Origin of the sequence: Collinsella sp. AM10-26, assembly GCF_003472525.1 — a bacterium.
Classification (GTDB): Bacteria; Actinomycetota; Coriobacteriia; order Coriobacteriales; family Coriobacteriaceae; genus Collinsella.
On sequence record NZ_QRMC01000005.1, the window covers coordinates 56,622 to 114,292 of the forward strand.

Consider the following 57,671-nt stretch of genomic DNA (forward strand, 5'->3'; position numbering starts at 1 on the left):
TCGGCTTCACAGGTCCTTCACGGGTTGGACTAAAGTAGGCCAATTTGGCTGAATTTTAAAAAAGTCAAAATTGGGGCTTGCGTCACGGCGGTACTTCCCGTATATTTCTTTCTTGCGCAAAGGCACAGCCGAGCGCAGCGATGCAGTCATTGGGATGTCGTCTAATGGCAGGACAGCGGATTCTGGTTCCGTCAATGGGGGTTCGACTCCCTCCATCCCAGCCATTGCATTTGCTACATATGGCCCGTTCGTCTAGCGGTTTAGGACGCCGCCCTCTCAAGGCGGAGATCACCAGTTCGAATCTGGTACGGGCTACCAAAATTGAACGCCCGGGCCTCGTAAGAGACCCGGGTTTTGTGTATTGACCGATATTTAAGGCGCGCGTTGAGTCTGCCGCCCGGACCGAGGAGTTGTCATGGACCTGCCTATCAGCTTGGAAGACATCACGTATGCCGAGAACTATCTGGCGCAGGGCGACCTGGCTACGGCGACGCCGCTGCTGGAGCGTCTGGTTGAGCTCGCCGAGGAGTATATCGACGCTGAGTGCAAGACGGAGGAGAAGCGCCAGTACTTTAGCTTCGATAGTAAGTTTGAGCGTCTGGCCTATCGCCGCGTGGAGAAGGATCCGCGCGAGCTGGTGCAGGTCGAGGTTCCCTTTGACCGCCTGTACTCCGACATGGCGTTTGCCTACATCCGCCAGCAGGATTATGTGAGTGCTCGGAATGCCCTGATGCAGGCCGTGCGTTGGGATCCCATGAACTGCAACTATCGCTTGGACTTGGCCGAGCTGTTCCGTGCGCTCGAGGACAAGCAGGAGTGGGCATCGCTCTCGTTCTCGGTGCTGGAGCGCTCGAGCGACGGTAAGTGCGCCGCACGCGCCTACACCAACTTGGGTCAGTACTTCTTGGAGCCCGAGACCGAGAACATTTCGGCTGCCGTGGGCTGCGCGCGTCTGGCGCTGCGCCTGGCGCCCAATGATGCGCATACGACGCGCCTGCTCAATAAGATCCATACCACCTATCCTGATGCCGCCGATGAGAGCGACGACCACGTGATGGGTGAGCTCGCCCTGCAGGGCGTGCCGACCTCACCTTCGGCCGAGATCGCCATCTGCCTGATCATGTGTGCGACCGACGCTGCGAGCGACGGCGACAAGCAGGAGGCTACGCGCCTGACGGTCCGTGCCCGCGACCTGGTGGGCGAGGAGGCATGCGCGGCGATCATTAAGCTGGTGCGCGAGAGCGATGCCGAGCTTAACGCCGAGCGCAAGGCAAAGCGCGAGGCTGCGGGCTCAAACGCCGACGACGTCAAGGAGGCCGGCGATGCCCAGTAAGCGCGAGCGCAAGCTCATTTCCAAGAATCGCTCGGCGCATCACGAGTACTTTATCGATGAGACGTTTGAGTGCGGCATTGAACTGAGCGGCACCGAGGTCAAGTCGATTCGCGAGCGCGCCTGCCAGATCACCGATACCTTCGCGCTGATCCGCGGCGGGGAGTGCTGGCTCGTCGGCCTGCATATCCACCCTTATAGCCATGGTGGCGTGTGGAATCGCGATCCCGACCGTCGGCGTCGTCTGCTGCTGCACCGCAAGGAGATCGACTTTCTTGACGGCAAACTTCGCAACCGTGGTTATGCGCTGGTTCCGTTGGAACTCTACTTTAATACCGACGGTCGCGTAAAACTGCTGCTGGGTCTGGGCCGCGGCAAGAAGCTCTACGACAAGCGCGAGGATATGGCCAAGCGTGACGTTCAGCGTGAAATCGATCGCGCGCTTAAGGAGTGTAATCGCTAGGAACGAATTTGCGGGGAGCTGCCCTTCTGTGCCCGTCCCGTCTTCCTAACTTTTTTGACACATTTGCCTCAAAGGCGGCGTCCGTTATGGGCGGCGCCTTTTTTGTGGGTACATACAACCGTGAGGTTCGATCCCGGGTTAGGGGAGTGATTGTTATGGACAAAACTGCGTTCTTTACCATGCCGAGCGGACTGTACGTGGTGAGCGCCGCGGCAGACGGGCTGCGCGCCGGCTGCGTCATCAACACAGCAGTGCAGGTGACGTCCGCGCCGCCACGCATCTCGGTTGCCGTGAACAAGGATAACGTTACGTCTGGCGTTATCGCGTCTGCCAAGGCCTTTGCACTGACGGTGATCGACCAGACGGCTGATATGCTCTACGTTGGCAACTTTGGCTTCCGTACCAGCAGCGACTATGACAAATTTGCCAAGTACGAGACGCGCGAGACCGCACTGGGCATGCCTTATGTTCCCGAGCATGCGGCGGCGCTGTTTAGCTGCCGTTTGATTGACACCGTGGATGTGGGCACGCACCTGCTCTTTATTGGCGAGGTTGAGGATGCCGAGCGCTTGAGCGACGAGACTCCGTTGACCTATGACTACTACCACAAGGTTCTGAAAGGTAAGACGCCGCCCAAGGCTTCTTCGTATCAAGGCTAGAAATGTTTCGAAAGTACTTGCATTATATTATTGAGAACATATACTGATAAATGAAGTACACCAGCAGTCACGTTCGAGAGGAGAACATCATGGCTGAGGAGAAGAAGACGTATAAGTTCGTATGCACCGTTTGCGGTTATGAGGTAGAGGTCGACACGCCCGAACTGCCCGAGGACTACGTGTGCCCGGTCTGTGGCGTCGGTCCCGATCAGTTCGAGCTTGTCGAGGAGTAGCTCGTAGACACACGGCTTGCAGTAACACATAGCTCTGTCCAAGGGCCCCGGTCGAATTCTCGGCCGGGGCCCTTTTGATTAATCCATCCCCAAGGGATCACGGCTGCTGTTAGCCGATCCTGTCTGACGTGAGTCCGGCCGACCGTTTGTCTCAATCTGTAACATGTGGCGGCTCAAAACGGGCCTATCTGTTACAGATTGAGACAAACCAAAACCGTCCGGCAGAAGATCTCAACCTGTAACATCTAACAGTGAAAACGGGGTCTACGTGTTACAGATTGAGACAAACGGAGCTGTCCCTCGGAAAGATCTCAATCTGTAACACCTAGACACCAAAAGCGGGTCTAGACGTTACAGATCGAGACGTTTGCCTGGGTAGGTGCCCCGCTCCATTACATCCCTGTCAACAACACGACATCGAGAATCGTCACGATGGCACCGATCCCTACGAGCAGCGCGTTGAGCGGGCGCGAGTTGGCGTATTTGCCCATGACGCGGCGTGAGCTGGTGAGCCGTATGAGCACAAAGACCGTAATCGGCAGCTGAAGCGACAACAATGCCTGACTCCAGATGAGACCTTCAAAAGGATTTGGGACGACCAGACACGCCGCCACTGCGCCGGCGAAACAGGTCGCCACCCCGATCGAGGAATGTCGGTCGTGGATGTCGTATTCCTCGTCGAACATGCCCGCGGTGATGGTTCCCGCCGCCATGCCTGCCGTCACACTACTCGAGAGGCCTGCAAACAGCAGTGCCACCGCAAAGATGGTCGAGCTTGCCGGGCCCAGAATGGGGGAGAGCGTGGCCGCTGCGACGGCGATGTCGTCTACGACAATGCCGTGCGCAAAGAAGGTCGTTGCGGCCAGGATGACCATGGCCGAGTTGATTGCCCAGCCCACGCCCATCGAAAAGAGCGTGTCGAAGAGCTCGTAGCGCAGACGCTCTTCGATAACCTGCTCGCCTTGGCCTTCGAAGTGCATGGATTGGATGACCTCGGAGTGCAGGAAGAGATTGTGTGGCATAACGACCGCGCCTAGGACACTTACGATAATCGCTACCGAGCCAGTGGGCATACTGGGCGTGATCCAGCTTGCGGCGGCTTGCGGCCAGTCGACCTTGACCAGCGCAAGCTCGGCCAAAAACGAGAGTCCTACCACGCCTACGAAGGCGATGATCCAGCGTTCGGCACGCTTGTAGGAGTTCGTCATCAGCATCGCCATCGATACTGCCGCCACGATGACGCAGCCCGCACGCACGGGCAGCCCAAAGAGCATTTGAAGGGCGATTGCGCCGCCTAGGACCTCGGCCATGGCGGTGGCGATGGTCGCGAGATAGGCGCTGCCGAGCACCGCGCGTCCCACGATGCGGGGGAGGTAACGTGTCGTGGCCTCGGCAAGGCAGGCGCCCGTGGCGATACCCAGGTGCGCAGCGTTGTGCTGCAGCACAATGAGCATAATCGTGGACAGCGTGACGATCCACAGCAGCGCGTAGCCAAACTGCGAGCCCGCGGCCATATTGGAGGCCCAGTTGCCCGGGTCGATAAAGCCGACGGTCACGAGCAGCCCGGGGCCGATATGCCGCGCAATGTCTAGGCCTCCGTGACCACCGGTGCGTCGGGAGCCAAAGTGATGTTTGAGATGGTTGATCATGGCGCGCTCCTGCGTGCCGTTTGTTTGACGCCACAAAGGATACCCGTTTTAGGCTCGAAAGTTAACCAAGACTAATAAAATTGCCGTATTTGAATAGGATGGTGAAAGGGGGCTGCCGAAATGTCTTGATCTGTAACAACTGGGGATGGAAATTGGGCCTAGGTGTTACAGATCGAGACAGGAAGAAATGGTCCTATGGAAAATCTCGTTCTGTAACAGCTGACCGCCAAAGCCGGCCCTTCGTGTTACAGATTGAGACATTCGGAATTGTCTCTCGAAAACATCTCAATCTGTAACAGTAAGCCGTCGAAATTGGGTCTTCCTGTTACAGATTGAGATGTTTGAAGCGGTGAGCTTACAGGCCGAACCTGGGGCCCTTGTTGTTGCCCTTGAGGCCGGCGGTGTCCACTCGTAGGGTGTGCGTTACACAATTGTTTCGAAACGGGCGGGAAACACAATGGGCCGGTGATGCTTCTAGTATGCCTATTCAACTGACTGTCTAAATATCTAGGGGAGGATCGCGATGCAGGCAGATTCCGCTCAGCAGCAGGGCCTTTATCGCCCCGAATTCGACCACGATGCATGTGGCATCGGCGCGCTTGCCGATATCAACGGTGAGCGCCACCACCAGATTCTGGACGATGCACTGTCCATTCTGGTCAACCTGGAGCACCGCGGTGGCACGGGACTCGAGAAGAATACCGGCGACGGCGCCGGCATCCTGTTCCAGGTTCCGCATCACTTTTTCCGCAAAGAGGCTCAAAAGTGCGGCCAGATTCTGCCGGCAGAGGGCGACTATGGCGTGGCCATGCTGTTCTTCCCGCAGGACGACAAGGGCGTAGAGGATGCCCGCCGCGTGTTTGAGGAAGGCTGTGCCGAGGCCGGCGTGCCGCTGCTCTTTTGGCGCGAGGTGCCGGTCGACCCTCACGACCTGGGCGAGACGGCCCGCGCCTGCATGCCCACCATCCTGCAGGCCTTCCTGGGCCGTCCGGACGACACGCCCGCCGGCGATGCCTTTGAGCGTCGCCTGTACGTGTGCCGCCGTACCATCGAAAAGAAGGCCGACGCCGAGTTTGCCCTGTGCGGCAAGATCTTCTATGTGTGCTCCATGAGCTCGCGCACCATCGTGTACAAGGGCATGCTGGTCGCCACGCAGATGCGCCGCTTCTTTATCGATCTCAACGACGCCGCCGTCAAGACGGCCGTGGCGCTCGTCCACTCGCGCTACTCCACCAACACCACGCCTAGCTGGGAGCGCGCACATCCCAACCGCTTTATTATCCACAACGGCGAGATCAACACCCTCAAGGGCAACGTCAACTGGATTCGCGCCCGCGAACCTAACCTGTACAGCCCCGTGCTGCAGCATGATCTTGAGCGTGTGATGCCCATCATCAACCGCGAGGGCTCCGATTCCGCAATTCTGGATAATGTGCTCGAGTTTTTGGTTATGAACGGTCGCCCGCTCACGCGTGCCGCGTCCATGTTGCTGCCCGAGCCGTGGGACCACAACGACAACCTAAGCGAGGAGCGTCGCGCCTACGATGCCTACCAGTCCATGCTCATGGAGCCCTGGGACGGCCCGGCGGCCATCGCCTTTACCGACGGCCGTACGCTGGGTGCCGCCCTCGACCGCAACGGCCTGCGCCCGGCTCGCTACTACGTGACGCGCGACGGCCGCTTTATGCTGGCAAGCGAGGTGGGCACCATCGAGGTGCGCTCCGAGAATATCCTGACAAGCGGTTGTTTGGGACCGGGCCAGATGCTCGAGGTCGATTTTGCCCGCGGCCGTGTGATCTACAATGACGAGCTGCGCGCCCGCTATGCCAAGGAAAAGCCCTACCGCGACTGGATTGCCGAGGAGACGCTGACCGTTGACGCGCTCGATGAACCCGTTGCGGCAACACCCGCCGAGGATGCCGAGGTGCCCGCCGCCGTGCGTATGGCCAAGCTCGGCTACCACTGGGATGATGTTGACGAGGTCGTGCGCCCCATGGCCCAGCAGGGCAAGGCCCCGCTCGCCTCGATGGGTATCGATGCGCCGCTGGCCTGCCTGTCCAAGAAGACACGCTCGTTCTTTGACTACTTCTATCAACTGTTCGCCCAGGTCACGAACCCGCCGATCGACGCCCTGCGCGAGCATATGGTCACCTCGACCACGCTCTACCTGGGCAACCACGGCAACCTGCTCGAGGACTCTCGTACGGCCTGCCAACTGGTGCGCTTGGAGCGCCCGTTGCTCAACGAGGAGGAGTTCGAGCGCATCTGTGCCATCGACCGTGTTGGCTTTAAGACCCGTCGTTTCCGTGCCGTCTACCGCCGCGATGCCGGCGAGGGCGCGCTGCAGGCTGCGCTCAAGCAGCTTGCAGAGGACGTTGAGGCTGCGGTCCGCGACGGCGTGAACATCGTGGTGCTGAGCGATCGCGCCGGAGCGGGCGAGGTGCCCGTGCCATCGCTGCTTGCCGTGGGCTGCGTGCACAATCACCTGATCCGCGCCGGCGTGCGCACCTTTGCCGATATCGTGGTGGAGTGCGGCGACGCGGTGTCCCCGCACGACTTTGCGGCACTGGTGGGCTACTCCGCGAGCGGCATCTATCCGTATAACGCGCATGCGTGCATCCGCGATCTGGCTGCGCGCGGCGATCTGGACGTGACGGCCGAGCAGGGCATCGCCAATTACAACAAGGCTGCGACCGCCGGCATCGTCTCCATCATGTCCAAGATGGGCATCTCCACGGTGCAGAGCTATCATTCCGCGCAAATCTTCGAGGCCGTGGGCTTTACGCCGGAGTTCGTCAACGCGTACTTTGCCGGCACGGTGAGCCGTGTGGGCGGTATGGGTGTCGAGGACGTCGAGCGCGAGCAAAACGAGCGATACGACGCCGCGCTCGCTATCCTTAAGAGCCCGGCTCCCGATCAGCTGCCCACACTGGGCCTGACCAAGTGGCGCCCGCTCGGCGGCGAGGATCACCTGATCGACCCCCAGACTGTCTACCTGCTGCAGACTGCCTGTCGCGAGGACAGCTACGACACCTTTAAGGAGTACAGCGCCCGCCTGCACCGTACCGGTCGTGCCGTGCGCCTGCGCGACCTGCTGGACTTTAATGCCAGCGGCCGCACTCCGGTGGCACTCGACGAGGTCGAGCCCGCGCTCAACATCGTCCGCCGCTTTAACACCGGCGCCATGTCGTACGGCTCCATCAGCAAAGAGGCGCACGAGTGCATGGCCATCGCCATGAATCGCCTGCATGGACGTTCCAACTCGGGCGAGGGCGGCGAGGACCCGCGTCGCGAGACCCCGCTGGCCAACGGCGACTCCAAGAACTCCGCCATCAAGCAGGTGGCAAGCGCGCGCTTTGGCGTGACGAGCCGTTACCTGTGCAGCGCCTTCGAGATTCAGATCAAGATGGCCCAGGGCGCCAAGCCCGGCGAGGGTGGCCACCTGCCCGGTAAGAAGGTCTACCCCTGGATCGCCGAGGTCCGTCAGTCCACGCCCGGCATCGGCCTGATCTCGCCTCCGCCGCACCACGATATTTACTCCATCGAGGACCTGGCAGAGCTGATCTTTGACCTTAAGAACGCCAACCCCGGCGCGCGCGTGTCGGTCAAGCTGGTCAGCGAGGCCGGCGTCGGTACCATCGCCACCGGTGTGGCCAAGGGTGCTGCCGACAAGATCTTGATCAGCGGCCACAATGGCGGCTCGGGTGCCGCTGCGCGCGACTCTATCTGGCATGCGGGTCTGCCGCTGGAGCTCGGCCTTGCCGAGGCCCAGCAGACGCTGCTGCAAAACGGCCTGCGCTCGCGCGTGGTGCTCGAGGCCGACGGCAAACTCATGGACGGCACCGATGTCGCCGTCGCCTGCTTGCTGGGTGCCGAGGAGTTTGGTTTTGCGACCATGCCGCTCATCTCGATGGGCTGCCTCATGCAGCGCGACTGCCAGCAGGATACCTGCCCGGCCGGCATCGCCACGCAAAACTGCCGCCTGCGTCGTGGCTTCCGCGGCAAGCCCGAGCACGTCGAGCACTTTATGCTCTTTGTTGCCGAGCAGCTGCGCGAGGTCATGGCGAGCCTGGGCTTCCGCACCGTCGACGAGATGGTCGGCCATCCCGAGTGCTTGCGCCAGATCGAGGTCCCGGGCAACCACAAGGCCAACCTGCTCGATCTGTCGCCCGTGCTGGCGAGCGCGACCTGCGAGTTCGGTGCCCACATTCCGGGTGCCGACGGTCGTCACTTCCTGCCGCAGATGGCTGCCGACAGTGAGCTCGACAAGACGCTCGACTCCACGCTGTTTGTGCCCTACACGGCCGATGCTCGTGCGCACCTGCGTCCGATTCGCTTCCGCGCCGATATCGCAAACGTCAACCGCTGCGTTGGCACCATTCTGGGCAACGCGGTGACCAAGGCGCATCCCGAGGGCCTGCCCGCCGGCTCCATCACCATCGATTGCGATGGATCTGCTGGTCAGAGCTTTGGCGCGTTCCTGCCGCGCGGCATTACGCTCAACGTGTGCGGTGACGCCAATGACTACTTTGGCAAGGGCCTTTCGGGCGGCGAGGTGTCGGTGCGCCCCAACCCGCATGCGACCTACAAGTTCGACGAGAACATCATCGTGGGCAACGTTGCGTTCTTTGGCGCCACGAGCGGCCGCGGCTTCATTAACGGTCTGGCCGGCCAGCGCTTTGGCGTGCGCAACTCCGGCGCCACGGTGGTGGTCGAGGGCTGCGGCAACCATGGCTGCGAGTACATGACGGGCGGTCTGGCGCTCATCCTGGGCGAGGTCGGGCAGAACTTCGCCGCCGGCATGACAGGTGGCGTGGCCTATGTCTTTGACCAGTACGGCACGCTCGATGCCCGTGTGAACCACGAGAGCGTTGAGCTCAAGGCCCCGACGGCCGGCGAGCTGGCGCAGATTCGTGCGCTCATCCAGGAGCACGTGGACGCGACGCAGAGCCCGCGCGGTATTAAGCTGCTCTACAGCTTTGAGACGATGAGCAAGCACTTTGTGAAGGTCATTCCGACCGAGTACGAGCGCGTGTTGGCGATTGTCGCCGCCGCCGAGGCCATCGGTAAGACGCATGCGCAGGCCGAGGAGCTGGCGTTTGACATCGTGACCGGTCGCGCGAGTGCCGCGGATGTTGCTCGCTTCGATGCTGCGGGCGATGCTGCGGACGCTGCGTCCGTGGCTGCCAGCTCTGTTGCTTCGACCAAGAAGGAGGCGTAAGTGCCATGGGTAAGCCCGGTGCTTTTCTTGATATCGATCGCGTGACCCACGAGCTTCGCCCCGTGGAGGAGCGCAGCCATGATTTCGATCCGCTGTACGTGGAGCTCGACGACGATGCGCGTCGCGCCCAAGCGAGCCGCTGCATGATGTGCGGTGTGGCGTTTTGCCAGATGGGCGCGAGCTTTGGCAAGGCACGCCCGAGCGGCTGCCCGCTGCATAACCTGGTTCCCGAGTGGAACGAGCTGGTGTACCGCGGCCGCTGGGACGAGGCGGCCGAGCGCCTGTCGCTCACCTCGCCCATGCCCGAGTTTACGAGCCGTGTGTGTCCGGCGCTGTGCGAGGCCGCGTGCAACCTGGGTTCGGTCGACTGCCAGCCCACGACGATTCACGATAACGAGCGCGCGATTAGCGACCATGAGTGGGCCAACGGCGGTCCGCGCCGCTTTGAGCCGGCGGGGGAGGATGCGCCCACGGTCGCCGTGGTTGGTTCTGGACCGGCTGGTCTGGTGGCTGCATGGGAGCTTGCGCGTCGCGGCGCCCGTGTGACGGTGTTTGAGCGCGATGACCGCCCGGGCGGTCTGCTCATGTATGGCATTCCCAACATGAAGCTCGAGAAGTCCGTGGTCGAGCGTCGCGTGGCGCTCATGCGTGAGTCGGGCATTGTGTTTGAGCTGAGCGCCGATGTGACGGACCCTGCGGTGGCAGCCAAGCTCGATGGCTTTGACGCTGTCGTGGTGGCTGCTGGTGCCCGTGCCCCGCGCGGGCTTTCGGCTGCGAACATCGAAGCGCCCGGCGTGGTGTATGCCGTGGACTACCTGACGGCTTCGACCGTCTCGCTGCTCGATGGTGGCGAGCTCGCGGTGGACGCTCGCGGCCTGGACGTCGTGGTCATTGGCGGCGGCGATACCGGCAACGACTGCGTGGGTACCGCCGTGCGCCAGGGTGCGCGCAGTGTGCGCCAGTTTGAGTTTTTGCCGGCCGCGCCCGATAAGCGCGCGGCGAGCAACCCCTGGCCGCAGTGGCCCAACGTTAAGAAGACCGACTACGGCCAGCAGGAGGCTATCGCTGCGATGGGTGGCGAGATGCGTGCCTGGGGCGTGGATACGCTCGAGGTGCTGCTGGACAAGAAGGGTGCGGCTGCGGGCCTGCGCGTGGTCGATCTGGATTGGTCGGCGGGAAAGCCCGAGCACATCGCGGGCTCCGAGCACGAGGTGCCGGCGCAGCTGGTGCTCATCGCCTGCGGCTTTACGGGTCCGGAGCACAGCGTGTTCGAAGCTGTCGGCGTTCCTGTTGCCACGGCCGGGCGACCTCTGCCCATAATGGCTGCCGAGGGTTCGCATCGTGCAGCTCGCGTGGATGGCGTTGCTGCGGATGCCGCGCCGGTGTTTGTTGCCGGCGACGCCCGCAACGGCAGCTCGCTCGTGGTGAACGCCATGGCCGACGCCCTGGCTTGTGCTACCGAAGTCGCAGACGCGCTGGAGCTGTAAGGTAGTCGCCCACAATCGAATCAACAAGGGCTGCCCCCAACTGCCGGCACAAAAGGAACGTCCCTAAGTGCCGGCAGTTGGGGACGTTCCTTTTCTGTCGGCATTCGGGGACACTCCTTGCGGATTTGCGAGCGATTTGCTCGTTTGTCGACGTACGGGTGTTCATTTGTCGACTTTTTGGGCTGTGGTCACCTGTTGTTTCTGTGGTGGCTGCGGGCATCTGGCTCAAAAGGGCGGGTTGGCTGTCTATGTCTACCTGCGGTTTCTTTGCGGTGCGCTCATTCGGTCAAGCTTTTCGTCAAGTGTTTGGTCAGCATCTGGTTTGCAGCCGGAGGCCTATTTTGCCCGCGCTTGCCTCGGTTGCTCGCCCTCCTCGTAAGCTCAAATTGAGGTCCATCAGTTTGAGGAGGATGCCATGACTGACCAAGTTTTTGACCGAGCAGAGCTGGCCGAAGCCGTCGGCAACGATATTGCCGACATGGCTCACTTTTGGATGCTGCGGAAGTTCCAGTTTTTGGAGTCGGCGCGCGAACAGTTCGAGATCATTGTCGATCCGTGGCTCAGCTATTGCGAGGAGCCTTCTCAAAACGAAATCATGGCCTACAACATGGCGTTTACCGATTGGCTGCTGTTTGAGCGCCCCTATCGCCATGGCAAGACGCTGCTCGAGCTATATGTGGATGAGCCGCCAGCATCGATTTTGCCAGCCTCGCTCAAGCGGCTCGAGCAGGTGCGCGACACGCAGTACTTCTCTCGCTTTGGCATTTTGGACAAGGATCCTGCGTCCGGCATGGTCGCGCTGAAGGACACACGCACCGATCATCGCTTTGATGTCTACGATCCCCATATCGTGCAAAAGGAGCATTGGAATGACGGCGCGATCGCGGTGCGCATCGCGTGCGTTGACGATGTCTGGCTTGCGGTGGGACAGCTCTACCTATATGACATCGCGCGCCTGAACGACACGGCGGTCGACGGGCCGGGTGCGGTGCATCCCGAGGATCTGCAGGACGGCTTTGACACCTCGTGCATCAGCTTCTTCTTGCGTCTGGTCCGCGACATCATGGGCGCCCAGGGGCGGTACGTAAAGCCCCTCAACATCTACGAGCAAGAGTGGGAGTAGGGGATGGGCAGCTGTCGCCTGCCTTGCCCTCTGTCTTTATGTCTCGATCAGTAACGTTTAGGGACAAAAAACCGGTCTACCTGTTACAGATCGAGACGAATGCTTGGGCGCCGCTGGTTTGTCTAAATCTGTAACGTTTAGGGGCCTGGAGAACGTCTAACTGTTACAGATCGAGACGTTTGGCACCTGGCTGGGGGAATGTCTCAATCTGTAACATCTACAGGCTGAAAGTCGACCTTACTGTTACAGATTGAGACAAAGGTTGGACGCACGACTGAAAATCTCGATCTGTAACAACTAGAGGCTCAAAGACTGTCTTCCTGTTACAGATCAAGACATTTGCCAGCGGAGGCAACGGTGACGATGGTCCATTTGTCTGACGTGGTGGTGATGAAAGTGTCTAATACCGTTCTCAAACACAAACATGCGACTCGCAACACGTTGGCGCGGAATAGGATGCTCGCGCGGCTCACGGAGACGGCCAAGCAAGGTGCGCTGCTCGCAACGCATGACAATACCGAGCTCATGTGGCTGCGACGCCATGTTGGAACCGACGATATCGCGGAGCCCGAGCCGTACCTGTTCTGTTTTCAGCATGATTGGGATGCATTGACGCCTGCAGAGCGAGCGCTGAGGACTATCAAAGGGCTTGCGGAATTTCATCCCGATTGGGCGTTTTGGGGTTATGACGCGGCACTTTTGTGGGGTCTGGAGGTGCCGAATGATCTGCTCGGGCCGCGTTTTCTTGTTAAGACGGGTTGTTCGGTGACGTTGAGCAGCGGGTGCAGGTTGTTGCGTCCTCAGATGGCGGGAGCGCTTGAGCGCGTCGACGGCGTGCGGGTGACGTCGTTTTGGCGCACGGTGGAGGATTGTCTGCTGCGTGCGCCGTTTTCGTATGGTCTGGCGATCGCCGATTCTGCATTGCGGGCGAAGGGCGTATCACGTGGGGATTTGTGCGAGCGCCTCCGCGCCGATTGCGAGGGCAGGCGAGGGTATCGCAGGGCACAGGCGATTGCGTCGTATGCGGACGGGCTGTCCGAAAACGGCGGCGAGTCTCGGTTCCGAGCGTTCTTTATTGCGTACGGCTTTCCGGTTCCGGAGCTGCAGGTGGAGTTTCGCGACCCGCTCGATCCGAGCCAGGTGTTTCGGGTTGATTGTTTCTGGAAGCTCGAGGACGGGACATGTGTCATCGGCGAGCTCGACGGGAAGGGAAAGTATACCCTGCAGGATGGTGGGGATCGGGAGTCGGTCGACCCATTCGTGGCAGAACGTCAGCGAGAGTCTCATCTGACGATGCTCGGGCACAAGGTGCTTCGGTTTACGTTTGATGAACTCAAGAACCCGGGGAAACTGGCTGAAAAGATGAGACTGGCGGGAATTCAACAGCGGGCCGATCTGGCTGAGGAATGGAGACGCCAGTGGTATGGGTGCTAAGGGGTGCAACTGACGCGAATGTGGTTGTTCCTGCCGAGTTTGTCTCGATCTGTAACATCTAGTGGCCCAAAATCCGGGTTTACTGTTGCAGATCGAGACGTCCGGCACGCACGGCTGGGACATCGCCGCGCTGGCCTCTCTATCCTCGCATCCTCCCTTTTCTCCGTTAACCGATACATCGGCTGCATCTCCGTCGCCTTGGGCGATAATGGACAAATGTTCAAGTTAATCGTGAGGGAGGAGCTCGATATGGCGTCTGCCGATCGTTCCACGTTGTTTATCAATGCGACCGTCCTGGATGGTTCGGAGCATATGGAGCCGCAACCCGATATGGCCGTGACTGTTGAGCGCGGTGTCATCACGTGGATGGGGCCGAGTGCTGTGGCGCAGGCACCTGCAGGTGCCGAGGTCATCGACCTGGCAGGTGCGTATCTCATGCCCGGTCTCATCAATATGCATGTGCATCTGTGCGGTTCGGGCAAGCCGGTTTCGGCGGGCGATGCGGGCGCGCTGATGAAGAAGCTCGATAATCCCGTGGGGCGCGCCATCGTGCGCCATATTCTTAAGGGCAGCGCCCAACAACAACTGGCAAGCGGCGTGACCACGGTGCGCGGCGCGGGAGACCCACTGTTTGCCGACATCGCCGTTCGTAATGCCATCGACGCCGGCAAGTATCAAGGTCCTCGCCTGGTGGCGCCGGGAACGGGCGTCACGGTGCCGGGCGGCCATGGTGCGGGCTTGTTCGCCCAGGTGGCAAACAGTCCCGCCGAGGCAGCCGAACAGATGCGCGACCTGTATGCGCGCGGTGCCGACGTCATTAAGCTGTTCGTAACGGGCGGTGTGTTCGATGCGACCGAGGTGGGCGAGCCGGGCGTGCTGCGTATGCCGGTGGAGGTTGCCGCGGCGGCGTGCAAGGCGGCGCACGATATGGGCCTTCCGGTCATGGCCCATGTCGAGAGTACCGAGGGTGTGAAGGTTGCGCTTGAGGCCGGCGTTGACACGATTGAGCACGGCGCTCCGTTGACGTCCGAGATTCTGGAGCTGTACCGTGGCACCGCGGGCACGCAGCTCGAGGGGCGTGCGCCCAGCGTTACCTGCACTATCAGCCCGGCGCTGCCGTTTGTATTGCTCGACCCGGAAAAGACCCATTCGACCGATACACAAAAGAAGAACGGCGACATCGTGTGCTCGGGCATCATCGAGAGCGCCCGTGCCGCACTGGAAGCTGGCGTTAAGGTGGGCCTTGGCACGGACTCGAGCTGCCCGTTCGTGACGCAGTACGACATGTGGCGTGAGGTGGCCTATTTTGCCAAGTACGTGGGTGTGAGTAACGCCTTCGCGCTGCATACGGCCACGCAGGTCAATGCCGAGCTGCTGGGGCTGGGCGGCGAGACCGGCACAATCGAGTGCGGCAAGGCCGCCGATATCCTGGTGACGCGCAAGAACCCGCTCGATGACCTGTGCGAACTGCGTGAGCCGGCGTACGTGATGTGCCGTGGTGATCTGGTGCGCAAACTCAAGGTGAAGCGTATTCCCGAGGTGGACGCCGAGCTCGACACGATTATGGCCATGCCGTCCGAGGCACTGGCCGAGGAGCTCGCCCGCGACGGCGTGGCATAGGTGTGACAAAGGGGCAATCCCTTTGTCATAATCAAAAAAGCCGAGGTCTCAGTGCGAGGCCTCGGCTTTTATTTGTCCCATGGTATGGCGGCTAGGAGCGCGTCTCCATCTTGGCGTGGCACTTGGGGCAGGTGACGCGGATCTTGCCCTTGCCCTTGGGGACGGAGAGCATCTGGCCGCAGTTGGGGCACTTGAGGTATGCCGTGGTCTTGCGACCCTTCCACATCTTCTTGGCCGTGCGCTTGGCACGCTCAAAGTCTTCCTTGCTAGTACCGGCTGCGCGCGAGGCGTTGGCCGCTGCAGCTCCGCCGCCCAAGCTAGCTACAAACTTGCCCAAGCCGGGTACGTTTGCAGTCGCGGCGACAAAGGCCTCGTTCTCCTTACGACGTGCGTCGATATTTTTGGATAGGCCGCGCAGCACGCCAATCACGATTACGGCGATGGCAATCCAGCTGAGCCACTGGATGCGGGCTATCGATCCGATCATCGCGATGACGATGCCGGCAAAACCCATCACGATGGTGAGCTCATCGGCACCATTGCGACCCTTCATAAAGTCATTCATGCAAATTGCCTTTCGTTCGATATGCTGCACGCCTTTATACCCGATTTAGAGCAAGGGGGACAGGTTAATCTGCACCAATGTGGTGCAAACATACCTGTCCCCGGAATACCAAGACGGTGCAAAGAAGTTTGTTCCCAATGCCCCAATTACTTGGAGAGCTTGTCGACGACACGTTCGATCTCGGCGAGCTTGGCGGCTTTGAGGTCTTCGTCGCCCGATTCGATTGCCGAAGTCACGCAGCCCTCGATATGCGCCTTGAGCACGTCGGCGTTGATGCGCGCAATGAGCGCCTGCGTTGCCATGAGCTGCGTGGAAATATCGACGCAGTAGCGGTCCTCCTCGACCATCCGCAGGATGCCGTCGATCTGCCCGCGTGCCGTTTTGAGCATGCGGGTCACCGATTTATGGTCTGCCATCATGGCGGGTCCTCGTTTCTGGTCAATCCTTCAAATACCTCGCCCTCAGTTGCGGTGAAATGGTTCTTGATTGAGGGCTTGGAGCGCTAAAACAGGAACTATTTCACCGCAACTTCTGAAGGGCTGGTTGAGCGGTGGTTGCTGGGCGGCTATGTCGGCCGACAGCGGTGCCTGCTGGTGCGGTAGCAGCTAGGCTGCGGTCACCGAAAGGGCGTGGAACTTCTCGCCCGCGGCCTCGACAGCGGCGGCGAGCTGCTCGGCGGTCACGGTGTCGGCGCACTCCACCTGTACGGTCTGGGTCTCGTGGTCGGCATCGGCATCGGTCACGCCGGTCACGTTGAGCAGTGCCGTTTCGACGGTGGCGTCGCAATGGCCGCACATGAGGCCGGAAGTCTTGATTGTGTATCGCATGGGTATTCCTCTCTGTTGAGTCGGCTTTCCCAGGCACCCGACCTTGACCTTCAAGCCATCGCTCGCGTACCAAAGTACGCGTCGCTCCTCTTTCAGGTCAATCTCGGGCACCTGGAAAACCCATTCTAAATGGACGTAATAGTGAGCCTATTTTGCCACTTTAGGCTTAAAGGTTCGCAGGCGCAGAGCGTTGGAAACAACACACACGCTCGACAGGCTCATCGCCGCGGCGCCAAACATCGGCGAGAGTTGCCATCCCGTGAGCGGGAAGAACACGCCCGCGGCGAGCGGAATGCCGATGCCGTTGTAGAACAGCGCCCAGAACAGGTCTTGCTTGATGTTGCGAATCGTGGCGCGCGAAAGCTCGATGGCGCGGGCGACGTCCATGAGGTCGCTGCGCATGAGCACCACATCTGCCCCTTCTTTGGCGATGTCGGCACCGGTGCCGATGGCAAGGCCCACGTCGGCGCGCGCCAGGGCGGGGGAGTCGTTGATGCCGTCGCCCACCATGGCGACCTTGCTGCCCGCGTCCTGTAGCTCGCGCACATGGCGCTCCTTGTCGGCGGGGAGGACGTCGGCGATGACCTGCGCACGGTTGAGGCCCACGCGGCGGGCGATTGCTTCGGCCGTCACACGGTTGTCGCCGGTGAGCATGCGCACGTCGACGCCGAGCTTGCGGAGCGCGGCGATGGCCTCGGCGCTCGTCTCCTTGACCTCGTCAGCCACGGCGATGGTACCGACGAGCTCGCCGTTCTTGGCAAAGAACAGCGGTGTTTTGCCCTCGGCGGCGAGCTGTTCGGCAAGGCCGGCGGGCACCTTCGCGCCCAGCTCGTCCATCAGGCGTACGTTGCCGGCTGCAATGGCGTTTTGTCCCTCGCGCGCCGTCACGCCACGACCGGGCACGGCGGCAAAGTCCTCGACCATGCGCGCTACGATTCCGCGCGCCTCGCACTCGGCCATAATCGCCTCGGCCAGCGGGTGCTCGCTCGAGCGCTCCAGCGCGGCAGCCAGCTTGAGCAGCGCCTTTTCGCTCATGACGGGCGAGCCGTCAGTGCGCGTGGCTACCACGATATCGGTCACGGCAGGCTTGCCACGGGTGACCGTGCCCGTCTTATCGAGCACCACGGTGCCCACGCTGCGCAGGTTCTCCAGCGCCTCGGCGCTCTTAAACAGAATGCCCATCTCGGCGCCTTTGCCGGTGCCCACCATAATGGCGACGGGCGTGGCCAGGCCCAGAGCGCACGGGCAGCTGATCACCAGCACGGCCACGGCGGAGGTGAGTGCCTCGTTTATGCTGCCGGTCAGTGCCATCCACACCACAAAGGTCACGGCCGAGATCGCGAACACCACGGGCACGAACACGCCGGCGACCTTGTCGGCCATGCGGGCGATGGGCGCCTTGGTGGCGTTGGCGTCCTCGACGAGCTGGATAATCTTGGCGAGCGATGTTTCGGCGCCCACACGCGTGGCGCGGAAGGTAAACGAACCGGCGCGGTTGACCGTGGCGGCGTTGACGGTGTCACCGGCGGCCTTTTCCACGGGGATGGACTCGCCGGTGAGCGCACTCTCGTCCACGGCCGAGCTGCCCTCGAGTACCACGCCATCGACGGGGATGGACTCGCCGGGGCGCACGCGCAGGACCTGGCCGGGAAGGACGCTGTCGACGTCGACGGTGGTCTCGCTGCCGTCCTCTGCCACGACGGTCGCAGTTTTGGGCGCCAGGTCGATGAGCGCCTCGATGGCGCCGCCGGTTTTGGACTTGCTGCGTGTCTCGAGGTATTTGCCCACGGTGACGAGCGACAGGATCGTGCCCGCGCTCTCAAAATACAGATTGTCCATGCCTGTCATCATGGCCTCGTGGACCTGACCCGCGGCTAATTGGTCGGCCATGATGAACATGGCGTAGAGCGACCAGGCGATGGAAGCGGTGGCGCCCACGGCGATGAGGGCGTCCATGGTGGGCGCGCCGTGCGCGAGCGATTTAAACCCGTTGATAAAGTACGCGTCGTTGACATAGACGATGGGGATGAGCAGGACGAGCTCGGTGAGGGCGAGCGTCATGCTGTGGGTGTGGTCGGTGAAGACGCCGGGCAGTGGCCAACCGAGCATGTGCCCCATGCCTATGTAGAACAGCGGGATGAGGAAGATGATCGAGATGATGAGGCGGGTGCGCATGGCAGAGGCGGCGGCCTCCAATTTTTTGGTCGGCGACTCCATATGGGCAGCGCCGGACCTGGCTTGCGCGCTGCCACTTGAGCCGGCGGCATCGGTGCCCGTGCTGACGGGCGAGGCCGAATAGCCCGCGCGATCGACGGCGGTGCAGATGTCATCGGGGCTGACCTGCGCGGGGTCGTAGTCCACCAGCATGGAACCGGCGAGTAGATTGACCGCGACGCTTTGGACGCCGTCGAGTTTGCTCACGGCGCGGTCAACATGCGCCTGGCAGGCGGCGCACGTCATGCCGCCCACGTCGAACTTATCTTGAGCCATGGCTTCTCCTTTCTGTAGTTCGGTGTTGGAATTGTTAACCTACCGATACTATACACCCATACCCCCTGGGGGTGTCCAGTGCAGAGAGAAATGTATGACATCTCGCTACAGATGAGGGTAGTTGGTTGACCGATGGGCCGTCCCAATCAATCATCTCAACCTGTAACATCTGGACCGGTTTTGAACCATAGCTGTTATAGATCAAGACAAACGGTTGGCAGCAAACTTAATGTCTCAATCTGTAACATCTAGCAGTGAAAATGACCTCTAACTGTTACAGATCAAGACATAGAAATCGGCCGAAAGCTAACGTCTCGATCTGTAACAACCAGGCCCCGTTTTACCGAGTATTTGTTACAGATCAAGACAAACCATTCGAGGGTAACCTGAATGTCTCGATCTGTAACAGTAAGACCGATGTTTGGGTCCTAGTTGTTACAGATCGAGACAAACTCGGAGCAGATGCCCCGGGCATACAACGTAAAACGCCGGGGCACCCGCGTGATGGGCGCCCCGGCGCATGCTGGGCAGGGTTTGCGAAGCGGTGGGAGGGAGGAGAAGCTGTCCTCCCGAAATCCTTACTCCTGACGACGCTTCTTGTCAGTCAGGAAGACGCCGGCGGCTACGAGCACGACACCTCCGATGACAAACGTCTCACCGGCGAGCGCAGCATTGTCGCCTGTGGTGGGAAGTGCCGAGTTGGCGGCCGTCTTGGCGTTGCCGGCAGACGGCTTTCCAGTAACCGGCTTAGCGGCAGCCTGCGTGATCTTGGCCTGCTCGGCCTTCGCCGCCTCTTGCTCCTGGCGAGCGATCTCGTCCTTCAGGGCCTGTTCGGCGGCAACGCGCTTTGCCTTTGCCTCTTTGTAGGCGTTGAGAGCCTCGGTGTAGGCGGGCGTCGCGGCATCAAGGTCTGCCTGAGCGGCATCGAGTGCGGCCTTTGCATTATGTTCTGCCTGCTTGGCGGCGACGCACTTGGCAAAGAGGGCATTGAGCGTATCGTTCGCGTTTGCGTCAGGGCCAGTAGCAATGCCGTTTTCGACGTTGATGGACTTGAGCTTTCCGAGAGTAGCGGCAGCGGCGTCCGATGCGGCCTGAGAATTCTCGACCGCCTGTTCGGCGTTTGCGATGGCGTCGTTTGCCGCACCAAGGGCGACTCCGGCCTCAGTCACTGCTGTGTCGGCGTCCTTCTTGGCCGCCTCGGCGGTGGCAAGATTATCGGCTGCATTGCTCAGGGCGTCGGCACGGGCCTTCTTTGAAGCAAAGTCGTTTTCCGCCGTGGCCAGATTGCTTGTGGCGTGCTCCGCGGTCGCCGCCTTGGCCTCGGCGTTGTCCTTCGCGGTGTCGAGGGCCTGCTTCTTGGCAGCCTCGTCGAGCTTCGCCTTTTCGAGAGCGCTCTGGGCAGACGTCTGGGCTGCCGTGGCTTCTTCAAGCGCCTGATGGGCCTCATCGGCTTTCTCCTGAGCCGCAGCAACATCGGCTGAATACTTGGCAAGTTCCTTCTTTGCATCTTGCAGAGTCTGCTGCTTTACGAGGGTCTCTGCCTTGGCGTCATCAACCTTCTTCTGACTCTGAGCGGCTTGCTCTTTCGATGCCTTAAGCTCGGCGCGCTTCTGGTTGACGACCTGCTCTGCGGTCGCCACGTTGCTTTGGGCGGCTTTGACCTGGTCTTCGGCTTCGGCAACTTTTCCGTTTGCCTTGGCGAGATTCTGCTTTGCTAGGGCAACAGCGGCGGCGGCACTTGCTACGCTGTCGTTCTTGGCGGCAAGGTCGCTATTCGCGGCAACAATGCCTTCCTGCTTTTGAGCGACGAGGGTTTCAGCTGCCTTTACGGCATCGGCTTTCGATGCCGCTGTGCTGCGCTTTTGCTCAAGGTCTGTCTTTGCGGCGGCGAGCTTTTCGCTGGCTTTGGAGAGGCTCAGCTGATACTGATCAAAGAGATTCTCGAGTTCATCGATCGAGTATTCTTTCTCGTACGAACCGTAATTGTTGTCGATCTCCAAGACGAACACATACGGCCAAAGGGTTCCGCGCGAGTTGATGCCGTATCCCATGGTTTTGGCGTTAGGTTGTACGATATTCAAATAATGGCCGATGGTGCCAAAGTCTGCCCCGTGCTTTTCGAATTCGGTTTTGTGGCTCCAGAAAGTATCCCAAGCATCTTTGGGGGCAACGTTGCCAAGGCCGGCTTTCGCTGCAGCCTCGTCAAATATCCCCTTTTCATCATCGACCCATTGGTGCGCGATGTTTTCTTTAGTACTGAAGTTCCAAGCGGCATTTTCACAAATGGCGTAATCTGAGTGACCTAGCGTTTTGTCAGAGTAATTGGAGTCGGATTGAGCGATTGCCATTTGCTCGGCCGTCACCCTAAGCTCACTCAATCCAACGCTTGCACGGTATTCGTTAATCTCGCGCAGCTTGTTAAACGATAGCTTGGCGTTGTCGAGTGACGTGCCGTCTTTTTTATCGCCAATGGTCGTCGGGTTTTTATCGCTCTGCCTATAGATGATGTTTGCAGCGTCGTTGGCACCGATGAACTGGTAGAAGCCGATGACGCTCTGCGCCTCCGCTGTCGTTGCCTTATCGGTTGCTGCCTTGCACGTATCGTATGCTTTCTGTGCATCGACAACGGCTTGATCGGCGGCCGCCTGGTTTGCCTTGGCAGTTTCGAGCGCCTTGTCTGCCTGCTCCTTCTCGGCTTTTGCCTGGTCGACTTGTTTCTGAGCGGCCTTTGCCTTCTCCAGTTCGGCAGCATGTGCCTGCTTTGCCGAGGTCAACTCCGATTGCGCCGCATCGGCTTTCGTCTGGGCTGCCGTTACATCTTTTTCGGCTGCTGCGACTGTCTGCTTCTTGGCTTCGAGCTCGCTTTCGGCGCCGGTGAGGGCGTCCTGCTTGGATTCAACGTCGCTATTTGCCTGAGAAAGGCCTGCTTCGGCAGTCGCCTGCTGCTGTTTCGCCTGGTTGAGTGCGCTTTGGGCAGCATCGACCTTTGCCTGGGCGGCGTCATACTCCGGGCCCTCGGCGCCTGCCTTTGCGGCCGCCAAATCGGCTTGTGCGCTGTCATACGCTGTCTGTGCCGCGACTACCTTACCATCCGCGGCGTTCTTTTCCTGCTGAGCGGAAGCCAGCGTGCCTGCCGCTTCGTCGTAAGCGCTCTGCGCGGCGCTCTGGGCCTGCTGGGCATCGGCGAGCGCGGAATCGGCAGTGGCCTTCGCAGCCTTTGCTTGGTTCAGAGCGGCCTGCGCATCTGCGGCAGCCTGCTCGGCGACCTTGATTTCCTCCGGCGTTGCGTTGGCGGCTGCCTTCTGGGCTGCCTCGAGCTTGGCCTGCGCATCAGCTGCCGCCTGCTTTGCGGCATCAAGGACCTTCGACTTGTCCTCGGCGTCGGTCTTGGCTGTATCGAGCTTTCCCTGGGCATCCTTCAGCGTGGCACTGGCGCTGTCGGCCGCCTTGACGCTTTCATCGAGCTGGCGAGCATATTCGGCACGCGCGGCGGCCTCTGCCTGCGAATTATCGGAGACGGAGGCGTCATAGGTGCTTTGTGCGTTGTCGCGGGCCGCCTGCTTTTCGGTATAGGGAGCAGCCACCGTGTCGTAGTCGGATTTGGCGTCTGCCTCGGCAGCCTTTGCGGCGTCGATAGCAGCCTGCAAGTCGGCAATCTTCTGGGCGTCTGCCTTTACTGCGGAGCCTGCCGCCTCGCCGGCGTGGACAGCAAGCGGGGACATGATCGCGTCCTGTGCCGTGGTATCACTCACATCGTTGGCAAATGCCGAGAACGGCGCGAGCAGCGACGAGCCGGTCATAGCGATGGTGGTTGCCGCGGTGACGGCGAGTCGTGTTGCCTTGTGGCCCGAGAATGTGGGGCGAGGCTCGTCGCCGCTTGAGACTTCCAAGTGTTTAGGTGCGTACTTTGCCATTTCTTCTCCCAATCGTTGAAGGGGTACCTATGACAATTCGTACGTTACGACCGCCGAAAGGGTTTCTGTTGCGCAACATTGGCAAGGAAATATCGACACACTTGAGTCATATATTATGAGGCGAAGTTCTCGGCAAGCTAATGTCTCGATCCGTAACATCTAGCACCAAATATGACCTCTAACTGTTACAGATTGAGACAGATCGCCCGCGGCCAACTCAAATGTCTTGATCTGTAACATCAAGAGAGGTTTTTGACCCCTTACTGTTACAGATTGAGATGTTGTCTCGCGGGGCTGGGGTTTGTCTCGTTCTGTAACATCTAGACCTGTATCTGCCGAGCTAATGTTACAGATCGAGACAATTGCCGGGGAGGGGTCCCGTCACGGCAAGACGCCCGCTCCCTAGATACAGAATCCGGGAATCACGCAGGTTCGCTTGTTTGGCTTTTCCGCAGGCGTTGCGTACGTAAAGACGTCGCCGTCGTGCCCCACGCGGTTCATATAGAGCGTGCCTTCGCTCTCCGATGTGTCGGGGCTCACCGTGCGCTCCCACCAACAGGTGTCCTTGCCCTTCCACTGGCGGACCATCGTCTCGTTCGTGGAATACGGGCTTACCTTGAGCTCGCGGAAGAGCTGATACTCCTTGCCCTCGCCGTTGTAGATATCTGCCAGGTAGTGAAAGTCCTCGGCAAATGACTCGGGCGGTTGCGTACCGCACAGCTCGACCATGGCGGGCAGCCAAAGGGTCGCGGGCAACTCGCTCAGACACGATGCACTGTTGGCGGCGCCGACGTTGTTCGAGATCTTCTTAACCTCTTTAATAAGTGCGCGCAGCTCGCTTGGCAGCAGCTTGAGGCCGTCGCTGTCGAGCCATTCTCGCAGTTCGCAATCTGCCCAGCCGGCGTTCAATGCCTGCGTTGCGGCATCGCGCTCGGCAATACCTGCGTCGAACATAAACGTTAACCCGGCCTTGCCCGTCCCGTCCAGAAGCTCATCGTGGCGGATGCCCACAAGCTGCGCGCCAACCTGCAGTCCGTTGGTGAGCGTGACACGCTTGGTACACGGATAGGGGATATGCCCGTCGTCGTCGAGCAGATGATAGCGCTTGGCAATCTCGCGTGCCTCGCTACGGGACTCCGCTGCCTTAATCTTGAGCGAAATCTCCTGCAGCTGATCCCAGGTGTAGTCGTCAAGTGAGCTGCGGATGCCGTCGAGGTAGTCGGGAATGCCAAAGCCATGAGTGGCGGCGCCGATGACGCCGAGTCCCGCGACGGCAGCGGCAACGCCGCCGATGATAAAGCGCCGGCGGGTCATGGTGTCGCGTTGAGCCTGCTCCAGGATTTCTTGTGCGCGTTCAGCGGCGACGTCGACTGTAAGATGGGTGCCGGCATCGATATCGACCGCGGTCTCGTTGCCCATGCCTTCGCTGTCTTTGGATTCGGCGGTGGGGAGGTAGGACGAGAGCACCTCGAGCATCTGCTGCTCGGTGGGACGATCGCACTGCTCGACTGAGATGCCTTTCATGATGATCTGGACGAGCGCTTCGTCGTCATTGCATCGCGGCTCGAGCGGCGCTGGCTTGGTCTTGGTCTTTATGAGGTAGAACGAGCCGGTTGCCGCGGCACCCGTCGACTCGACATCGAACGGCTTGCGACCGCTGTAGAGCTGGTACAGAATGCTCGATAGCGCATAGACGTCGATGGCGGGCGAGCGGCGAAGGGCCGCGATGCCTTCGATATCCTGCGTGAGCATCTCGGGCGCGGCGTATGCGGGCGTGGCAAAGCGCCAGATGTCGGCGCGCCGGGTGATCGTGTCGTCGCCGAGGGCCATGGTCGCGGAGCCCATGTCGATGAGACAGGGGTCAAAGGAGCAATCGGCGATCTGTTGCTCGAGCGTTCGACTGGTGGTGCGGAACATGATATTGGCGGGCGACAGGTCGCGATGGACGACCGGGTTAACGAGCCCTTGGGTCATCAGGAGTGCGCGAAGCACGGCGTTTCCAACGGCAGCCACCATCTGGGTGGTTAGCCCGCCCGAGGCATCGTGCGGAAGCAAAGGCAGCGCCTGCTTGAGCGAGGCACCCTCGACCCACTCCATGAGGATGAGCGGGTCGTCCTCGCACGATCCATAGCCATAGACGCGCGGAAATCCGCGCAGGTGCGAGACGGTGCACAGATGACGGTACTCCTCGAACAGCGCGGCGGTGTTGGCCAGGTGCGCAGCTGCTTGCTCGGCGGAGCGATTGGGCGTCTGGTCGGAAAGGATGGCGTTGTCCTTGAGCAGCTTGACGGCAAAGACCTCGCCGCTCGTGTTGGTCGCGCGCAGTACCTGTCCGATATTGCCGTTGCTGCGATAGGGCGTTTGGAGGATAAGCGTCATGAAACGGCGCTTGGCATCGTCTTCCGCGCTCGGATTGACCGCCACGGCGGTGTCGAATGTGTCGAGACGGATGAGTTTGCTGCCACGAACGGGATCCATAGTGTTCACAACGTTCCTTTGTTTATAGGGGTTGGCCGTATGCTCATACTAAAAGTACGGACATCGATAGAACCTATGATAGACGGCTCTGATGAAAAGTGAATGTTCATTGTCGCAATTATTGCGTGCAGCACGACGCAAACGGCGGAAAGGCGGAGGACGATTGGCCGCCGTCCGCCTTTCCGCGCTAGTCCACAATGACAAGGAATGTCGTGTAGAGGCCCAGATGGAGCCTGTCGCTGTGTTCGATTTCCACCGGGGGATAGATTTTGCCGGGCTCTCGTTGGTCGCGGGGCGGCTCAATCACAATATCGCCGTCGCCCGCGCCCGATTCGAGCACTGTGCCGTTGGTCGACCCAAGGCCCTGGGCGTACCAGTGCCCGCCCTCGAGCCAAATGCGGAGATGCTCGCGCGATGCATCAGCGCCTACATCGGTGATGCTGGGCGAGGTTTTGGGCAAGGACCCAATTACCGTGCCGCGCGGATCGCGTGTGAGGGGATGGATTTGCATGTCGGCGCAGTTGTCGGCATGGGTTCTGAGCAGACCGAGGTTGGGGGCGACAGTGCGCGGCTGCTCCAGGCTGCTCATAAAGCCACGTCCGACGGTAGTTTCGGTGGTGCCAAAGTGCCCGCCTGTCTTGCTGTCGCAAAAGCGCTCGACGGTGGCCACGCCTTGGATGGGGTCAGCGAGCGCCCCCGTTGCCACAAAGAGCATAAGGTAAAGCGTGCTCTTCTCGCGCACGGTATTGCCGTCAAAGTTATCGATGTGATTGAGGGCATTTGCATATAGGCGGCTGTCCAGCTTGTAGCTGGCGAGAGCTGACATCATTTCGTTGGCTGCCGGACCACGATAGTGCTCGGCGATTGCCTGATAGGCGGACTCGCCGCCGCCGAGCTTGCTGCAGATTGCCGCGGAAATGTTGAGCGTGGTGACGGTAAAGTCGCTGTAGATGGCGGGTGCGTACTGGTCGGGCTCGCGATGGACGATGTAACGGGTGAGATACGAGCGGTTGGAAGAGCATTTCTCGAGCAAGGTGCTGCCGAGATAGGAGTTTCCATTGATAAGCATTCGGGCGATTTCGAGATGCTTAAGACCGCCGAACGAGCGAATATCGTTATAGAGGACCGAGCAAGGCGTCTCTGCTGCCACGGATACCTCCTTTGATTGCTTCCTAGCCAATATGGCGATAGGAATTAATGCCCCCCCGGTGGGCCACGTATTAAATGGCTGCGCAATATATGGCGTAACCAAAGCAACATTATAGGCCACATGTTCGAAATTGCAGGAAGACTGAGAGATTTGGTTTGGACTGGACGGAAATTCCCCTCTGTCTTGATCTGTAACAATTGGGACCGATTTTGCAGCGTAACTGTTACAGATTGAGACGTTTCTGAACCGTGTCGGCCGTTTGTCTCGATCTGTAACACGTAGAGGAAGATTTGCCCTGTAGATGTTACTGATTGAGACAATCGGCCCAGACTCGCCCAGACTCGCCCGTCCGCCTCGTCATCTGTGGTTTACGTGGGGGCATGCGAAGCACGGGTATACTAACCGCGGCGAATCTGCTCCATCGCTTAGAGCTGCTGCGTCTGGACGGCGCGTGATAGGGCTGCCAAAGCGATCGCCAGCGTGCTGAGCAACGTCCTCTCTGTGCGCACCCGTTTTTGTATGTATTAGCGCACTACCAAGCACGCCCGCGCGGCCGCATGCCGTGCCCATTGCGCGTGCAGATAAGGAACAACAACATATGCGTAATTCTGTATCCGACGTCACGGACGCCGAGATTCTGGACGAGACCCGCGAGGCCATGACCCAGGCTGCCTTCGATGCCGCCGATGAGGCCAGCGCCGCCCAGGCCGTCGAGTCCGCTACCGAGAGTCTGCCCGCCTTTGACGAGCTGGGACTTTCCGACGAGATGCTCCGTGCTATTGAGAACCTGGGCTATACGGCGCCCACGCCTGTTCAGGCCGGTTCGATTCCCGTGGTGCTCGAGGGTTGCGATTTGCTTGCCGCCGCTCAGACCGGCACCGGCAAGACGGCCGCCTTCTTGCTGCCGACCATGAACAATCTGGAGCACATCGCTCCTCCCAAACCCGTGCGCGAGCGCGGCGGCCGCAACCGTCGCCGCGGTGCTAAAAAGCCCGAGGGCAACGGCCGTGGCCCCGTGATGCTCGTCATCACCCCCACGCGCGAGCTTGCCCAGCAGATCGACGAGGTCGCGAGCAAAATCGCCGACGTCACGGGCCACGTTGCCGTGACCGTCGTGGGCGGCGTGAGCTACAAGCCGCAGACCGCGGCACTCAAGTACGGCTGCGATATCCTAGTCGCCACGCCGGGCCGTCTGGTCGATCTGATCGAGCAGGGCGCCTGCCACCTGGACGAGGTTAAGGTCCTGGTGCTCGACGAGGCCGACCGCATGCTCGACATGGGCTTTTTGCCCGCCGTCCGCCGCATTGTGCGCGAGACGCCGGCCGAGCGCCAGACGCTGCTGTTCTCGGCGACCCTCGACGAGGAGGCCGTGGGCGAGATCACCGACCTGGTGAGCGATCCGGCCCGCGTGGAGATCGCGCCCGCCACATCGACCGCCGACACCGTTGACCAGTTTGTCTTCCCGGTGTCCATTGAGGCCAAGAACAACCTGCTGCCCGAGTTCCTCAAGAAGGAGGGCCCGGAGCGCACCATCGTCTTTATGCGCACCAAGCACCGCGCCGACAGCTGCTGCCGTCGTCTGGAGCGCAAGGGCATCAAGGCTGCCGCGATTCACGGCAACCGTAGCCAGGCCCAGCGCGAGCGCGCGCTTTCGGCCTTCCGCGACGGTACCGTCGACGTGCTGGTGGCAACCGACGTGCTTGCCCGCGGCATCGACATCAGCGACGTGCGCTACGTCGTGAACTTTGACGTGCCGGCCGAGCCGACCGACTACATCCACCGCATCGGCCGCACGGGCCGCGCCGGCGAGCTAGGCTGGGCCATCACGTTTGTGACCGAGCAGGACGTCGATGAGTTCTACGAGATCGAGAAGCTCATGGACAAGACGGCCGACATCTACGAGGCCGGCGACCTGCATGTGGGCCCCAACCCGCCCGCCGTCGATCCCGAGCGCGACCCTGCGGCCTTTAAGGTGAAGAAGAAGACCAAGCGCGGCAAGTCCAAGAGCAAGAAGAAGCTTGAGCAGGCGCGTCGCGACGGCAAGCGCAACGGCGATGACTACGGCGATGTGGCCGGTCGTTCCAACCGCGGTCGCGACGAGCGTCGCGGCGACGGCGAGCGTCCGAGCCGTCCCAAGCGCGGCGGCAAGATCCGCGTGCGCGAGGGCGTTCGGGCTCGCGTGGACGAGGCTGTTGAGAGCGTGGCCCGCGAGGTGGCTGCCGAGGAGCGCGGGGGTGCTGCTGCCGTCGAGCAGACCCCGCGCGGCAACCGTGCCGAGCGCCGTGCCAAGCAGTTCCAGGGCGAAGCGCACCGCCGTCGTCGTGAGGACGAGGACCGTGGCGGTCGTCGCCGTGTTGAGCGTGAGGACGAGGGCCGTGGTTCGCGCGGCGGCAAGCGCGGTGCGGGCGACCGCCGTCGTTCCGGTCGTGATGACGAGCGCGGTGGCCGTGACGAGCGTCGCGGCGGCGAGGGTCGCGGTGAGCATGGCACCCGCAGCGGTGAGTCCCGTGGCGGCAAGCGCTTTGAAGAGCGCGGTGGCCGCGGCGGCGAGCGTCGCGAGGGCGCTCGCGGCAATGGTGGGCGCAGCGGCGCTGGGCGTTCCGGTGAGTCGCGCGATCGTCGCGATCCGCGTGCCAGCCGTGATCGTCGCGATGACTGGCGCAACTACGACGATACCCGCGAGGAGCGTCGCGGCGGCTACCGTGGTGGTCGTGGCGGCAACCAGGCCGGCTCCCGCGGCGGTCGTGCCGGCGGTCGCGATAATCGTGGCAGCTATGGCAACAGCCGCGGCGGCAAGCGCGGCGGCAGCTCCCGTCGTCCCGGCGACGGCGGCGGCAAGCGCAAGTAACATACGCATCGCCCGCTAGGGCGAGGTGAACCAAGGGCCCCGAGCAACTACGCTCGGGGCCCTTTTTGGTGCAAAGGGGTCAGAGCAAGGAGTGTCCCTGAGTGCCGGCAGAAAAGGAACGTCCCTAAGTGCCGCATAGCTACCGTTTATCGGAGAATAAATACCGTTCACCGGTCATAATGATTATTCTGGCTTTGGGCTTGTCTACAATAGCTCTCGTAAAAAGAAATGCGGAAGGTTACCGAGTCCCTCGGACGTGGGCCTAACCAAAGTCTTTGAACGGGTGTGTCTCTACGGATGCATTCGCTTGATTTTGGTTGGGCTATATTTATGAAGGGGCATGCCGCCATGGGTTTCTTTTCTCGCCTGATGGGCGGTTCGGATGAGCAGAAGACTGCAGCTTCCGAGCTCGAAATCCTCGCTCCCGTTTCCGGCGAGCTTGTTCATCTAGAAAATACCAATGACCCTGCTTTTAGCAGCCGCGCGGTGGGCGATGGCGTTGCCGTGGTTCCCCAAGAGGGAACGGTGTGCGCTCCTGTTTCCGGCACCGTCGCGGCGTTGTTTCCGACTGAGCACGCGCTGGGCATCATGTCCGACGACAGCTCTGCTCAGGTGATGCTACATATCGGAATCGACACTGTTAAACTTGAGGGCAAGGGCTTCCATGCGCTCGTTGCTCAGGGTGACCATGTCGACGTGGGCCAGCCCCTCGTCGAGGTCGATTTCGACGCGGTTCGCGCCGCTGGCTTCGACCCCACGGTCTTCGTTATCGTGTGCGAGCGCTCGGAGAACTCGACTCTTCGTGAGCATGCTTCCGGCCCTGTTGCTGTTAAAGAGCCTGTCGTCTGGCTTTCCGAGTAAATTCTTGTGGTGGGTACCGTGGTTATCAAGCGAGTTTTCAACAATAACGTCGCAATGGTCACTTCGGACGATGGATCCGAACTCATCGTCATCGGCCGAGGCCTCTGCTTTGGCCGCCATGCCGGTGATATCATCGACGAGGCGTCGGTCGAAAAGACCTATGCGCTGCAGGAGGGTACCTCCCAGGATTCTCGTACGATTGACCGCTTGGCACATCTTTTGGAGTCCATCCCCACCGTTAACCTCGTGATTTCCGAGGACATTGTTCAGATGCTTCGTCGAGAGCTCAATGTTGATATCAATGACAAGATTCTCATTGCTCTCGCAGATCATATTAGCCTCGCCCTTGATCGCGAGCGCAAGGGCATTCCGTGTGAGAACCCGTTGCTGCTCGAGATCCAGCAGTTCTATCGCAAGGAGTATGCGCTTGCGGGCCGTGCCCTTCAGATTATCAAGGATTACCTGGGCATCGAGATGAGCGAGGAGGAGCAGGGCTTCATCACCTTGCATATCGTCAACGCTACCATGCCGCAGCGCTCTGACCGTCTGATTGTTTCGGTCCAGCTTGTTCGCGACGTGCTCGCGATTGTTTCCGGGCACTATGCCACGACCCTTGACGTCGCCTCGTTGCCGTACGAGCGTTTCGTTCGCCATCTGCAGTTTTTTGCGCAGCGAGCGCTCGATCCCGCGGCGGGGCAGGTCAATGGCGACGCGCTGTTCCGTATCGATGAAACGGTGTATCCGAGGGCGTTCTCGTGCGCGGAGTCAATTGCCGACCGCTTAGCGTCTACCTATAACGTTGTCGTTACCAATGCCGAGAAGAGTTATCTCGCATATCACATTGTTAACCTGCTTGGAGAATCTGGTCTCTAGGCATAACGTGCCCGCACATCGATTGATATAAGACAAGGCTCATGGTCTTGTCCAGGGCATACCTGTCTTAATTTGCGGAAAAGAAAGGGGAGTATCGCTATGACCGCAAAAAAGAAAGTAAACCTCAAGGCGCCGTTGGAGGTGTTCGCGAAGTCGATTGTCCAGCCGATGATGTATCTCTCGGTTGCCGGCATCCTGCTCATCGTGGGCATCATTCTGACCAACAAGACCATCTGTGCCGTGGTCCCCGTGCTGGGCTCCGGCCCGTTCCAGCTTGCGGGCGCGGTTGTCTATCAGTCGCTGATGTTTATCATCAACAACCTCTCGATTCTGTTCTGCGTGGGCATCGCCGGCGCCATGGCAAAGAAGAACAAGGGCCATGCTTCGCTGATCGCCCTGATGTCGTTCTTCCTGTTCCTTCAGGCCAATAACATCGTGCTCAACGCCACCGGTTCTCTTGCCGAAGCGAGCGGCATGCTCGGCCTTACCGGAACCGGCCAGAGCACCGTTATGGGCATTCAGGTCCTCGATACCGGCGTGTTTGGCGGCATCATTCTTGGTTGCATCACCGGTGCCGTGTTCAACAAGTACTCGAACAAGCAGTTCCCCGTTGCCCTTTCGATGTTCTCGGGCGTTCGCTTTCCGTTCCTGATCATGATCATCATTTCCTGGATCATGGGCGCTGGCTTCTGCATCGTTTGGCCTCCGGTTCAGGGTGCCATCTCCTCCGTTGCCGGCATCATTAAGGAGTCGGGCAACATCGGTCTGTTTATCTACGGCATGCTCAACAAGTTGCTCGTTCCCACCGGTCTGCACCACCTCATCTACACCCCGTTCCAGTTCTCCGATGTGGGTGGCACCCTTACGCTGGGCGATCAGGTTATCGCCGGCGCCTATCCCATCCGTGTCGCCGAGATGGCAATGACGGGCCAGCCCTTCTCCGATAGCACGTATTTCAACAGCTACGCCTTCAACAACCTGTGGCCCTACATCGGCATCGGTCTAGCCTTTATCTTCACCGCCTACAAGCAGAACAAGGACAAGACCAAGGCTGTCATCATCCCGCTGATCATCACCGCCGTGCTTTCCTGCGTGACCGAGCCCATGGACTTCCTCTTTGTCTTTGCTGCCCCTGTGCTCTTTGTCGTCCACTCGATTCTTTCCGGCGTCTTCCTGGTTCTTCTTAAGGTTCTCTCCGTGCCCGCTTCGACTGCAGGCGGCATCATCAACATCGTTGTTTCCAACCTGGTCCTTGGTGTTGATAAGACCAACTGGCCGGTCATGCTGGTGCTTGGAGTTCTCAACGCCGCTCTGTACTTCTTCCTCTTCACCTTCCTTATTAAGAAGCTCAACCTCCACACGCCTGGTCGCGAGGAGGAGTCCGAGCTCGCCGAGTCCGTCGCCGAGGGCGAGGCCGCCGCGTCTGTCGCGGTGAAGCAGGGCGCTGTTGCCGCGGCTCCCGCAGAGGGCGTCGATGCGGGCATTGCCGATCTGGTCGCAGGTCTTGGCGGCAAGGACAACATCGAGGAGCTCGAGAACTGCTTTACGCGTCTCCGCGTGAACGTTAAGAACCCGGACCTCATCGATGAGAACCTCATCAACCACGTGCCCAACAGCGGCATCAACCGCAACGGCAATAATATCCAGATCATCTTTGGCATGAAGGTCGCCGAGATGCGCGACAAGGTCGAAAACGCAATTGAGAAGGAGCAGTAAACAATGATCATTACTCTGTGTGGTGGCGGATCCACCTTTACCCCCGGCATCGTCAAGTCCATCGCTCTGCGCAAGGACGAGCTCGACGTTGACGAGATTCGTCTGTACGACATCAACGAGGAGCGCCAGCGCAAGATTGGCGTGCTCGTGGACTGGATTTTGCACGAGGACCTTGGCCTGGACATCAAGCTCACGGTGACCACCGACAAGGAGACTGCCTTTACCGACGCGAGCTTCGTGTTTGCCCAGATGCGCGTGGGCGGCTATGCCATGCGCGAGCAGGACGAGAAGATTCCGCTGCGTCACGGCTGCGTGGGTCAGGAGACCTGCGGCTGCGGCGGCCTTGCCTACGGCATGCGTACCATCTTCCCCATGGTCGAGCTGATTGACGACGTTGAGAAGTACGCCAAGAAGGACTACTGGATTCTCAACTACTCCAACCCTGCCGCCATCGTCTCCGAGGGCTGCCGCGTCCTGCGCCCCAACGCTCGCATCATCAACATCTGCGACATGCCGATTGCGATCATCGACGTGGTTTGCGCCGCGCTCGATATCGACAAGAAGGACGTCGAGTACGACTACTTTGGCCTCAACCACTTTGGCTGGTTCACCTCGATCCGCCACAAGGGCGAGGAGGTGCTCCCGCAGCTGCGCGAGTACATCAAGGAGCACGAGATTCTGCTGCCCGATTCTTACCTCAAGGGCATGAGCTCGCTGATGTCCAAGAAGCCCGAGGAGGCCACCGACGAGCATCCCGAGCAGAACCGCCACACCAAGGGCAGCTGGTACTACGTCTGGAAGGGCGAGTACGAGATCATGGAGTGCTTCCCGGAGTACCTGCCCAACACGTATCTGAACTACTACCTGCAGCAGAAGGAGTTCGTCGAGCATTCCAACCCCGAGCGCACCCGTGCAAACGAGGTCGAGGAGACGCGCGAGAAGAACCTCTTTGATGGCATCGACCATTACGAGAAGACGGGCGAGATCGACGAGAGCACGTTCTATGCGGGCAGCCACGGCGACTGGATTGCCGATCTGGCCATCGCTCTGAAGAACGATACCAAGCAGCGCTTCCTGGTCATTTGCGAGAACAAGGGCGCTATCCCCAACATGCCCTACGACGCCATGGTCGAGCTGCCTGCCTACATTGGCAAGAACGGCCCCGAGGTCATCAGCCGCGACAACATCCCGCTGTTCCAGCAGGGTCTTATGATGCAGCAGCTGAACTCCGAGAAGCTCATCGTCGAGGCTACGATCGAGGGTTCGTACGAGAAGGCGCTCAAGGCCTTTACGCTCAACAAGACCGTGCCTTCGATGAAGGTCGCCAAGGAGGTTCTCGACGACATGATCGAGGCCAACAAGGGTTACTGGCCCGAGCTTCGCTAAAGACAGAAGGTCTCTGGCACAAAAGAGCCGCTGACCGTAAAACTTGATCAATGCCCTGTTCGCGTGTTTGCGCGGACGGGGCATTGCCGTTTTGCGCAAAGGGTTGATATGGGGGTGGGCAGCGCCGTTGCATCGAGATTGCCCGAGCCCTGCTGTGCCCAGGCGACGCGGTGATTCTGGACGAGCCCTTTACCGGTCTAGATACCGCTGTGCGCGACGCATGCGCCGAGGTCGTGCTCGACTTGCTCGACGGTCGCATCCTGTTGCTTGCCACGCACGATGCCGTCGACGCTCAGGCCCTCAATATCTCGGATATCATCACGCTCTAAATACTTACTCAGCAACAAAAGGATCCGTTTTCCTCCGTCCCCATGGGGTCGGGTATGGTATTCTATCTGCGGGGTAATACTTTGGAATACCAAGTAATACCAACGCCGCAGAAACAAACTCCGGATGCGGGCCAATCGGGTTGCCTTCACAGCCCGTCGCCCAGCCGCGTGGCCCGCATCTATCCGCACTACCGTCGTTTCAAAAAGGAAGCGCCATGGCAGAACACATGACCCCGGTTGTCGCGAAGGTCTTGCCCGAGGAAAAGGCGGCCTTCGCGGCGGCAACCCAGCTCGTGGGCACCACGCCGTCCAACGCCATTCGCATGTTTATCGCTGCGTTCAATCGCTGCGGCACCTTCCCGTTCGACATCTCGCCCAACGGGGCTTTTGGCACTGCGCCCGATTCTCATCAACAATGACTGTCCCAAACTGCCGGCACTTGGGGACGTTCCTTTTCTGCCGGCAGTTAAGGAACGTCCCTAAGTGCCGGGTTTTGAGGAGGTTGGCATGCTCAATGCGATGATTTGGGCGCTTGCCTGTTTTGGCGTTGTCGCGGCAGATATCGCCCTGAGCGTGGTTTTGTTTTCCGCCCTGGGCGTCGCATCGGTGTTCATGGGCTTTTCGATTGACGACCTCGATATTCAATTGCTTCAGGCTGCCGCGCAGACGGCGTCGTTTTTGATGGCGCTGCTGTGGTGGCGTTATCTGTGGCCGCGCTCGTTTATGGCGCGCTGGCAGGGCGAGCGCCCGCTTGGCGGGGGAGCAGGCAAAGCATGGAGGCGCATCGCCTGCGTTATCGTGATCGGCCTTGCCCTGCAGGTGGTCGTTGGCTACGTGACCGACGCCGTGCTGTTGCTGTTGCCCGAGGCCGCGGCCGACTACAGCGAGCTTGTCGAGGAAACAGGCATGGGCGACACCAGCTATCTCGCCGTCCTGACTACGGTGCTCGGCGCCCCATTTTGTGAAGAGCTGCTGGTGCGCGGCATCATTTTTGAGTTTTCGCTCCGAGCGTTTAACCCGCAGTGCCGCCCACTTTGGAAGCGCCGGCGTCGTGCGGGTGCGCAGGACGGCGCTATGGTGTCCTGGGCGGCCCCAAGTACGTGGGGTATTGCCGCGGCGATTGTGCTGCAGGCGGCAATCTTCGGTTTTATGCACATGAATTGGGTGCAGGGTTGCTACGCGGGCGCTGCCGGTCTGGTCTTTGGCTGGGTGCTCGTGACCACCGGAAAGCTCCGTTACACGATCCTGTTGCACTTTGCCTTTAACGCCGGGTCGTATCTCATGACGTTGCTCTGGTTTGTGAACACGCCGTTCGATGTGGCAATTACGGTCGCTATCGCTGGCGTCATCCTCGTTGAGGCAATGCGCTCACTGCGCCACGCGTGTGGGATGGACGCAGTGAGCGCGCCGCTGCCCTAGTTGCGACGCCCGCCTCCGTTGGCGCCCTGTCGTCCCTGGGCCGCACGGTTGCGGCCGGCGGTGTTCTGCGCACGCGACATGCCGCCGTGCCCCTTGCTGCCCTTGGGGCCCTTGCCGGCACCACCGTGGGCCCTGCCGCCCTTCTTGCCGGTGCCATGCCCGCCGCCAGCAGACGTCTCGCCCGGGCGCGGCGGCACGGGACGAATCAGACAATGCTTGGTGTAGCCGATCAGGTCACGACGCCCGGCTTTCTCCAGTGCCTCGCGCACGAGCTTGTAGTTCTCGGGTTTGCGATATTGGATGAGCGCGCGCTGCATAGCCTTCTCGTGCGGGTCACGCGCCACATAGATTGGCTCCATGGTGCGCGGGTCAACGCCGGTGTAGTACATGCAAGTGCTCATCGTGGACGGGGTGGGGTAGAAGTCCTGCACCTGCTCGGGCATGTAGCCCATGTCGCGCACGGCCTCGGCAAGCTCCACCGCTTCCTTCATGGTCGAGCCGGGGTGGCTCGAGATCAGGTACGGCACCACGTACTGCTTGAGTCCGTATTCGCGGTTCAAGCGCTCAAATTTGCGGCAGAACGCGTCGTAGACGGCTCGGCTCGGCTTGCCCATCACGGACAGCACCGCATCGCTCACGTGCTCGGGCGCTACGCGTAGCTGACCCGAGACGTGATGTTCCAGCAGCTCGCGCAAAAACTCGTCCGAGGCATCGGCCATGGTGTAATCGAAGCGAATGCCGCTCCTCACAAAGACCTTCTTGACGCCTGGCAGCTGGCGCAGGTCGCGCAGCAGCTGCGTGTAGCCGCTCTCATCGACCACCATGTTCTTGCATACGCTCGGCCACAGACAGCGCTTGTTCTTGCACACGCCGTGCTTGAGCTGTTTGTCGCAGGCAGGACGGCTAAAGTTGGCCGTCGGTCCGCCCACGTCGTTGATGTAGCCCTTAAACTCGGGGTCGCGCGTGAGCAGCTCGGCCTCGCGCATGATCGAATCGTGGCTGCGCATCTGCAGTACGCGGCCCTGGTGGAAGGTGAGCGCGCAAAACGAGCACTCGCCAAAGCAGCCGCGGTTAGAGCTGATGGAAAACTTGATCTCCGAAAAGGCAGGCACGCCGCCTGCCGCGTCGTAGTCGGGATGCCAATCGCGTGCGTAGGGGAGCTCTGCCACCTCGTCCATCTCGTCAGTGGCGAGCGTCGCCGAAGGCGGGTTCTGCACCACATAGACGCTGTTGGGGTAGGGCTCTACCAGGCGATGTCCGGTGATGGGGTCCATATTCTGCTGCTGCACGTTAAAGCTGCGCGCGTAGTTGAGCTTGTCGGCGGTAAGGTCGTCCCAGCTGGGCAGCAGGTCGTAGTCGTAGACCTCGTCGAGCGAGCTGGTGCGGTAGACGGTGCCATTGATATAGGTAATCTGGTCGACGGGCAGTCCCGCGTCGAGCGCGTCGGCGATCTCGACGATCGCGTGCTCGCCCATGCCGTAGATGAGGATGTCGGCGCCCGAGTCGAGCAGTACCGAGCGCTTGAGCTTGTCCTGCCAGTAGTCGTAGTGGGCCAGGCGGCGCAGACTCGCCTCGATGCCGCCGATGATGATGGGGGCGTCCTTGAACGTCTGGCGGATGAGGTTGCCGTAGACCGTAACGGCACGGTTGGGGCGGTGACCCTCCTCGCCACCGGGGGTATAGGCGTCGGTGTGGCGGCGGTGCTTGGTCACCGAATAGTGGTTGACCATGGAGTCCATGTTGCCGGCGCTGACGAGAAAGCCCAGGCGCGGCTCGCCGAGTACGGTGATGCTGGCGGGATCGGTCCAGTCGGGCTGGCAGATGATGCCCACCTTGTAGCCATGCGCGTCGAGTACGCGGCTGATGATGGCCATGCCAAAGCTCGGGTGGTCCACGTAGGCGTCGCCGCAGATGTAGACAAAGTCGCACTGGTCCCAGCCGCGTGCATCCATGTCGGCGCGACTGACGGGGAGGAACTTGTCGCGGCCCGGACGCCAGGGGCGTGAGGGCACTGCTGGGGTATGCGTGGCCCGGGTGGCAGGGGCGGCCGTGACCTGCGCCTTACCGCTGCGTTTTTGCTGCTGGCCGCGCTGGGCATGCTTGCCGTGCTGGTTGTGCTGAGCGTCCTGGGGCTTTTTTGCCACGATCCCTCCCGGTGTTTGTATGCTGCACGTAATTGTAACCAGTCTTTTTGGAACGGGGCTAAAAAGACTGGTGGAGTACATGGGCTGGCGGATCGGCGCGTCGATGCGGGTGTCGGCGCCTCTCCCGCCGTTTGTTTCCAGACTGTGTATCCCCGTGTCGAAGGGGTCGTCTCGCGCGCACGCCATGTTGTCAATGGGTTACAGTATGAACGGCGGCAATGTCTCCGCCAACGCACGAGAGGGTCGTCAACAAGGAGGATGTACGACGATGCAGCGTGCCAAACAGATATCGGAGTCCATCGAGCTGGGCATCATCTTGGCGCTCGCCGGTGGCTTTATGGATGTGTATTCGTACATTGGGCGCGACCATGTTTTCGCCAACGCGCAGACAGGCAATATCCTGCTGGTGGGCGTGAGTATCTCGGAGGGCAATTGGGCACTTGCGGGGCGTTACTTCTTCCCTGTGGTTTCGTTTGCTGTGGGCATTATGCTTGCTGACCTGGTACACGAGCGTTTTGGCAGCGTGATTCACTGGCGCCAGGTGACGGTGTTCTTTGAAGCCGTCATCTTGCTGGGCGTGAGTTTTATTCCCGGTGGCGATTTCAACCTGCTCGCCAACTGCCTTACCTCGTTTGCCTGCGGCATGCAGGTCGAGAGCTTCCGCAAGATTCATGGACACGGCATCGCCACGACCATGTGTATCGGCAACCTCCGTAATGCCTTGCAAAACGTGGACGATTACATCATTACCCACAAGCGCGGCTTTTTGGAAAACGGCCTGCTGTACTTTGGTGTGATCTTTACCTTTGTGTTTGGCGCCGTGCTGGGCAATTGGTGCATTGAGCGCATGGGTCTGCATGCCATTGCGGTGGCGAGCGTGCTGCTGTTTATCGCGTTTGCCATCATGTTTATCGATCGCGAACGCGACTTGCGTTTTCGCTGGAAGGTTGCGGCCGAGGCTTGGAAAGAGGGCTGTCGAAAGTAACCGAATGCGGCAGAGGGGTTGTCCCTTTGCCGCAGTTTTTTCATTTCCTGTTGAAACGCTTTAACACTTTTGATGTTCTCATGCATTTTTTGTTTCAAAAGCGTTAGGATGGAACTTGCAGCGCGGGGCGTAATGGGTGCCCCGTACACGATGGGAGGCTATCAATGGCTAATCGTTTCGTTCTCAACACCATTTCTTATCATGGTTCCGGCGCCATCAAGGAGATCCCCGGTGAGCTCCAGCGTCGCGGCTACAAGAAGATCTTCGTCTGCTCCGACCCCGACCTGGTCAAGTTTGGCGTTACCGCCAAGGTGACCGACGAGCTCGACGCCGCCGGCATCACTTGGAGCCTTTACTCCGAGATCAAGCCCAACCCCACTATCCAGAACGTCAAGGACGGCGTCGAGGCCTTTAAGGCCGCCGAGGCTGACGCTATCGTGACCATTGGTGGTGGCTCCTCCATGGACACCGCCAAGGCTATCGGCATCATCATCAACAACCCCGAGTTCGCTGATGTCCGCAGCCTCGAGGGCGTTGCTCCCACCAAGAACCATGCCGTGTTCACCATCGCCGTGCCGACGACCGCCGGTACCGCTGCTGAGGTGACCATCAACTACGTCATCACCGACCCCGAGAAGGTCCGCAAGTTCGTGTGCGTCGACACCAACGATGCCCCCGAGGTCGCCGTCGTCGACCCCGACATGATGGCTTCCATGCCCGCCGGCCTGACCGCCTCTACCGGCATGGACGCTCTGACCCACGCCATCGAGGGCTACACCACCAAGGGCGCTTGGGAGCTCTCCGACATGTTCCACTTTGAGGCTATTAAGCTGATTAGCGAGAACCTGCGCGACTCTGTCGCTGAGGCCAAGTCCGGTCAGCCCGGCTCCGGCCGCGAGGGCATGGCCCTTGGCCAGTATGTCGCCGGCATGGGCTTCTCCAATGTTGGCCTGGGCATCGACCACGCCATGGCTCACACCCTGTCCGCTCACTACGACACCCCGCACGGCGTTGCTTGCGCCATGCTGCTGCCGATCGCCATGGAGTTCAACAAGCCGGTTTGCGCCGAGCGCCTGGCCAAGGTTGCCGTTGCCATGGGCGTTGACACCACGGGCATGAGCACCGACGAGGCCGCTGACGCTGCCATCGCCGCCGTCAAGCAGCTCTCTGCCGACGTGAACATCCCACACGTCTGCGAGGCCATGAAGGCCGACGAGATCGAGGTCCTGGCCAAGGACGCTATGGCCGACGCCTGCTTCCCGGGCAACCCGCGCGAGGCGACGCTCGACGACGTCATCGAGCTCTTCAAGAAGATCTGCCCGGCTGAGTAAATCACTCCCGTCAGCGGCCCCGGGTTTCCCTCCGGGCGCGTCCTCGGACATGCAAAAGGTCCCGCTGCGCGCGTTGCGCGGCGGGGCCTTTTGCGTCCTGCGGAATGCGCCCGGAGGGAAACCCGGGGCCGCCTGCGTTCTTTTCTCAGATGCCGGGGTGCCGGAAAGGCGGGATGTGAGGGGCGCATTGTTGGATGGCGCCTTATGTCTGCTTATCGTGGCGGGCGCAGTTCTGGGGAGCTCGATGGGTCGTCTCGCTAGGTAAAAAGATGGTTCGCGGTGGTATTGTTGCTGTGGGTTTAATTCGATGTGAAAGGGTGACTTTGGTGTCCAAGATGGATTCTACGCTCTCCTATATTACTGACCAGTTGAAGGCGCTTACCTCGATTGCTTCGCCTACGGGCTATACCCGTGCGGCGACTGATTATCTAATGGAAACGTTGCGCGATATGGGCTTTGGCCCTGAGCGTTCCAATAAGGGCAACGTGCTGGTTGAGCTTGGCGGCGAGGGTGAGCCGCTGGTGTTGGCCAGCCATGTCGACACCCTGGGCGCCATGGTGCGCTCCATTAAGGACAATGGTCGCCTGCGTCCCACGACGCTCGGCGGGCATCAGTGGTCTACGGCCGATGGCGAGAACTGCACCGTTTATACGCGTGATGGCAACGTCTACACGGGTGTGGTTCTTAACACCGAGCCTTCGGCGCATGTGGCCGATGAACCGGTCAAGACCGTCGAGAAGAACATGGAGATCTTGCTCGACGAGAATGTCGACAGCAAAGACGACGTGCTCGAGCTGGGTATTCAGACCGGTGACATCATCGCTATGGATCCTCGCACGACGGTGACGGAGAGTGGCTACATCAAGAGCCGCTTCCTAGATGACAAGCTATCCGCGTCGATTCTGCTGGGTCTGGCCCGCGCCGTTGCTGACGGCGAGGTGACCCTTTCGCGCAAGGTTTCGCTGCTCTTTACGGTGTACGAGGAGGTCGGCCACGGCGGTGCCTTTGTGCCGGCTGACACGCGCGAGATGATCAGCGTGGACATGGGCTGCGTGGGCGACGACCTGGGCTGCACCGAGCGCATGGTTTCGATTTGCGCCAAGGATTCGGGTGGCCCCTACAACTACGATCTGGTTACCACGCTGTCCAATATCGCGCGCGAGCTGGAGCTCGATTACGCCATCGACGTGTACCCGCACTACGGCTCCGACGTCGAGGCTACGCTTTCGGCTGGTTACGACATCCGCCACGGCCTGATCGGTCCCGGCGTGTACGCGAGCCACAACTACGAGCGCAGCCACATCGACGGCGTGCGCAATACCTACGAGCTCGTTCGCGCCTACGTTCAGCGCTAAGGGAGCAGCTTGCGACTCGGCTGACCAATCGCTAAGGCCCGATTTCTCGGGCCTTTTTTCGCTTTGGGTCGTTTAGTATTATGATGTCTGTAATCTATTAACTAAACGTGTAAATTACTTAACGAGGTGATGCGGTGTATGGATACGTCTGAGTACTTGTCTATGGGTGATGCTGCCCGCCTGTTGGGCGTTACGAAAGCCCGCATATCTCAACTTGCCGCATCGGGAACGCTCGCGTGCGATATTGTGGGCGGCCGGAAGATGATCGAGTACAATTCTGCGATCGCCTATCAAAAGGTCCGCAAACGAGGGCGCCGTCCTGCAGCCGATGTGGGACGCAAGTTTACGCTGATGTCGGCCGACCATGAGGTCGCGCATGTCTCATTTGATCCGACGCGCGAGTTTCCCTTCGAAATCGCCGAGGTCCTCGATGCGCAACGAATGCCGTTTGGCACATGCTCGAGCTCTTCTCCAACGGTGAATAAGCGGGAGCTCAACGCGTGGTGGGGGCATCGGTCGGTACCCGATGTTCGCCCCGGGCTTATCTTGCGCTACCGAGAGTTAGGGATCGTCAACGGCACTGAGGTGCCGGTTCAGTGCCTGGGCCTCTCGCTTTCGGATTGCTATTGGCTGCGGCCGACCGATTGCGACGGGCTCGAATGGCGAAACATCAATTACTTTGAGAACGAATTTGAGCGATCGGCGCCCGAGGGGCGTTCGGGTTGGCTGGAAGGCATCGGTCTTAAAAATCCCGACAACACATCCGAGGGCGAGCTTCCTAAATCGTGGATGATTCGCAACGGTGTTCGCGTCCTGGTCAAGGGGTGCGGCATGGACGATCAACGTCCCTTTAACGAGGCGGTTGCAACGGCTCTACATCGTCGCTTGCTGTCAGAGGGTGAGTTTGTTCCCTATGCGGTTGAGCGGATGTTCGATGGCCCTGTGTGTTTGTGCGACGACTTTCTTGACGGCCGCGAGGAATATGTTCCGGCTGTTTACGTTAAGAACGCTCTTGGCGGTCAGCGAGGAAACTCGACGTACGACCGGTACTGCCGCTTCCTTGGTAAGCATGGAGCAGACGAGGCTGCCGTGAGAAGGTCTATGTCGCAGATGATCATTTGCGATGCCCTTTTGGCCAACAGCGATCGCCATTGGCGAAACTTCGGCATCATCCGCAATGTCGACACCCTGGAGATAAAACCTGCACCGCTGTTCGATAGCGGCAACTGTCTGTGGTATAACGTGCCAACTGCCGTGCTCTCATCTGGGGAGTTTGGGTTTTCCGCTAAGCCGTTTGGGCCCGACCCTTTCGTCCAGCTGGCGCTTGCGGACTCGCTCGATTGGTTCGATTCATCGCGGCTCAACGGATTTGTTGATGAGGCAATCGAGATTCTTTCGCAGAGCAAATGGGCCACGGCGGAGGGTCGACTCGAGGCCATCCGCCGCGGCCTCGAGCGTCGCGTAATCGAGGTTGGTGCCGCTGTTGAGGCACTTCGACACGTGCGGCGATAAACCAGCGGCTACTTAAGTGCGCCGGTTACGGTACCACCGCCCAGGACGATGTCGCCGCGATAGACTACAACGGCCTGGCCGGGGGCGATGGCTCGCTGTGGCTCGTCAAAAGTTAGCAGCATTTGCCCGCCTTCGTCGCGCGTAAGTGTCGCTGCCTGGTCTTTCTGACGGTAGCGGTACTTGGCACCTACACGAATGCCGCCGGCATTGAGCTCTGCCTCCATGCGGTCGGCAGGGGCGCTCCAGATCCACTCATCGGCAGTTAGCGCCGAGGCGGTTAGGTCCTCGGCTTCGCCCAGATGCACGGTGTTGCTGGCGGCGTCGACGCCCGTTACATACACCGGATGCGCCATCGCGACACCCAGGCCTTTGCGCTGGCCGATGGTGTAGCGCAGCGCGCCGTTATGGCGTCCGACCACGCTGCCGTCGCGCCACACAATGTCGCCCGGTGCAGCGGCATGTCCGCAGCGGCGCTCGATATAGCCCGCGTAGTCGCCGTCCGGGATAAAGCAGATGTCCTCGCTCTCGGCCTTCTTGGCGTTGATGAAGCCCTGCTCGGCGGCAATGCGGCGTACGTCGCGCTCCTTGTCCAGCCCTGCCAGCGGAAAGATGGTGCGTGCCAGGCGTTCTTGCGTGAGCGAATATAAAAAGTAGCTCTGATCCTTTTTGGGGTCCTCGCCGCGATGCAGCTGCCAGGTGCCGTCAGGCGCCTGGCTCGTTTTGGCATAGTGGCCTGTGGCGATGTAGTCGCAGCCCATATCCAGCGCCGCATCCAGCAACGCGCCAAACTTAATATGGCGGTTGCAGATGATGCACGGGTTGGGCGTCAGCCCCTCCTGGTAGGCGGTCACGAAGCGCTCGATCACGTTGCGGTCGAAGGTCTGCTGCAGGTCGAGCACATGGTGGGGTATCCCCAGGCGCTCGGCGACGGCCTTCGCGTCAGCGATGTCGCGGTCGACTTTACTCACGCCCGTGACAGGATCGGGTGCGGGGCAGGTGAGGCGCATGGTGGCACCGACGCATTCGTAACCCTGACTTTTGAGCAGATACGCAGTCACGCTGGAATCGACGCCGCCGCTCATGGCGACGAGCACGCGCTTATTGTGCATGGGGAGGTTCTCCTTGGTGGCATGTGGCCAAAAAAGAAAAGCGGCGCGGGAGGCTGGTTCCGCGCCGCAGACATTGTAGCAAGTTCGGACGTCTCGTGGGACACCCTGTTGGGATGAGCTCAGGCCGCCAGAAGAGAGGGGAGACCGGCGTGCCTTGGACTCGTTCTAAGAACGAGAAGCTCTAGCCCTGGAAGAGCGCCGTGGACAGGTAGCGCTCACCGGTGTCGGCAAGCAGCGCCACGATGGTCTTGCCTTCGTTCTCGGGGCGCTTGGCCAGCTGCAGCGCGGCCCACACGGCGGCGCCGGACGAAATGCCCACGAGCACGCCCTCCTTGTGGCCCACGGCGCGGCCGGTGGCAAAGGCGTCGTCGTTCTCGACGGGGATGATTTCGTCGTAGACCTGGGTGTCGAGGACGTCGGGCACAAAGCCGGCGCCGATGCCCTGGATCTTGTGCGGGCCTGCCTGGCCCTTAGAGAGCACCGGGGAAGTGGCGGGCTCGACGGCGACGATCTTAATCTCGGGGTTCTGCTCCTTGAGGAACTCGCCTACGCCGGTCACGGTGCCGCCGGTGCCAACGCCGGCGACGAAGATGTCGATCTTGCCGTCGGTGTCGTCCCAGATCTCGGGGCCGGTCGTGGCCTTGTGGATGGCAGGGTTGGCGGGGTTCACAAACTGGCCGGCGATAATGCTGTTGGGGGTCTCCTTCTGCAGCTCCTCGGCTTTGGCGATGGCGCCCTTCATGCCCTTGGAGCCGTCGGTGAGCACAAGCTTTGCGCCATATGCCTGCATAAGCTTGCGGCGCTCGACGGACATGGTCTCGGGCATGGTGATAATCACCTTGTAGCCGCGAGCCGCCGCCACGGAGGCGATGCCGACGCCGGTGTTGCCGCTCGTGGGCTCGATGATGGTGTAGTCGCCGCCGCGCACGAGCTTGCCGGCCTTCTCGGCCTCGTCAATCATGTTTTTGGCGACACGGTCTTTGACGGAGCCGGCGGGGTTGAAGTACTCGAGCTTGACGAGCACGCGGGCCTTGAGGTCCTCGTCGGCCTCAAAGTGGGTAAGCTCCAAAAGCGGGGTGTGGCCGATAAGCTGATCGATGGACGTGTAAACCTTGCTCATGGTGAACCTCCAAAGTGTTCAAATGACTGGATACCGTGTGGTTTTACGGTGTATGTAACAGCAAAACCTACAAACCCAATAGGTTGTTCGTTTAGCTGTTGGGAAGCATAGTAGACAGCAAAGCCTAGTAATGCAATAGGAATTTATGAATTATTGCGAGTCGATTAACCATCTTGACGGGATGGGTATTTTCAAAGCCAATTTTTCGGCTAGAATTTCTACGGATTAAATGACCGAAAGGCAGCAATATATATGTTGGTTTCCACAAAGGGCAGGTATGCCCTGCGCGTTATGGTCGACCTGGCAGAGCACCAGGCGGCCGGCCGCATCCCGCTCAAAGAGATTGCGGCGCGACAGGGGATTTCGGAGAAATATCTGGAGAACATTCTTGCCACACTCGTACGCGCCAATATGCTCTCGGGCATGCGCGGCAAGGGCGGCGGCTACGTGCTCACGCGCCCTCCCGAGCAGTACACGGTGGGCGAGATTCTGCGCCTGACCGAGGGTAGTCTGGCGCCGGTCGCCTGCCTGGATGGTGACTGCAAAGGCTGCTCGCGATCTGATGAGTGCCCCACGCTCGACGTGTGGAAGAACCTGGACAAGCTCATCAACGACTACCTCGACGGTGTGACACTCGATCAACTTGTCGCTCCCAACGAAGGCTACGACTACGTCATCTAACCCACACCTTCCATTTGGGGACGGGGTAGAAATGGTAGATTTCTTTACCCTCTGAGGCTCGATAAAGAAGAAGGCCGTCCATCGTTTCGATGGGCGGCCTTCATTTTGGCGTGTTGTGGCGATCCGTATCGGTTCGCTCTAGTTCTTGGCGATGCTGTCGAGAATGCTGCGCATGATGGATACCAAGATGCTGCCCATAAACGCCGATCCAAAGCTGGCGATGGAGATGCCCGCGCCCAGCAGATTCACCGATAGGTAGCTGGCGAGCTCGAGCATAAGGCTGTTGACGACAAGCTGGAAAATGCCCAGCGTAATGATGGTGAGCGGCAGCGAGATGACCGTCAGGAACGGTTTGACGAGCGAATCGACGATATTGAGGAACAGTCCTACGAAGGCGAAACAGACCCAGGCCTCGGCAAAGCCGAAGGGTTGGATGCCGGGGACGAGGAACGTGGCGATCGCGATAGCGATCGAGGTGAAGAGCCAGTTAAGCATAAAGCGCATGGCGTGAATCCTTTCTTGCGCCGGGGTTGCTGGCGTCGCGTGAAGCGGCTTGCGGCGGCGACCTGGATGGTTGCGCGGGTGCGCCGCGGTGTTTGGGCGCCCATTGTCTCAAATATTCGTGGAGCTTGCGTGCGCATTCGGTTTCAAAACGGCGTTCGACCTAAAAAACGTGCCGCTGACAGAGAGTCTTGTCGCTTTAGTTTGGTGGTGTGCTAAACTGCTACGGGCAAAAGCCACAGGCGTTGCCCTATTGCATAGAACGGGCGAACGATGCCCGATGTTAGTATCAACTTCGATGCCTTTTGGCGGGTTTGGCGGTAATCGATGAATATCGAGAACATGTTTGACAAGCCTGATGTCAAGCAGCTAGTCCACGCATTTAGCCTTTTGGACGACGAGAAAGATATCCAAGCGTTTTTGACCGATATCTGCACGCCGCGTGAGATTTGCGATCTTTCTCAGCGTTTGCAGGTGGCGCGCTATCTGGACGAGGGCGAGCCCTATGTCGAGGTCCAGGCCCGCACCGGCGCTTCGTCCACCACAGTGAGCCGCGTGTCCAAGGCACTCAACGGCGAGTACGGCGGCTACCGCAAGATCCTCATCAAGCTGGAGGATGGCGAGTAGGCTAGCGACAAAAACGAATTGCGCAGAACCGTCCCTTCGGGGGCGGTTTTTATATGCCCGCAATCGGCTGGTGCGTTGGGGTCAGGTTGCTTCGTACCAAAAGATGGAGCTGCGGTGGCAATGTGTCCGCTTGGGCGGGTAGGATGGATACATTGATTATTGCGAACGGTTTGAGTGGAGGACCATGCCTGTTCGAATCTATACCACCAACGCCGGCGCGGATTTGAGCGATGCCGAGGCGGCGCTGCTCGCCGACCTGGTTGCCCGCCACGGGCGTGCCGTTTTGCTGGTGCCTACGTTTGCCGAGCTCGATCTGTGCCGTCATGATGCGGCGGAAGCTGGGGTTTCACTGGGTATCGATTACAAGACCCCTTCGTCGTGGCTCCGTTCGCTGTGGGAGCTTATGGGCGATGGCCGTAGCTTTGTGGATAACCTTCAGTGCCAGATGCTGTTCTCGGACATGATCGACCGCCGCGATGACGCTGCTCTGCAGCCGCTCTCGCGCAGCCAGGGCACGGTGCGCATGCTTGCGCGTATGGCCCGCGATGTGTTGCCGGGCGTGGCGGGGGCGGGCGACGAACGCTGCCGCGATGCCGCCGCTCAGCCCGAGCCCAAAAGCGACGCCGAGGCCCGCGTTTTCGAGCTTTTGCGTGCCTACGCGGGTGGTTTGGACCGTCGAAATATGATCGAGCCCTGCGAGGCGGCTGACATTATGGCCGGTGCCCTGGCCGATAACCTGCCGGGGTGCGCCCGTGCCGTTTGCGTGCGCGGCGTCACGTCATTTACGTATAGCTTGCTCGAGCTGCTGTCCGCCGTGGCAAACAACGGGGGAGAGGTCGTCGTGCTGCTTGTCCGCGAGCAGGCGGCGACGCGCGAGGAGCTTGCCGCGGCATTTGATGCCCGCGGTGTGCTGTTTGAGATCGCGCCGCTGGACGAGGATGCCGGCGCGTCTGATGCCGCTTGCGGGACCGCCGCTCAGCCTGCCTTTATTGAGGTCGCCGGCCCCCATGCCCGTGCTCATGTCTATGCGGACGCAATTGATGATCTGGTAAAAGCGTGCCAGGGTTCCGAGGCCGACGGCGCCGCGACGAACGCCGACCCCGCACGCGTGCTCGTCGTTTCTGCCCGGGCACCCCAGCTGTTCGGTGAGCTCGCCTCTCGTCTGGCGGCTCGTCGTATCGCTGCTGAGACAACTGAGTTCACGGCGTTTTCCCAGTCCATCGCGGGCAGGCAGCTTACGGCGCTTGCCGGCCTGATCGAGCGCATGAAGGCCGCCGACGAGGGCATCGCCTCTAAGACCGAGTGGTGGCCCGCGCCGGAGCTTACCGACTGGATTTACAGTCCGCTTTCGGGTGCCGATGCCGCCAGCGCGCTCACGTTCGATAAGAATATGCGTCTCTCGCGCAGCAAGACTACCGCGGGCGTTAAGAGCCTGCTGCAGAGCATTCAGGGCCAGGTGAGGGGCGCGCGTAAGGCGGCGAGCGACGAAAACTGGTTTAAGAATGTGCCGTGTGTGGTCTCGGACGTGTTCCAGGCGCTGTGGCGTGACAAGCCCGTGACGGCGCTCAAGGCCATGCTTGCCGTTGCCGAGGCGTTGCCCGATCGCTCGCTGGGCAGCTTGGATGGCCAAGCCCGTCGCCAGGCGGAGGTGGCCCTGCTGCGCCATGTCATCGACATCCTTATGAACGATGCTCGCGCGCTCGACGTGTCGCAGGCCGCGACCGTGCCCGTGCTCGATGGCGTTCGCACCAAGGTGGACAAGCGTAGCACCGCCTACGATTACGAGACTTACGAGGTTGACCGTGCGCCACGTGCTCAGGTTCGGTTTGCTTCGCTTGCCGATGCGTCGGTTCTGCGTCCTGGCTGCTACGATGCCGTGCTGTTTGCCGATGTCGACCTGGACAGCTACCCGCTTTCGCACGAAGAGGGCCCGCTTGCTACGTTGACGGCCGAGCTGCGCCGCGACGGCGTGTCTTTGGAGCCCGCCGCCCTGCTGCGCGTGCGCTTTTGCCGTGCAATGCAGGCGGCGAGCGGTCCGGTCGCGCTCGCCCGCGTGACGCACGATCGCCAGGCACGCGAGTGCTACCCGGCAGCCGTATGGACCGAGCTGCGGGCGTATGCCGAGGCCGCTGGTGCCGCCAAGGTTGCGTGCGTGGGCGAGGGCGGTATCGTCGCCGATTTTGATCCGGCGGCCGGCGAGGGTATCGAGTGCAAGCGTGTTGCGTGCGAGGCTCCTCAGCATTTGAGTGATGCGGCTGTGCCGTACCTGGTCCTGTGCCGCCGCGATGGCGAGGGCGAGGACGCGCCGCTCGTGCCGCGCCTGACGTCCGCCTCGCAGATTGAGGCGTACTCGACGTGCCCGCTGTGTTGGTTCGTGTCGTATCGCGTGAAGCCCCAGTCCATCGACGCGGGCTTTGGCAACATGGAGAAGGGCAACTTTGTCCACGATGTTCTGGAGCGCCTGCACGCCCGTCTGCCCCAAGAGGGCATGGAGCGCGTGACGCCCATGAATCTGCCGCGTGCACAGGAGCTGCTACACGAGGTCTTTGACGAGACCTTGGCCGAGCATGCCTCCAAGCGTGGCAACGAGGGCCCGCTCGTGCCGCTCTCTCCGGTGGAGGAGCGCCAGGTGGCCGAGATTCTGCCGCAGCTGGAGGGAGTGCTTGCCTACGAGTCCGAGGCGCTCGCCCCCTTTGCCCCGCGTTACCTGGAGTTCGCCTTTAACGAGCTCAAAGTCGAGTATGCCGGCTGGCCGCTTGGCGGGCGCATCGACCGCGTGGACGTGGACGCCGAGAATCGTGCCGTGGTGATCGACTACAAGCATCGCACGGGCGTTGAGGAGTTTAAGCTCGCCGACCCTACGGTGCGCGACGAGGAATCGGGCGAGGCCGCCATCGACGACCCACGGTGGCTACCGCCCCATACCCAGACGCTTATCTATGCGCAGGCCATGCGCCGGGCGCTGGATTTGGACACCCGCGCGGCGCTCTACTTTTCGACCAAGGGCGGCAAGCCGGCGTTGCGCGGCGCCGCGAGCGCCGAGCTGCTCGAGGAAGAGCGCGGCGACGGTCGCATCCCAGGCCTCAAGAAAGGTTTCCCCGGCGAGGGTGGCAGCATGGACTTCGACGCCCTGCTCGATCGCGTGGAGGCCGGCATCGCCGAGCGCCTGCGGGAGCTCGAGGCAGGCAACGTTGCCGCCGTCGACCCGACGTCGGCTCAGGCCGCGCATGCGCGCTGCTCGTATAACCACGAAGGAACGTTTGTAAGGAGGGACGTGTAGACCATGGATCTTTCGACTTTGATGCCGCAACAGCTGCAGATTGTCAAAACGCTCGACCGTCCGCTGTTTGTCTCGGCGGGCGCCGGTTCGGGCAAGACCTTTACCCTCACGCGCCGCATCGTCTACGCGCTCTCGCCCGAATCCGGTCCGTTCGTTGAGCATCTGGACCAGGTGCTCGCCATTACCTTTACCAAAGATGCCGCGGCCGAGATCCGTGACCGCGTGCGCCGCGCGCTCATCGACGAGGGCATGGACGAGGAGGCCCTGACCGTCGACGATGCATGGATCTCGACCATTCACGGCATGTGCTCGCGTATCCTGCGCGCACACGCGTTGGAGCTGGGCATCGATCCCGAGTTCACGGTACTCACCGATACCGACGAGCTTATGGATCAGGCTGTTGAGCATGTGCTGGCCCGCGCGACGGCGCCCGATGCCGCCCCCGAGCTCGCGGCATCGCTCAAGGCCCTCTACGCCTGGTATCCCATGGCGGGCGAGGGCGGCCCTTTTGGCGCCGGCACCACCATCAAGGGCCTGGTGCGCGAGCTGCTGGAGCTCTCGAGCCAGCTGCCGGGCGGCATGGACGACGTGCGCGTGGCACACGGTCATGCCGACACTTCGGCCCTTGCCGATGCCTATCGTGCGGCGCTGGGCGCAAGCAAGGCCGCGACCGAGAAAGCGCAGGTGGCGCTCGATGCCATCGATGCGTTCGAGGCGAGCGGCAAGACCATGGCGGATGCGGCGCGACTCATGATGTCGTGCACCATGCCTCGGGCGAGCAAGGCATTCCCTAAGGAGCAGGTGGAGCTGCTCAAGGCGGAGGCTGCCGATGCGTTTATCAATATCGTGCTCGCCTGCGGTGGTCCGGCGCTCGATGCGCTGGTGGGGCTTGCTCGTGCTGTGGAGGCGGAGTACCGCGCGCTCAAGGCTGACCAGTCCGCGCTCGATAACAACGACCTGCTCCGCATGGCATACGAGGCGCTGCGCGACTACCCGGCTATTCGAGCGGCCTATGAGGGCCGCTTTAAGATGGTCATGATCGATGAGTTTCAGGATACCGACCAGATGCAGGTCGACCTGATCCGTTACCTGACCGGCGCGGGTGAGCGTGCGCTGTGCACCGTGGGCGATGCGCAGCAGTCCATCTATCGCTTTCGTGGGGCAGAGGTCGAGGTGTTCCGTCGCCAGGAGCGCAAGGTGGGCTCGACGGCGGCGTCCGAGACGACTGCCGTGGCCGACGCCCCCGCCGGCGAGCTCGTCAAGCTTGTACGCAACTTCCGCAGCCACGACGAGGTGCTGCGCTATGTGGCACGCGTCTTTGACGGCGATACCGGTGGTTTGATGCAGGGGTTCTTGGATCTTGAGCCGAGTGACGATCGCGAGGACAAGCTCAAGGCAAAGGCTTCGCGCCGCCAGGCGCTGCTCGTTGCCGGCGGCAGCACCCAGGAGCGAACGCAGGCGAAAGCTCGTGCGATTGCGGAGCGGTTCCAAGCGCTCGTTAAAGCGGGCCAGCCCCAGGGCGGCATGGTGCTGCTACTGGGCCGCATGACCAACGCCGACGTCTACGCCCAGGCCTTCCGCGACCAGGGGCTCGACTGCGTGATCGCAGGCGGCTCGGTCTTTGCCCAGGCTGCCGAGGTCCAAACGGTGCGTGCCCTGGTGTGCGCGCTTGCCAACCCGGCCGATACGGCGCAGGGCCTTATGCCGCTGCTGGCATCGCCGATGTTTGCGCTGGGCGCCCAGGAGTTCCTGGCGCTGGCGACCAAGCTGGACGACCAGACGGGGGAGACCTCGCGCCGCAACATCGATGCGGGCATCATGAGCGATTCCGATGTGCCCGGCTTGCAGGGCTTGCCACTGGTGACGCGCGCCCGCGAGGTACTGCGGTATGCGCTTCGTCGTGTGGGTCGCGATTCGTTCGCCTCCATCGCGCGCGACGTGGTCAACGCCTCCGGCTGGTTTGTGCGTCTAGCGCAGCGCGGCCCCGAGGGCAAGGCCATCGCCGCCAACGTGCTCAAGGCGCTCGATGCCGTGACCGAGGCGGAGGCCGAGTTCGGCAATTCTCCGCGCTCCATTGCGCTTGCCTTCAATCGCTTCCTGGCGGGCAAGGAGGCCCCAGGCGCCCTCAACGAGGAGGGCGACGGCGCGGTGCGCATCATGACGGTGCACGCCTCCAAGGGTCTGGAATATCCGGTCGTGGCGGTCGCCGAGTGCTTTGGCGTGCGTAAGTCCTCGGGCGCGGCACAGATGGGTCGCGTCGAGGGCGGAGCGCAGGTCGTGGCGCTGCCGGCACGCTTCGACGGCGTTAAGCTTGCGGACGGAACCTTTGTGAAGGGCGATGACGTCAAAAAGCAGTTTGAGCATGCGTTTAAGGGTAAGGGCACGTCGCTATGGTTGCCGCCGGAGCTCATGGAGGACGTCTGTGCGACGGGTTCTCCCGCCGAGGCATTTGCTCGCCTGCGCAACGACGACCTGCAGCTTTCGCTCGAGGAGCGGGCCCGCTTGCTCTATGTCGCCATGACGCGTGCACGCGAGCTGGTCATTCTGGCAATGGATGCCGGCGTGAGCCGTGGCAAGGTGGCGGCGCCGACCTTCGATGTCGAGACCGATCTGACCTACGACGTACTGCGCCGTATTTTGCCGACCGACGCGCAGGCCTTGCCGCAGCTCGATGCCGACCGCCTGGTGTTCGACAACTCCCAGCCGGGCGACTACGAGCTCATTTCGCTTTCGGACTTTACCTTTGGCGAGCAGGCTTTTGAGGCTAACGCTTCGCTGGATGCCGAGGGCAGGCTTGTTCGTGGCGATGCGGAGCCGGAGGGTGCCGGTGCAGATGCCCGCGCCGCCGTTCCCGGTCCTGCCGACCCCGAGCCCGATTCGTTTGAGCTCGTGTATCCCCAGGCGGTGGGCGTGCGCATGGGCACCTGCCCGTTCCCGGCGCGTGACTCGTATAGCTACTCATCGATCGCCGCGGCCCTGCATGCCGAGGCGGAAGATCGTGCCGCCGAGACGCGTGTGCCCATGGACGAGGCCGGCGATGATGAAGACTCGGATGGCTCGGAGATGACCGATGCGGACGTGGTTGCTGCCGAGCCCCTCGGCAATCCCATGGCCTTGGGCTCGGCGTTCCATGCTGCCTGCCAGTGGCTCATCGAGATGGGCGCCAATGAACTGCCCGCCGCGCGCGCCGATGCGCTGGCGCGCCTGTGGTGCCTGACGCCGGAGCAGCGCGAGCGTTTTGACATTGCCCTGAATCGCTGGCTCAGGTCGGCGGTCCGTGCCGAGCTGCTTGCCTGGCCGTGCGTCCGTGCCGAGGTACCGTTCTTCTCGCTGGGCTGCGAGGACGAGGACATTGCCCGCTACGGCACGTATGCCGAGGGCGCCATCGATGCGTTGGCAACGAACCCGGCGGATTCGTCACGCGCGCTGGTCATCGACTACAAGACGGGCGGCACACCGGATGAGACGCCGGAACAGCTGCAGGAGAAGCACGCCCTGCAGGCGCGCGTCTACGCCGATGTGTTGCACAAGGCGGGCTTTGAGGCCGTGACCGTCAAGTTCGTCCGCGTGGAACAGCCGGATCCAACCATCTTCGTCGAACCCGCCGAACCTCAAGTAGTCACCTACAATCTTTAGCCCTCAACAGCGTGCGGTGGAATCCCTCCCGATTCCACCGCAGCTCAGGGGTAGCTAATTTGGGACGGGGCTATTTTAGCTACCCGTGTGGGTTTGGCTAGGTTCGGGTGCTGTCCGTGCCGTGCGGTAAAATCGTTCAGTCAGAACACGAACCCGCATCGGAGCTCATCACATGGCATTCGTCCATCTGCACAACCACACTGTTTTCTCCATGCTCGACGGCGCAACCCGTATCCAGGATATGGTCAACCGTGCCGTTGAGCTTGGCATGCCCGCCGTGGCCATTACCGACCACGGCTACATGTATGGCGTGCCCGACCTGGCGCTGGCCTGCGACGCCGTCAACCACAACACGCCCGAGTACAAAACCTGGAGCCACGACAAGGCCTTCTTGGAAAAGGACCGCCGCGACGAGCTGGTGGAGCCCGATCCCGAGGAAAACCCGCGCGAGCATGCCCAGTATGTGAAGGACATGGCCATGTGGGACGAGAAGGGCAATATCGACGAGCTCAAGCCGCCTCTGGTTATCAAGCCCATCTTTGGCTGCGAGGTCTACTTTACGCCGGACGAGACGCTCGCCCGCGACCATAAGCCCGAGCTCTACCACATGATCCTTTTGGCCAAGGACCAAGAGGGCTACGTCAACCTGATGCAGACGGTCTCCGAGGCCGCCGTGCAGGGCTTTTACTACAAGCCGCGCGTGACGCTCGACAATCTGCGCCGCCATGCCAAGGGCATGATCTGCACCAGCGCCTGCATCGCGGGCATCATCCCCAAGTACATCGACCGCGGCGACATGGAAGGCGCCATCGAGTGGGCCGAGACCTTCCGCGATACCTTCGACCCCGGCGACTTCTATATCGAGATTCAGGAACACGGCATTACCACCGACAACGGCCTGACTGACGAGCAGATGGACCGCACGCTCATCGATATTGCCAAGCAGGTGGGTGTCAAGGTCATCGCCACCAACGACTTCCACTACCTGCGCCGCGAGGACGCGCCCGTGCAGGACGTCATCATGTGCATCGGTATGAACGCCAAGGTCGACGACCCCAACCGCATGCGCATGACCGGCTCGGAGTTCTATATGAAGACCGAGGAGGAGATGCGGGCGATGTTCCCGTATTGCCCCGAGGCCTGCGACAACACGCTCGAGATCGCTGACAAGTGCTACGTGGAGCTGGACTGGGACTCTATCATCCTGCCGCGCTTCCCGCTGCTCGATCCCGGCGAGACGCATGAGAGCCAGTTCCGCCGCGAGTGCGAGAAGGGCCTGCGCCAGCACTACGGCGATGACTGGGCCACGCGCGAGATCGGCGGCGTCAACATCAAAGAGCGCTTTGAGTACGAATACAAGGTCATTTGCGACAAGGGCTTTGCCGCCTACTTCTTGATCGTTGCTGAGTACGTGCAATGGGCCAAGGACAACGGTATCGGCGTCGGTCCCGGCCGTGGCTCGGCCGCCGGCGCTATCGTCGCCTACGCCATGAACATCACCGCGTTCGACCCGCTCGAGAACGGTCTGATGTTCGAGAGGTTCCTCTCCCCGCAGCGTACCGAGATGCCCGATATCGATATGGACTTCGACGATGAGCGGCGCCTCGAGGTCGTGGAGCACGTTCGCCAGCTCTACGGCCCCGAGAAGGTCACCCACGTCATCACCTACTCGACCATTAAGGCCAAGCAGGCCATCAACGACGCCGCACGCGTTCTGGACTACCCGGTCTATATGGGCCAGCGCCTGTCCAAGATGGTCTCGAGCGACCCCAAGGTCAAGCTCAAGCAGGTGCTCGAAAAGCAACCCGGCAAAGAGGATCTGTTTAACCCCGATTTTGCCGAGGCATATAAAAAGGACGACGACGCCCGACGCATCATCGACACGGCGCTCTCGATCGAGGGCCTCACCCGTGGCGAGGGCGTGCATGCGTGCGCCGTTCTGATCTGCCGCGACCCCGTCAACGAGCACGTGCCTACCAAGCTCGATACCAAGGGCGGCGTCGAGATTACCCAGTACGAGGGCCATACCGTCGCCGACATGGGTCTGCTCAAGATGGACTTCTTGGGCCTGCGTACGCTGACGGTTATCTCCAAGGCCAAGGCAAACATCAAAAAGAACTTCGGCATCGACATCAAAGAGGAAGAGATTCCCTTTGACGATCCCGAGATCTTTAAGCTCATGGGCTCCGGCCATACCGCCGGCGTCTTCCAGGTCGAGTCCGCCGGCATGACGGCCACGATCAAGAACATGAAGCCCACCGAGTACAAGCACGTCGTGGCATTGATCGCTCTGTACCGCCCGGGCCCGCTGGGCGCCGGCATGGTTTCGTCCTACATCAACCGTATGAACGGCAAGGAGCCGGCCGTCTCCTATGACGACCGTCTGGACGACATCCTGGGCGAAACCTACGGCACCATGGTCTACCAGGAGCAGGTTATGCTCATCTCCGTCGAGATGTGCGGCTTCTCCAAGGGCGAATCGGACTCGCGTATCCGTAAGCCCGTGGCTAAGAAAAAGATCAAGCTGCTCACGTCGACGGTGCTGCACTGGGAGGATGGATCGGACGAGACCACCTACGACCACTGGATGAATGGCGCCATCAAGAACAACTACACGCGCGAGGTCGCCCAGAAGATTTGGGACGATGTTCTCGAGTTCGCGTCCTACGCCTTCAACAAGTCGCACTCCGCCGGCTACGCCATTCTGGTTATGCAGACGGCGTGGCTCAAGGCGCACTATCCGCACGAGTACATGGCGGCCGTTCTGACGTCCTATACGGGCAAGACCGACAAGATCGTGCACTACGTCTCGGCATGCCGTCACGACGGCATTCCTGTGCTTTCGCCAGATGTCAACGAGTCCGGTACCGAGTTCACGGCTACTAAGGAGGGCGTGCGCTTTGGTCTGGCCGGCATTCGAGGCGTGGGCACCGGCGTTGCGCAGGCGATTATCGCTGAGCGCGAGGCGGGCGGTCCGTTTAAGACGCTGCACGACTTTGTCGAGCGCGTGGACTCGAGCCAGGCCAACCGCCGCGTGATCGAATCCCTGATCAAGGCAGGCGCCTTCGACTCCACGGGGTATCCGCGTCGCCAGATGATGCACTTTGTGGACAAGAACAACCCCGAGAACATCATCGATGCCGCGGTGAAGCGCCAGAAGGATCGCGCGAGCGGCCAGACGTCGTTTTTCGATATGTTTGGCGACGTTGAGGGCTCGGGCTTTGAGGTGAGCGTGCCCGATCCGGATGGCCAGGAGTGGGACCGCCATCTTAAGCTGAGCCAGGAGAAGGAAGTTCTGGGCATCTATGTTTCGGA

Annotated in this window: 38 protein-coding genes and 2 tRNA genes (1 of these 40 only partly in view); 28 read left to right on the forward strand and 12 right to left on the reverse strand. The window is 60.9% G+C overall.

Annotation, left to right across the window (positions count from 1 at the left end):
• The first annotated feature begins 150 nt into the window (after positions 1-150).
• From DW123_RS05605 to DW123_RS05630, 6 genes are all read left to right on the forward strand, one after another.
• A tRNA-Gln gene (locus DW123_RS05605) sits at positions 151-224 on the forward strand.
• 17 nt (positions 225-241) lie between these two features.
• Positions 242-318, forward strand: a tRNA-Glu gene (locus DW123_RS05610).
• Between the two features lie 97 nt (positions 319-415).
• Entirely contained in the window at positions 416-1,333 is a 918-nt protein-coding gene (locus DW123_RS05615) for a hypothetical protein (RefSeq protein ID WP_118273193.1), read from the forward strand.
• Positions 1,323-1,793 (forward strand): SsrA-binding protein SmpB, encoded by a 471-nt coding sequence (smpB, locus tag DW123_RS05620; RefSeq protein ID WP_118273192.1) that lies wholly within the window; start codon positions 1,323-1,325, stop codon positions 1,791-1,793. The genes DW123_RS05615 and smpB overlap by 11 nt, the downstream gene beginning before the upstream one ends.
• Before the next feature lie 155 nt (positions 1,794-1,948).
• Positions 1,949-2,452 (forward strand): flavin reductase family protein, encoded by a 504-nt coding sequence (locus tag DW123_RS05625; RefSeq protein WP_117763184.1) that lies wholly within the window; start codon positions 1,949-1,951, stop codon positions 2,450-2,452.
• An 89-nt stretch (positions 2,453-2,541) separates the two neighbouring features.
• A complete protein-coding gene (locus tag DW123_RS05630; protein ID WP_035137395.1) occupies positions 2,542-2,685 on the forward strand; it encodes a rubredoxin-like domain-containing protein in 144 nt (47 codons plus the stop codon).
• Between the two features lie 392 nt (positions 2,686-3,077).
• On the opposite strand, the gene DW123_RS05635 is transcribed toward DW123_RS05630, so the two are convergent.
• On the reverse strand, positions 3,078-4,334 hold the full coding sequence (locus DW123_RS05635) for an Nramp family divalent metal transporter (RefSeq protein ID WP_118273191.1): 1,257 nt from the start codon (positions 4,332-4,334) through the stop codon (positions 3,078-3,080).
• Positions 4,335-4,857: 523 nt separating this feature from the next.
• Between DW123_RS05635 and gltB the strand changes: the two genes are divergently transcribed.
• From gltB to DW123_RS05660, 5 genes are all read left to right on the forward strand, one after another.
• Entirely contained in the window at positions 4,858-9,555 is a 4,698-nt protein-coding gene (gltB, locus tag DW123_RS05640; RefSeq protein ID WP_118273190.1) for a glutamate synthase large subunit, read from the forward strand.
• Positions 9,556-9,560: 5 nt separating this feature from the next.
• A complete protein-coding gene (locus tag DW123_RS05645; RefSeq protein WP_118273189.1) occupies positions 9,561-11,042 on the forward strand; it encodes a glutamate synthase subunit beta in 1,482 nt (493 codons plus the stop codon).
• A 415-nt stretch (positions 11,043-11,457) separates the two neighbouring features.
• Positions 11,458-12,165, forward strand: coding sequence for a hypothetical protein (locus DW123_RS05650; RefSeq protein WP_118273188.1), 708 nt, complete (start codon positions 11,458-11,460; stop codon positions 12,163-12,165).
• A gap of 357 nt (positions 12,166-12,522) precedes the next feature.
• Entirely contained in the window at positions 12,523-13,599 is a 1,077-nt protein-coding gene (locus DW123_RS05655; protein ID WP_118291498.1) for a hypothetical protein, read from the forward strand.
• Positions 13,600-13,848: 249 nt separating this feature from the next.
• Positions 13,849-15,219 (forward strand): amidohydrolase family protein, encoded by a 1,371-nt coding sequence (locus tag DW123_RS05660; RefSeq protein WP_233540140.1) that lies wholly within the window; start codon positions 13,849-13,851, stop codon positions 15,217-15,219.
• 91 nt (positions 15,220-15,310) lie between these two features.
• Here DW123_RS05660 and DW123_RS05665 read toward each other — a convergent pair whose 3' ends face one another.
• From DW123_RS05665 to DW123_RS05695, 7 genes are all read right to left on the reverse strand, one after another.
• Positions 15,311-15,784 carry a hypothetical protein gene (locus DW123_RS05665; protein WP_117734398.1) on the reverse strand — a complete coding sequence of 158 codons (474 nt, stop codon included), beginning with the start codon at positions 15,782-15,784 and terminating at the stop codon, positions 15,311-15,313.
• A gap of 146 nt (positions 15,785-15,930) precedes the next feature.
• Complete coding sequence (locus DW123_RS05670; protein WP_006235337.1) at positions 15,931-16,203, reverse strand: metal-sensing transcriptional repressor; 273 nt, start codon at positions 16,201-16,203, stop codon at positions 15,931-15,933.
• A 186-nt stretch (positions 16,204-16,389) separates the two neighbouring features.
• A complete protein-coding gene (locus DW123_RS05675; RefSeq protein ID WP_117743036.1) occupies positions 16,390-16,611 on the reverse strand; it encodes a heavy-metal-associated domain-containing protein in 222 nt (73 codons plus the stop codon).
• 147 nt (positions 16,612-16,758) lie between these two features.
• Entirely contained in the window at positions 16,759-19,101 is a 2,343-nt protein-coding gene (locus tag DW123_RS05680; RefSeq protein ID WP_118273185.1) for a cation-translocating P-type ATPase, read from the reverse strand.
• A gap of 578 nt (positions 19,102-19,679) precedes the next feature.
• The gene (locus DW123_RS05685; RefSeq protein ID WP_118273184.1) at positions 19,680-23,015 is read right to left on the reverse strand and encodes a CAP domain-containing protein; all 3,336 of its coding nucleotides are present in this window, start codon (positions 23,013-23,015) and stop codon (positions 19,680-19,682) included.
• A gap of 402 nt (positions 23,016-23,417) precedes the next feature.
• Positions 23,418-25,493: a DUF6273 domain-containing protein gene (locus DW123_RS05690; RefSeq protein ID WP_118273183.1), complete on the reverse strand. Its 2,076-nt coding sequence runs from the start codon at positions 25,491-25,493 to the stop codon at positions 23,418-23,420.
• A gap of 187 nt (positions 25,494-25,680) precedes the next feature.
• The gene (locus tag DW123_RS05695) at positions 25,681-26,643 is read right to left on the reverse strand and encodes an FHA domain-containing protein (protein WP_117794751.1); all 963 of its coding nucleotides are present in this window, start codon (positions 26,641-26,643) and stop codon (positions 25,681-25,683) included.
• Between the two features lie 598 nt (positions 26,644-27,241).
• On the opposite strand from DW123_RS05695, the gene DW123_RS05700 reads away from it, so the two are divergent.
• From DW123_RS05700 to DW123_RS05730, 8 genes are all read left to right on the forward strand, one after another.
• The gene (locus tag DW123_RS05700) at positions 27,242-29,491 is read left to right on the forward strand and encodes a DEAD/DEAH box helicase (protein WP_118273182.1); all 2,250 of its coding nucleotides are present in this window, start codon (positions 27,242-27,244) and stop codon (positions 29,489-29,491) included.
• A 348-nt stretch (positions 29,492-29,839) separates the two neighbouring features.
• A complete protein-coding gene (locus DW123_RS05705) occupies positions 29,840-30,352 on the forward strand; it encodes a PTS glucose transporter subunit IIA (RefSeq protein ID WP_158557550.1) in 513 nt (170 codons plus the stop codon).
• An 18-nt stretch (positions 30,353-30,370) separates the two neighbouring features.
• Entirely contained in the window at positions 30,371-31,225 is an 855-nt protein-coding gene (locus DW123_RS05710) for a PRD domain-containing protein (protein WP_118273220.1), read from the forward strand.
• Positions 31,226-31,324: 99 nt separating this feature from the next.
• The gene (locus DW123_RS05715) at positions 31,325-32,941 is read left to right on the forward strand and encodes a PTS transporter subunit EIIC (RefSeq protein WP_117743031.1); all 1,617 of its coding nucleotides are present in this window, start codon (positions 31,325-31,327) and stop codon (positions 32,939-32,941) included.
• A 3-nt stretch (positions 32,942-32,944) separates the two neighbouring features.
• A complete protein-coding gene (locus DW123_RS05720) occupies positions 32,945-34,327 on the forward strand; it encodes a 6-phospho-alpha-glucosidase (protein ID WP_117743030.1) in 1,383 nt (460 codons plus the stop codon).
• 170 nt (positions 34,328-34,497) lie between these two features.
• Positions 34,498-34,656, forward strand: a complete 159-nt coding sequence (locus DW123_RS09590; RefSeq protein ID WP_158570717.1) for an ABC transporter ATP-binding protein — start codon at positions 34,498-34,500, stop codon at positions 34,654-34,656.
• Positions 34,657-34,871: 215 nt separating this feature from the next.
• The gene (locus DW123_RS05725; RefSeq protein ID WP_117734431.1) at positions 34,872-35,075 is read left to right on the forward strand and encodes a hypothetical protein; all 204 of its coding nucleotides are present in this window, start codon (positions 34,872-34,874) and stop codon (positions 35,073-35,075) included.
• Between the two features lie 88 nt (positions 35,076-35,163).
• Positions 35,164-36,075 (forward strand): CPBP family intramembrane glutamic endopeptidase, encoded by a 912-nt coding sequence (locus DW123_RS05730; RefSeq protein WP_147351594.1) that lies wholly within the window; start codon positions 35,164-35,166, stop codon positions 36,073-36,075.
• Here DW123_RS05730 and DW123_RS05735 read toward each other — a convergent pair.
• Positions 36,072-38,219 carry a YgiQ family radical SAM protein gene (locus DW123_RS05735; protein ID WP_233540139.1) on the reverse strand — a complete coding sequence of 716 codons (2,148 nt, stop codon included), beginning with the start codon at positions 38,217-38,219 and terminating at the stop codon, positions 36,072-36,074. The genes DW123_RS05730 and DW123_RS05735 overlap by 4 nt on opposite strands.
• 268 nt (positions 38,220-38,487) lie before the next feature.
• On the opposite strand from DW123_RS05735, the gene DW123_RS05740 reads away from it, so the two are divergent.
• The 4 genes from DW123_RS05740 to DW123_RS05755 all read left to right on the forward strand — a co-directional run bounded on the left by DW123_RS05740 (position 38,488) and on the right by DW123_RS05755 (position 43,402).
• Positions 38,488-39,204: a YoaK family protein gene (locus DW123_RS05740; RefSeq protein ID WP_117734433.1), complete on the forward strand. Its 717-nt coding sequence runs from the start codon at positions 38,488-38,490 to the stop codon at positions 39,202-39,204.
• A gap of 164 nt (positions 39,205-39,368) precedes the next feature.
• Positions 39,369-40,535 carry a lactaldehyde reductase gene (gene fucO / locus DW123_RS05745; RefSeq protein ID WP_118273179.1) on the forward strand — a complete coding sequence of 389 codons (1,167 nt, stop codon included), beginning with the start codon at positions 39,369-39,371 and terminating at the stop codon, positions 40,533-40,535.
• Positions 40,536-40,870: 335 nt separating this feature from the next.
• The gene (locus DW123_RS05750; protein WP_118273219.1) at positions 40,871-41,890 is read left to right on the forward strand and encodes a M42 family metallopeptidase; all 1,020 of its coding nucleotides are present in this window, start codon (positions 40,871-40,873) and stop codon (positions 41,888-41,890) included.
• 138 nt (positions 41,891-42,028) lie between these two features.
• Positions 42,029-43,402: a DNA-binding protein gene (locus tag DW123_RS05755; RefSeq protein ID WP_117763166.1), complete on the forward strand. Its 1,374-nt coding sequence runs from the start codon at positions 42,029-42,031 to the stop codon at positions 43,400-43,402.
• Positions 43,403-43,410: 8 nt separating this feature from the next.
• Here DW123_RS05755 and mnmA read toward each other — a convergent pair whose 3' ends face one another.
• Together mnmA and cysK are read right to left on the reverse strand one after the other, a co-directional pair.
• The gene (gene mnmA, locus DW123_RS05760) at positions 43,411-44,634 is read right to left on the reverse strand and encodes a tRNA 2-thiouridine(34) synthase MnmA (RefSeq protein ID WP_255413507.1); all 1,224 of its coding nucleotides are present in this window, start codon (positions 44,632-44,634) and stop codon (positions 43,411-43,413) included.
• Between the two features lie 58 nt (positions 44,635-44,692).
• Positions 44,693-45,631, reverse strand: a complete 939-nt coding sequence (gene cysK, locus DW123_RS05765) for a cysteine synthase A (protein ID WP_117734438.1) — start codon at positions 45,629-45,631, stop codon at positions 44,693-44,695.
• A gap of 252 nt (positions 45,632-45,883) precedes the next feature.
• Here cysK and DW123_RS05770 point away from each other — a divergent pair, with 252 nt between their 5' ends.
• A complete protein-coding gene (locus DW123_RS05770; protein ID WP_089572175.1) occupies positions 45,884-46,312 on the forward strand; it encodes an Rrf2 family transcriptional regulator in 429 nt (142 codons plus the stop codon).
• A gap of 138 nt (positions 46,313-46,450) precedes the next feature.
• On the opposite strand, the gene DW123_RS05775 is transcribed toward DW123_RS05770, so the two are convergent.
• Entirely contained in the window at positions 46,451-46,816 is a 366-nt protein-coding gene (locus tag DW123_RS05775; protein ID WP_117734439.1) for a phage holin family protein, read from the reverse strand.
• Between the two features lie 324 nt (positions 46,817-47,140).
• Between DW123_RS05775 and DW123_RS05780 the strand changes: the two genes are divergently transcribed.
• The 4 genes from DW123_RS05780 to dnaE all read left to right on the forward strand — a co-directional run.
• Positions 47,141-47,440 (forward strand): YerC/YecD family TrpR-related protein, encoded by a 300-nt coding sequence (locus DW123_RS05780; RefSeq protein ID WP_022094855.1) that lies wholly within the window; start codon positions 47,141-47,143, stop codon positions 47,438-47,440.
• Positions 47,441-47,624: 184 nt separating this feature from the next.
• Positions 47,625-50,720, forward strand: a complete 3,096-nt coding sequence (locus DW123_RS05785) for a PD-(D/E)XK nuclease family protein (RefSeq protein ID WP_117763164.1) — start codon at positions 47,625-47,627, stop codon at positions 50,718-50,720.
• Positions 50,721-50,723: 3 nt separating this feature from the next.
• A complete protein-coding gene (locus tag DW123_RS05790) occupies positions 50,724-54,356 on the forward strand; it encodes a UvrD-helicase domain-containing protein (protein WP_118273178.1) in 3,633 nt (1,210 codons plus the stop codon).
• A 172-nt stretch (positions 54,357-54,528) separates the two neighbouring features.
• On the forward strand, positions 54,529-57,671 hold the 5' portion of the coding sequence (dnaE, locus tag DW123_RS05795) for a DNA polymerase III subunit alpha (protein ID WP_117734442.1). 661 nt of this gene lie beyond the right edge of the window; only the first 3,143 of its 3,804 coding nucleotides appear in the window; its start codon is at positions 54,529-54,531; the stop codon falls past the right edge of the window.

What these genes read in the sequence shown, in the direction of transcription:
- DW123_RS05615 (WP_118273193.1), top strand. Translation starts at nt 416, where the DNA reads ATGGACCTGCCTATCAGCTTGGAAGACATCACGTATGCCGAGAACTAT.
- smpB (WP_118273192.1), top strand. Translation starts at nt 1,323, where the DNA reads ATGCCCAGTAAGCGCGAGCGCAAGCTCATTTCCAAGAATCGCTCGGCG.
- DW123_RS05625 (WP_117763184.1), top strand. Translation starts at nt 1,949, where the DNA reads ATGGACAAAACTGCGTTCTTTACCATGCCGAGCGGACTGTACGTGGTG.
- DW123_RS05630 (WP_035137395.1), top strand. Translation starts at nt 2,542, where the DNA reads ATGGCTGAGGAGAAGAAGACGTATAAGTTCGTATGCACCGTTTGCGGT.
- DW123_RS05635 (WP_118273191.1), bottom strand. Translation starts at nt 4,334, where the DNA reads ATGATCAACCATCTCAAACATCACTTTGGCTCCCGACGCACCGGTGGT.
- gltB (WP_118273190.1), top strand. Translation starts at nt 4,858, where the DNA reads ATGCAGGCAGATTCCGCTCAGCAGCAGGGCCTTTATCGCCCCGAATTC.
- DW123_RS05645 (WP_118273189.1), top strand. Translation starts at nt 9,561, where the DNA reads ATGGGTAAGCCCGGTGCTTTTCTTGATATCGATCGCGTGACCCACGAG.
- DW123_RS05650 (WP_118273188.1), top strand. Translation starts at nt 11,458, where the DNA reads ATGACTGACCAAGTTTTTGACCGAGCAGAGCTGGCCGAAGCCGTCGGC.
- DW123_RS05660 (WP_233540140.1), top strand. Translation starts at nt 13,849, where the DNA reads ATGGCGTCTGCCGATCGTTCCACGTTGTTTATCAATGCGACCGTCCTG.
- DW123_RS05665 (WP_117734398.1), bottom strand. Translation starts at nt 15,784, where the DNA reads ATGAATGACTTTATGAAGGGTCGCAATGGTGCCGATGAGCTCACCATC.
- DW123_RS05670 (WP_006235337.1), bottom strand. Translation starts at nt 16,203, where the DNA reads ATGATGGCAGACCATAAATCGGTGACCCGCATGCTCAAAACGGCACGC.
- DW123_RS05675 (WP_117743036.1), bottom strand. Translation starts at nt 16,611, where the DNA reads ATGCGATACACAATCAAGACTTCCGGCCTCATGTGCGGCCATTGCGAC.
- DW123_RS05680 (WP_118273185.1), bottom strand. Translation starts at nt 19,101, where the DNA reads ATGGCTCAAGATAAGTTCGACGTGGGCGGCATGACGTGCGCCGCCTGC.
- DW123_RS05685 (WP_118273184.1), bottom strand. Translation starts at nt 23,015, where the DNA reads ATGGCAAAGTACGCACCTAAACACTTGGAAGTCTCAAGCGGCGACGAG.
- DW123_RS05690 (WP_118273183.1), bottom strand. Translation starts at nt 25,493, where the DNA reads ATGGATCCCGTTCGTGGCAGCAAACTCATCCGTCTCGACACATTCGAC.
- DW123_RS05700 (WP_118273182.1), top strand. Translation starts at nt 27,242, where the DNA reads ATGCGTAATTCTGTATCCGACGTCACGGACGCCGAGATTCTGGACGAG.
- DW123_RS05705 (WP_158557550.1), top strand. Translation starts at nt 29,840, where the DNA reads ATGGGTTTCTTTTCTCGCCTGATGGGCGGTTCGGATGAGCAGAAGACT.
- DW123_RS05715 (WP_117743031.1), top strand. Translation starts at nt 31,325, where the DNA reads ATGACCGCAAAAAAGAAAGTAAACCTCAAGGCGCCGTTGGAGGTGTTC.
- DW123_RS05720 (WP_117743030.1), top strand. Translation starts at nt 32,945, where the DNA reads ATGATCATTACTCTGTGTGGTGGCGGATCCACCTTTACCCCCGGCATC.
- DW123_RS05725 (WP_117734431.1), top strand. Translation starts at nt 34,872, where the DNA reads ATGGCAGAACACATGACCCCGGTTGTCGCGAAGGTCTTGCCCGAGGAA.
- DW123_RS05730 (WP_147351594.1), top strand. Translation starts at nt 35,164, where the DNA reads ATGCTCAATGCGATGATTTGGGCGCTTGCCTGTTTTGGCGTTGTCGCG.
- DW123_RS05740 (WP_117734433.1), top strand. Translation starts at nt 38,488, where the DNA reads ATGCAGCGTGCCAAACAGATATCGGAGTCCATCGAGCTGGGCATCATC.
- fucO (WP_118273179.1), top strand. Translation starts at nt 39,369, where the DNA reads ATGGCTAATCGTTTCGTTCTCAACACCATTTCTTATCATGGTTCCGGC.
- DW123_RS05750 (WP_118273219.1), top strand. Translation starts at nt 40,871, where the DNA reads ATGGATTCTACGCTCTCCTATATTACTGACCAGTTGAAGGCGCTTACC.
- DW123_RS05755 (WP_117763166.1), top strand. Translation starts at nt 42,029, where the DNA reads ATGGATACGTCTGAGTACTTGTCTATGGGTGATGCTGCCCGCCTGTTG.
- cysK (WP_117734438.1), bottom strand. Translation starts at nt 45,631, where the DNA reads ATGAGCAAGGTTTACACGTCCATCGATCAGCTTATCGGCCACACCCCG.
- DW123_RS05770 (WP_089572175.1), top strand. Translation starts at nt 45,884, where the DNA reads ATGTTGGTTTCCACAAAGGGCAGGTATGCCCTGCGCGTTATGGTCGAC.
- DW123_RS05775 (WP_117734439.1), bottom strand. Translation starts at nt 46,816, where the DNA reads ATGCGCTTTATGCTTAACTGGCTCTTCACCTCGATCGCTATCGCGATC.
- DW123_RS05780 (WP_022094855.1), top strand. Translation starts at nt 47,141, where the DNA reads ATGAATATCGAGAACATGTTTGACAAGCCTGATGTCAAGCAGCTAGTC.
- DW123_RS05785 (WP_117763164.1), top strand. Translation starts at nt 47,625, where the DNA reads ATGCCTGTTCGAATCTATACCACCAACGCCGGCGCGGATTTGAGCGAT.
- DW123_RS05790 (WP_118273178.1), top strand. Translation starts at nt 50,724, where the DNA reads ATGGATCTTTCGACTTTGATGCCGCAACAGCTGCAGATTGTCAAAACG.